The organism is Mesobacillus boroniphilus, from assembly GCF_018424685.1.
Taxonomy (GTDB): Bacteria; Bacillota; Bacilli; order Bacillales; family Cytobacillaceae; genus Mesobacillus; species Mesobacillus boroniphilus_A.
On sequence record NZ_QTKX01000001.1, the window covers coordinates 1,844,659 to 1,902,329 of the forward strand.

Sequence of the window (57,671 nt, forward strand, 5' to 3'; positions counted from 1 at the left end):
ATTTGTTCATAGGAAGACTTTTGATGTGTATACAGGCGGGAAATCCCGCGTCTTTCTAATGCTTTTTTCAATATCCCGCTTAATTCCTCTGGCATTTCTTCAGTTTGGGCTTCTTTCTCTTCAATCGTATGCCAGTGGACAATATTTTTCTTTACCGATTCACTTACCTTCAATTCTTGCAAAATCTCGTGCATGCTTTTCCGGACCTTCATAGCGTTCACCTCGTTAACACTATTTTAGCGAATAAACGTTCGTTGCAAAAGATAAAAGTTAAATAAATCAAACTGCTATTTTTTGGCATGTATATTCCTCACCCTTTTAATCTACTATTCAACCGCCCTCGGAACAACAAGTTATGTCTTTTAATTCAACCTTTTGCTAAAATAGAGTGGACAAACAGCTAATAGAGGTGTTTTTTTTGGATAGAAATGAGATCAAACGAGTCCTGGCCAAATTTTCTTTGTTCAGAGACCTTGATGACCATGAACTAGATAAGATTGTGGATATATCAATTGCACGAGAATGGAAGAAAAATAGCCATATTTTTATGCAGGGTGACCCTCTTGAAAATGTGTATTTTATTAATGAAGGAAAAGTAAAAATCTATAAGAGCGATGCCAATGGCCGGGAGCAAATTGTGGCCATCCTTAAAAAAGGAGAAATGTTCCCGCACGTAGGTTTTTTCAGAAAAGGTGGCTATCCCGGGTATTCCGAGGTATTGGACCAGGCCAGCCTTGTCGTCGTTCCGATTTCGCAATTCGAAAAAGTACTGGTTGATAACCCTCACTTAAGCATCAAGGTGTTCAAGGTACTTGGAGAAAAAATCGTTGACCTTCAAGAAAGGCTTGAAGCACAAATCCTAAACAACACATATGAACAGATCATAAAGCTTTTGATTAGGCTTGGAGAACTTCATGGTGAAAAACAGGAGGATGGCACGGTTTGGTTGAAGGCTGATTTCACAAACAAAGACCTGGCCAATATGATTGGAACGACTAGAGAAACGGTGAGCAGGACGTTAACGAAAATGAAAAAGGATGAACTGCTCTCTATCGATTCAAATGGGAACATGATATTAGACCCGGACGTATTGATGGATGAGCTTGTTTGATTTCCATAAACTTTGTTGCTAAGACAACCTATATACTGCTTTTCCAGTACTAACCCCCCGGAAAAGCACCGAAGCTTATAAGAAAACAGTTTTATCAATCAGTAATAAATTCGAAAGCAACATTAATAAAACGCCCGGAGCATAATGCTTCGGGCGTTCATGTTATTATTCAGTTTTGCTTAATCCCATCATTGTTTCTAAATCTTCCTGTGCGCTTGTGATCAACTTCAGATTGAATGTATCCTGAAGTACTTGCATAACGCCCTCAGAAATGAATTCTGGCGGCTTAGGTCCAATGCGGATATCCTGGATTCCCAGACTGAACAATCCAAGCAGGATCGCTACAGCTTTTTGCTCGAACCAAGAAAGGACGATACTTACAGGCAGCTCATTTACGTCACATTCAAACGCATCAGCTAACGCCTTCGCGATTTTTACGGTGGATACAGAGTTATTACACTGGCCAAGATCCAAATATCTAGGAATGTCTGTTCCAGGAACCACACCATAATCCACATCATTGAAACGGAATTTTCCGCATGAAGTTGTCAGGATAACAGCTTCAGGAGGAAGGGATGTTGCAAGCTCACGGTAGTATTCTCCGCCTTTACCTGGTGCGTCACAGCCCGCAATGACGAAGAAGCGCTTGATTTTCCCAGATTTTACGGCATCAATTACCTCTGGCGCCAGGCCGATCACTGTTTCATGGTGGAAGCCTGTCACAAGTGTTTCTTCGGATTCCATATTCGCTTCAGGTAGCTCCAATGCTTTTTCAATAAGCATTGAGAAATCATCATTTTCAATTTTTCTCACATTCTCAAGGCCAGCAACTTCATATGTAAACATACGGTCTGCATATGAACCTTTGATTGGCATTACACAGTTTGTCGTAGCCAGAATCGCTCCTGGAAACTTTTCAAACAGGCGGCGCTGGTCGAACCATGCTTTTCCGATGTTCCCCTTTAGGTGCGGGTACTTCTTCAATGCTGGATAGCCATGGGCAGGAAGCATCTCGGAGTGAGTGTAGATATTGATTCCTTTACCCTCTGTTTGCTTCAATAATTCTTCAAGCGCGAACAGATTATGACCTGTTACTACAATTGCTTTTCCTTCAATCTTATTCTGGCTGACCTTCACAGGCTGTGGAATTCCAAGGCGGCTGGTGTGTGCCTCATCGAGCATTTCCATCACACGTACAGCTGATTGTCCAACCTTCATTGCCATATCGATATGTTCTTGTACATTAAAGTTTGAGTTGGTTAATGTCATATATAAGGCTTCGTGGGTTGTAGCGTCAACAAATGGATCAGTGAAACCAAGCTGATTTGCATGCGTTCTATATGCTGCGATTCCTTTTAAAGCAAAAATCATAGTGTCCTGTAGGCTTGCGATCGTTTCATCTTTTCCGCATACACCAACAACTTTGCATCCTCCTGTTGGCGTTTGTTCACATTGGTAACAAAACATATGTGTATTCCCCTCTTCTCCGTTATTTACTTTTTAAGCATACAGAGGATGAAAAGGCGGTTATGTGACCTAAATCACACTATAGGCATTTTTCACAAAGTGTTCAAAAAATAAGGCGAAGTGATGAAGCCTCACCAGATGTAAAGTTACGCAATCTTGAACAGGGACATTCTTCCCAACATAACCTATTATAAGAATTTCTGCAGAGGAGGATGTGCATCGATGGCAACCAACCATCCTGACCGCCCAAAAAGACAAGAAACCCTTGAACAATGGTTTAAATCTATGAACCAGCTGATGCAGGAGAAGCCGGTTAAAGGCATACTGCAAAGCATTGATGATTTTTTCAGACAGCCCTTCCCGCATTCGTCCTTCAGCGTGGGGCTGCATGAAACTGAAAAGGAGTATATAGTGAAGGCAGAATTGCCAGGGGTTAAAAGAGACCAAATTTCAATTAATATTATTAATAACTCCCTGACAATATTGGTCAATCAGACTGATGTCACTTCAGAAATCAATGATATTGCCAAAACGGAGAAGCACATGGCTTCGACGAGGCAATTGAGCAGGACGATTCCCTTTTCTGTTCCAGTCAATGAAAGAAAGACACGCGCTTCCTATCGTGACGGGCTGCTTGAAGTCAAAATTGCAAAAAAGCAAGGTAAGAAGATTGATATTTTAACTGATCCAGAAGAATGATGTGTATACCAAAATGAAAAAAAATAACAAGCAGGCTGATTGCCTGCTTGTTTTATTTACCAAATTAGACTTTAAACATCCCGCCAAAGCCTTTGACAAGTGAAGAGACCTGCGTTACTGCATTCATCATCTGTCCGGCCGTATCAACCATTTTGTTAACATCCAGATTGCCATCCTGGCTTTTAAAAGAGTTCATGATGGACTGCAAGCCAGAGGGCTGCTTAGGCATGAACGCATATTGTGGATATGGATTGTAGTTCTGATAATCCGCTTGAGGGTTATAGTACCCGTAAATAGGGTCCCCCTCAGGCTCAAGCGGGTTTTGGAAAAGCATTTTTGAATAGTCATTCTTGCTTTCATGCATAGGATTGGGCTGATTCCAATAAGAATTCCCTTGTTGCATATATGGATTCATCGGGTTGCCCTGCTGCATATATGGATTCACCGGGTTCTCCTGCTGCATATATTGGTTTGGCCAGTTTCCTGGCATCGCATTCCAATATGGAGTGTTATACTGTTGAGGGTGCGGTTGTTGCCGGTTCAAACCTTGATGATTCCCGTATAAAAGATTTGGATCCAGATTATATTGATGATCCCACCATTGTGGTTGATAGGCAGTCGTCTTATTCCTGCGGCCAAACATGGCGAACATCCTCCTCCAAGTTTTCATTACGATATTATATGTTACTGCCGCCCAGTTGGTGATAAGGCTGGAAGGGACTTCCGATTTTGTCTAACGGTGAAACATGTTGTCGGAAGTTTCAATTTTTGAAAAATAATTGACCCTTCCATTTTCATGATACGATTGTTTCAAATGATGGAGGAGGATGAAAAATGAACGTTCACGAACTAAAAAATCTATTTGCCGAGACAAAAGAATACACTCCGGAACATGTAAATGAATTGCTCGATTTCACTAAAAAATCGTATATTCAGAATGAAATTACCATTTTAGAATACCGGAACCTGGTTCGTGAACTGGAGTTGCAAGGAGCTTTCATTCCCGAGGATCAGAAAGAAATATCCATATAAAAAGTTTGAAGCACCAGAGCTCTGGTGCTTCTTTATTTTTCACTGCCTTGCGTTCTCGACGGCAATGATCATGCTGTTTAAGATGAATTCAACTGACTGTAATTGATCAAGGAATCTTTTCTTGCTTGTTTCAGGAAAAAAAGCCTGGACAGAAATGACTTCCAAATAATCAGCCGCTGTTTCGATTTGATTAGCATGAAGGTTTTTCGGTCTATTTGACTTTACCCATTGGGCAGCAATTTCTCTCCACGCATCCGCTGCCAATTTCACCTCATCAGCAAATGGCTTTACTTCTGTATGAAAGTCGCCTCTTACTCCCTCTTCCTTCGAATGTTGAAATCGTTTATGAGCCGTTTCCACATTAACCAGCAGTTTTTTGGATAATGTAAGAATGTTATTTTCCATTTCCACTTTAATCACACTTTCTTTATTTCTATTTTATTATTAATGCAGTTCTTCAATCATGATCTCGATATTGAACTTATACAAAAAAGTAGCCTTCTGTAATGAAAGCTACTTAAAGATGAATCCATTCTATATAAATTAAAAACTCAATTCAAGTTTTAAAGAGGATTGCTCTTGTAAGTCAGGTTTTATCTCCTGAAGCAGCTTCCCTTCCATTCTATCTAAAAAAATGCCGGTTTCTGTTAATTGTGATGAATGGAACAGGCACATCGTTTCTCGGATTTCCATCAAAGATTCATGCAGGTTGAAATCCGTCTCTTCAAGGCTATGGGCCATATCAGTTAACATCCCTAAAATTTCATCTTTTTCAATTCCTTGTTTCATTGGTCATCTCTCCTAACTACAGTTATTTTAAGGTCTGGCAGTATGCAACCCGCTGCACGACAACGAATCTTCTCTAAGGAAATATAGAAACTTAACTTGTAAATTCTACTTCTTACCTGAACCTCCTTCAACGTTGACAAAACTAGAAGGAATTCGCCAAACAAAGTGTTTTTCAGCAGCAATGTTTACAGCCTTCGACATTCAATTGCCGAATGAAAAAACAGCAAATGAACAAACTAATCTCGGGAGGTGTTCACATGAATAAAAAACAACAGAAAACTGCACAGCAGCCCAATAAAACTGCTGAGAAAAAAACAGGGTATGGCGACAAAAAGCTGGAAGGACCAAACCGACCAGCAGAGTGATGACCATACGCTGGAGCTGGATAAAGAAACAAAAAGCAAGGTGCTCCCTTGCTTTTTTGTATGCATCAATCTGAAGTGAATAATTCCTTCACCGAAATCAAGGCATGTAATTGTTTTTGTTTTTTTTTGTACCATCCCGTCAAGTGAACAGGATGTCTGTGGTTGATTTCCTGGCTGAACCACTTTTTGTGATACCCCCTCAGCTTATACCAGTCACCTTGTTCATGGAAATGATGCTGGATGATTGGAAAAGTACAACGAAGAAATGGAGTGTCTCTTTTTTTATCGTAAGCAAAGTACTGTTCATAATCATGTCTTGAAGCAGTATGTTCTGTCTGGACCGCGAATTCAAGAAATAATGGATAATAGCGGTGGTCAAATAAAATTGAGGCAAGCCGCTTTCCGAGGTTAATTCTTTTGCTGACGGATTTGAATCCATTCACGCTTGCCCCGTATAATTCTCCCTCACACGTTGGGAAAATGACCGTGCTGAAATGCAGATAATCTTCGAAGGAAAACATCAGGGTGTTGAATACTCTCTTTTTATATACTGGATGCCTTATAACAGGGTTATGGATCACGTTTTGTTCATTTATGATCAAAGCAGTCAATAGCCTTTTTTTATCTCCACGCTCCCAAAATACCTGCCATTCTTTTTCCATAAATATTGAAACATCCAGGAATTTCAGCAAGTGAAACATTGGTAACCTTTTTTTCGTCGAATAAGAGTATAAAAGAAGCTGAGAAAACGCATCGCGAAAAATCAGCCAATTAGCCCTTTCATATGTGAGGAATAACCGCTGGCGTATTGGAGGAGCCAGCATCTTTGGAAACCAGTCACCCTCCAGGTCGCACATATTATAGCCGCCATTCCTTGAAACCATGCTGGCCAGGAAAGCCCAGATCATTTCTGGATATTCCAGGTAAAAATCAAGATAAGCTCTTGTTCTTGAGATATTGTCCAAGTTCTTGTCATCTGTTTCAAACCTGATTTTTTGTATGACCTCGGCTTCATGGTCAGGGAGTTGATGAAATTGAGGATTTTGGGTTATTGACACGCCTTTTCTCTTCCTTTTCAATAGGTTCTTTATAGGGTGATTGGAAATGAGGCTTTTTATTCAACCAAAATCCGTCGATATTTGGTATGATATAGAGTAGTCTGCGAGGTGGTCAGCTTGATATTCAATTATCCAAACGGAAAGAAATATACGCCAAACACAAGTAAAGAGCCGCCAAAGAAAGCCAGAATGCACAAAAATGCAGCCTATAGCAATAGAGGGATGACATTAGAGGAGGACCTGAATGAAACAAACTCCTACTATCTAGACCGGGCGATAGCGGTAATCCATAAGAAACCGACACCCGTTCAGATCGTTAATGTGGATTATCCGCGCAGGAGTGCAGCAGTTATAAAAGAGGCATACTTTAAACAAGCATCTACTACAGACTATAATGGAGTTTATAAAGGAAAATACATTGATTTTGAAGCAAAAGAGACAAAGTTTTCAACTTCGTTCCCATTGAAGAACTTTCATGAACACCAGATTGTCCATATGAAAGCCGTGCTTGAGCAAGACGGTATATGTTTTGTCATTCTCCGTTTCTCCACGGAAGAAGAGATATACATGCTAGAAGCGAACCATTTGCTGACTTTCTGGGAAAGAATGAAAAGTGGCGGCAGGAAGTCAATCACAAAGGAAGAAGTCATCAATTTCGGCCATAAGATTCCCCTTGGGCTTCATCCAAGGATTGACTATATAAAAGTTATCGATTATCTTTATAAACTTAGTTAGTTTTTTATTGCGAGAAAGGAATGAACTATAAATGGCACAAAAACCTCAAACTAGAGAGGAGCGCCGAAGACAGCAGGCAGCCAAGAATAATAAGAAACCAAAAGGCAAGAAAGCGAATAAAGGAATGTTCAAGAAAATTTTCCTGACGCTGATCGCGCTTGGCATCATTGGCATGTTGACTGGAATCGCTACCTTTGCATTCATGATACAGGATACACCAAAACTTGATGAGTCCTTACTCAAAGATCCTATTTCTTCGAAAATATATGATAAAGATAAAGAGCTTGTAACAGAAGTTGGCTCACAAAACAGAGACTATGTTGCCTATGAAGATATACCAAAACTTGTGGAAAACGCATTTTTAGCAACAGAGGATGTCAGATTCTACAAACATAATGGTATCGACGTCATCCGTCTTGGAGGAGCCGTTATAGCAAACGTAACTGAAGGCTTTGGTTCCGAAGGTGCTTCCACCATCACTCAGCAGGTTGTCAAAAACTACTTCCTTGGCTTTGAAAAAACAATCTCAAGGAAGGCACAGGAAGCATGGCTTGCATACCAGCTCGAACAAAAATATACGAAACAGCAAATCTTTGAAATGTATGTAAATAAGATTTATATGTCCGAAAATATGCACGGTGTCCTGACTGCATCAAAAACTTATTTCGGGAAGGACGACCTTAGCGAACTTGAATTGCATGAGGCAGCACTGCTTGCCGGTATGCCTCAGAGTCCTAATAACTATAATCCTTTTACGAATCCGGAAAAGGCAGAACAACGCAGAAACGTTGTATTGTTACTTATGCATCAGCATGGTTTCATTACAAAGGAAGAAAAAGAGAATGCACAGAAAATCCCTGTTGAATCTACCCTCGTGAAAGAAGAAAACAGGAAGAATAAGAATGAAGAACCATTCGATGCCTTTGTTGACATGGTGATCGAGGAAGTTACAGAAAAAACCGATTTTGATATTTTTTCCGATGGGCTTGAAATTTATACAACACTTGATCAAAACGCACAGAAGCATGTAGAAAACATCCTGAATTCAGATGCCGCTGTACAATTCCCTAATGATGAAATGCAGGCTGGCATCACCTTGCTTGATACGAAAACCGGGGAAATACGTGCGATTGGCGGCGGTCGGAACCAACAGGTCAAGCGTGGTTTGAATTACGCAATTGATGTTAAAAGACAGCCAGGCTCAACGATCAAGCCTATCCTCGACTATGGACCGGCAATCGAGCATTTGCGCTGGGGCACTTATCATATGCTAGAAGATAAGCCTATGACCTATTCAAACGGAGAACCAATCGGAAACTGGAACGACAAGTATAACGGCATTATGACAATGCGAGCGGCTCTCGCCAAATCGATTAATATCCCTGCCCTGCAGGCTTTTCAGGCTGTAGGTGCTGAAAAAGCGAGGGAATTCGGGGTTAAGCTTGGTTTAACATTAGCTGATCCTATTTTTGAATCGGCTTCCATCGGTGCACATGACATTGCTCCTATCGAAATGGCTGGTGCCTATGCAGCTTTTGGTAATAATGGGTTCTTTACAGAGCCATATTCAGTCAAAAAAGTTGTCCTCCGTGACAAGACAGAAATCGATTTGACACCTGAGACCGAAGTAGTCATGAAAGATTATACTGCATTTATGATTTCGGATATGCTTAAAACAGCAATCAAGCAAGGAACTGGTGCAACTTACGCAAACATCTCCAACCTTCATGTTGCTGGTAAAACAGGTACAACAAATTACACGCAAGATGAAATCAATGATTGGGGAATTAAAAATGGCGGTGTCCCTGATTCCTGGTTTGTAGGCTATACAACAAGGTATACCGCATCCGTATGGACCGGCTACAAAGACAGAAAAACTGCGCTTTATGGTACAGAACAAAAAATATCACAGATGCTTTTCAAGGATCTGATGACATATGTATCTAAAGATGTAGATACTCCGGATTTCACCGTACCAAAGAGTGTTGAAAGAGTTAAAGTCGAAAAAGGGACAATGCCTGCAAAGCTTGCTAGTGAATATACTCCGAAGGATGAAATCCTTTATGAGTGGGCTGTTAAGGGTAATGTGCCAAAGGAAACTTCAAAGAAGTTTGAAAAACTTGAAACTCCTTCAAAGCTTGAAGCAAAATACGATGAAATGAAAAATGAAATCATCCTGAGCTGGGAATTCGAACAGGAGAATAAAGAGGATATTCAATTCGAGGTTACCGCATCTCTTGATGAAGGTCCTGAGCAAAAACTGACCACCACAGCCGAGACTGGCTTGAAAATCGCCAATGCAGTCCCAGGCGGTATTTACTCATTCAAGGTTACAGCTATTCGCGGTGAACAGCGATCTGACCCAGCGACCCTTAAAGTAGAAGTTCCAGAACCACTCCTGCCAGAGCCAGAAGATGGCGAGAATGAAGATGAGAATGATGAAGGCGATGAAAGTGGCCAAGGAAACGGTAATGAAACTGGAAACGGGAACGGGAACGGAAACGGAAACGGCAATGGGAATAATAACGGTAACAATAGCGGTAATGACAATGGTGATGGAGATGACACTTGATTTCCCTTTTAAAGTTTAATGAAACCAAAAAACAAACGTCCTGACTCAATCAGGACGTTTGTTTTTTGCTCCATATAAAACCGCTTGTTTAGCAAACTGCTTTTCCTGTTCAGCGAATAATTCAGCAAGTTGTTTATAAGAATGAAAGAGTTTTGGTCTTGATACAATAAAATCAAGTCTTTCTTCTACATTCACCGGTTTGATTTTACAGTCTTTAATCGCATATAAATCATCGTTCAGGCTATTAGAAAGAAAAAGGAACTGTTCAAATAAATCAATCCCTCTCTCCATTAATGGCAGTGCCTTTTCGCTATTCCTGTTCTTGAAATGAGTGGCGAGGTTTTCCTTGCACTGTTTCCATTCACCAAGTACTCTTTCCACTGCTTGATCACGATCTTGAGAGAAACTATCTATTCTGTCCATTACGCTTTTGCTCTCATCCTTTTCTTGCCCTCTCTGCATACCTCAAGTAAAGGACATGTTTCACACTTAGGATTCTGTGCTTTACAATGGTATCGGCCAAAGAAGATCATCCTATGATGTGTGATGGACCATTCTTCCTCAGGAACCTTTCTCATCAGTGTCTTTTCCACCTCAAGAACTGAATCCTTCCAGCGGCAAAAAGCCAGGCGTTTGCTGACCCGCTCCACATGTGTATCAACTGCAATTGCAGGTATCCCGAAAGCGACCGAAACCACGACATTTGCTGTTTTACGCCCCACCCCAGGAAGATTCGTCAATTCATCCCTGTCTTGCGGAACTTCTCCGCCATACTCATCAATAATCATCCTGCAAAGCTTTTGGATATTTTTCGCTTTATTACGATACAATCCAATTGACCGGATATCCTGCTGCAGTTCTTCCAACGAAACACTCAAAAAATCCTCAGGACTTTTGTATTTTTGGAACAAGTTTTTTGTCACCTTGTTCACTAGAGCATCGGTGCACTGAGCAGATAGGGCGACGGCGATCACCAGCTCAAAAGGATTGGAGTGGACAAGCTCGCAATGTGCATTAGGGAACATCCTTCCCATTTCATCAAGACAAAACCTGATTTGCTGTTTATTTAACAAAAATCTCACCACTTTTCTATATTTGCGACTTCCTACACATAAATAAAAAAATGAAAAAAAGAGAGAATGGATGAATTCTCTCGTTACAATTACTGTTCAAGCCAGTTATAAAACGGAACAGGATTCGCAGAAACTTTAGGTTCTTCCTTCCCTGTCTTTTGAGTACTCTGATGCTGCCTGAATTTCCTACCATAACTTTTGGCTTGTTCGATAGTCTTGATTCCATTCTTCTTCCATTCAAAAAGAATTCGGTCTATGTACCGAAAATTCAATTTGCCAGAGATGACAGCTTCTCTTAACGCAGCTTTAATGATGATTGGATCATGGTGATCATCATCCATCCACATTGCAAGTGATTCACATTCGAATGGGGATAACGGTCGGCCGAATTCCCTTTCAAACGCTGTATATAAATCTGTTTCTTCCTTTTGATCCTTAATCTCTTTTTCCTGTTTCCGTTTGATCATAAACTGATCAAATAGCTTTTCCCACAACGGTTCCAGGGAATATTTTTCATATCTGATTCCGTCCGTGGAATTCCCGTCACTTATCGATATAAAGCCTCTCTGAATAAGTGCTCGGAGCAAATCTGTACATTCGAAAGCCGATATCGTCATGCGGGCTGCAAGTTCCGTAGGCGTAGGAAATTCATTTCCTTTTTCAGAAAAATAGAAAACATGAAGTAATAGTGCCAATTCTTGTTCGTTCAATCTCATTTCTTTGTACTGCGTAAGCAATACAGCAGGAATTGTAACATTCCCCTCTTTCAGCCAATCTAACATATCTGCTTTTTTCATTCCGGACACCTCATTTCATAGTATAGCATGAACAAGCCCGGCTGGTAATAAAATAGAAAAAGATTAAAAAGGGAAATTAGTCGAAAAATAGCGATAAAGAAGGCTATATCAGACAAAATAAAACAAACTTCCCTAAAATACAACAAGGCCCGAAATGTATGGGCCTTATCATTGGGTGTGTAATTTCTAAATAATTTCAGAGATCACTCAAACTTGGAAAACGGAGAATCGGTCCATGATCCTCCGTCTGCTAATTTAAACTCGGCTTTCAACGAAATTATGAATCCTGCTGATCGCTTCCTCTAACTGGTCAAGTGATGTAGCATATGACAATCGCATATAATCAGGTGCTCCAAAACCAGAGCCAGGAACAACCGCAACATTTGCTTCTGTCAGCAATACTTCTGCAAACTCATCCACGTCCTTGCAGCCCGTCATCAAAGCGGCTTCTTTTGCATTTGGAAACAGATAAAATGCTCCCTGAGGCTTTATACAACTGATTCCTGGTATTTCATTCAGCTTACCATGGATGATTTCAAGTCTTTCTTCAAAAGCCGTACGCATTGTTTCTACAGCATCCTGGGATCCTGCGTAAGCTGCAATTGTCGCATACTGGGCAGGAGTCGTTGGATTTGACGTGCTGTGGCTAGCCAGATCGGTCATTGCCTTAATGATTTTACTGTCCCCTGCCGCATAACCGATTCTCCATCCTGTCATGGAATGGGACTTCGAAACTCCATTGATGATGATCGTCTGCCTTTTAAGCTCTTCTGAGAGTTCAGCAATTGAAATATGCTCAGCATTACCATAAATTAATTTTTCGTAAATCTCATCTGAGATGATCAGGAGACCATTCTCGAGACATACATCTCCAAGAGCCTTCAATTCCTCTCTGGAATATACCATACCGGTAGGATTGCTAGGGGAATTAATGATGACGGCCTTTGTCTTTTCTGTGACCTTTTCCATTAGTTGATCAGGGGTAATTTTGAAGCTGTTCTGTTCAAGCCCTTCCACATAAACAGGATTTCCTCCTGCAAGCTTAACCTGCTCAGGATAGCTGACCCAATAAGGAATCGGAATGATCACTTCGTCACCTTCATCCAGGAGCACTTGGAATAAGGTGTACAAGCCATGTTTAGCTCCGCTTGTAACAATGATTTCACTCAACTGATATTCAAGTCCTTGATCAACTTTTAACTTAGCTGCGATTTCCTTTATCAACTCCGGAAGACCGCCAGATGGTGTGTACTTAGTGAACCCTTCATTCATGGACTTAACTGCCGCATCGATAATATGCTGCGGCGTGTTGAAGTCAGGCTCCCCTGCTCCTAGTCCAATAACGTCTTTCCCTTGAGCTTTCAATTCTTTTGCTTTTGCGGTAATCGCCAAAGTTGATGAAGGAGTGAGCGCTCCCACTCTGCTGGCTAACTGGATCTCCATCCCTTTACCTCCTAGTATTTTTTCATATGGCTGTTATCAAATATTTAATCCATGATCCTTCTTGAACGATGAAAATTGGCTAAATGCGAATTACAAATTATCAATGGCCCTCAGTTTTTCACCTGTATCGAAATCAACATAATAATAATTGATTGTGTCGCTGTTATTCCGGTAATAAATTTCCCATGCCGGCCTGTCCGTCTTTTGGATTCTGGCCATGCCGAGCCTTACTTCAATGATTTCATTAGGATTTTTTTCCTGATATAGTTTATTTAAAGCTTCTTTTTTCGTGATACCCTTTTTAGCATTTCTCGTGATAACTTTGCTATTTTTTTCATTGATCCAAACATAAACATCTTCCTGTTTGACATTTTTCCCTGTCATCACATAATAAGTCTCTTCTCCACTGTACAAACTAAAGTTTGTGAAATCTGAGAGGTTTGTTTCTTTTAACGCAATTTGTACAGCCTCTTTTTCCGCTGCCTTCACTGGCTCAACCGCATTTAAGTATACATTGACCAGAATCCCCGTTATTGTAACAACTATGAGGATACTGAAAAATATCCATTTCTTCACATGTATCCCTTCTTTATGTATGCTCATTTCACTGCTTTTTCCGATTTTTTCATTTATATAACAAAACAGCAGTTCAGTCCACTATATTCTTTTTTAATCATGTGCGATAAATGGTAAAGATCGCTTTTTCTTTATCATCCTGATCCAATGCGAGACCGAACATGAGGTCTTCACGCTTCAATGTCCTGTTCAGAGCATCCACAATTTTATACAAATCAGGACTATTCTGGACCTTCACTGTCGAGATTACTTCAATTTTACTTTCCACGCCTGCTTCCACTCCTCCCACACAATTTTTGTCATTTATATATGAGTGTTCAACTGGCAACAATACAATTAACACCACTCATTATATCAGGAGATGGTCCTCACTGGTAAGAGTATTAATGACTCACAAAAATTTTTCTAGACCCCATATCAAAAATGGCTGCGCTGAATACGCGCAGTTTTTTTTAGATTATTTTACTGTTTATTTCCAAAAGTTATATCCGCAGCAAAAAAAGGGTACAGAAAATCCATTTCAATCAAAACAACTATTTAATTTTCACTCAAAATTGTAATGACATCATAGGTTGAATCGGTAAGCTTAATTGTAACAGTACCATGCTGCTTTGTGAAATAAACATCAATCCAGGCTTCATGCAGCATCTCCACTAAATCAGGATCTGGTTTAATCGTATTTGATTTGAATATGATTGCGAGTTGGGGATCTAAATGCTCGATCAGCAAATCTGAAAAAGACCCTTTTGCAGCAAAAAACGGCAATTTGACTATATTGACATTCTTCAATGGTTCGGCAAGAAAAGCTTGTTCAGAATTATGACTCGCTGAACTAACATAAAAAATCTGATGATGGAAAAATTGAAAAGAAATATCTGTCCCTTCATTCTCTTCATTGCCATCGAAAATGACTTCTGCAGTCAACCCTGGCATTAGTTTTAACAAATCTCCCTGCTTCCAGCTTTGAACCTTCACATCAGTAGGGATTGAAGCTTCTGCCAGAACCTGATTACCTGCTTTCCCTGTAAATATCCGGCGGACATTATATTTCTGGATTATTTGATCAAGGTTTTCCTGCCCAGCGTTCGAAGTCAAAATAATCGTGGATAAGTCCTTAACATGAAAAAGAACGAGCAGCCGTTCAAGCTCTTTTAAAGTACCCTTCCCACCAGTGTTCACCAGAATATTCTCGCCATTAGCGTGCTGGATTAGTGCCGCCTCTCCATCGCTTAATGCCAAAAAAGTAAACGCCAGTTCGTTTCTCTTCAGATTGACATCGACTCCTTCAACCTCAACGGGAGCAGAAGGTGATTCATACGGGAAATAATACCAATTCATAAATGCTAGTATTGCTAATAACAGCTTCATGTACACTCCTCCAATTACTTCTAGCTTTAGAGTGCGTCATTTAGCTGAAATTATAAAAGGCTTTTTAAAAAAGGCAGTTTTCTCAATCATTGTTGCTATCTTGCAGCAGGACTATAGCCAATCATGAATCGTATCGACTATTTCTGTTATTGATCCTTTTTCAACTGGAACATCAGGTACAGAATGTAAAAAGGCACTTCCATAAGATGTGGTAACAAGCCTTCGATCAAAGATAAAAATCAAACCTTTATCGTTTGATGTTCGGATCAGTCTTCCGAACCCCTGTTTAAATCTCAGGACGGCTTCAGGCAGGGATAGTTCAGAGAAAGGACTGCCACCGTTTTCCTTGATTAAAGAACATTTTGCGGCTGTAATCGGTTCATCTGGAGGTGTAAAAGGAAGCCTCACGATGATCAAGCATGAAAGATCTTCACCTGGAATATCGACACCCTCCCAGAAACTGCTGGTCCCGAATAAAATCGCTTTGTCGAAACGTTTGAAATTCCTGGTCAGTCTTGTCCTGCTGCCTGCAGTAATACCCTGGGCAATTAAGATGAATTCTTCCAGCAGGCCGCTCTCTTTGATTAGTTCATAAGCCTTTTTCAGCATCTCATGGGATGTGAATAATATCAGCATCCGGCCTTTAGTTGCTTCAGCAATCGATATGATATGTTCCGTAATGGCTGCCACATAGTCATCATTGGAAACAGACTTTATATCCGGCAAGTCATCAGGGACAATAAGCTTGACCTGAGACTCATAAGAAAATGGTGATGGAATCTGCTTTTCCATCAGCGTATTTCGCAGTCCCAATTCCTTTTTAATAAAAGTGAAGGAATTATTAACAGATAAGGTTGCTGAGGTAACGACTACACTTCTTTTTTTCGCAAAAAATTGTTCTGCCAAATATTCAGATACATATACAGGCCGTGAAAAAATGGTCGTTGAATTTTGCAAAGACCTTATATCTGCCTCGATCCATCTCACATAGCCGCTATCATCCATAAAAAGGGTCCTAGCCGTACTGCAGATCCGTTCCAAATCTTCTTTCACTTGTACAACCTCTTCAAGGATTGATTGCTGCACGCCTGTGTAGCGATTAGGGCTTTTCCCCGCCTCATCCAGCCTCTTTTCCAGAGAATTGATTAAATCCTTTAAGTGAAAATAAAACCTTTCTGCGGTTGTTTTCAATGCAGTCCAAATCCGGTTATCCTTGTCCGGAACGATGCTAGCATTCATTTTGCTTCCATAGGTTTTATTCTTCAATGCTTTTCTTGCATAGGTTCCCGCAAGCTTGAAGAGTTCTTCCGTTTCATATACCAAATCTGAAATTAACTGATTGATTTCAAACGTATGAAGCCTGCTGCCCAAATCAGCGTTATTATTGTTTAACAACATCTCCAATTTATAGAACAGCTGGTTTTGGTCATATAGGCCTAGCTGATTAAGTACTAACCTGACAGCAAGATAGTCCAGTGACTTCCCAAAGTACTTTCCTGCCGCCTTTTCGAACTGATGGCCTTCATCAAGTACTGCATAGTCATAATTCGGTAACGGACCTTTTTCTGAAACAAGGTCGGCAAGCAGCATCGAATGGTTAGTGATTAGAATATCCGCATTATGTGCTTTTTCGATCGCCCTTTGATAAAAATCATGGTCCTCCCAGTGCTTCGTCTTGAGGAAGAGCGCGCGTTCATTTTTCACTTTAATCCAGAAGAGCATACCCCCGCTAGACAAATTGAGTTCATCAAAATCTCCAGTTTCTGTTTGCGTAAGCCATACAAGGATTTGCATTTTAGTAAGGGCTGTATCATAATTCTCCTCTACCTCCCTCAGAGATTGCTCAAACCGGGCCATGCTGATATAGTTGTTTCTGCCTTTAATCAACGATGCATTTATGGTTGTTCCCAGTACATGAGCCAGTTTCGGAACGTCATTGAATAAGAGCTGCTCCTGAAGCTGCGTTGTGTAAGTACTAACTACAACTGGATTATTACTTTCCAATGAAAATATTGCCGATGGAATCAAATAACCAAGTGACTTTCCTACTCCCGTCCCTGCTTCAATCAAAGCATGGCCATTCTTTGAGAAAGCTTCGCGCACGCAGTCCATCATCTCGATCTGTCCATGCCTGAACTCATAGCCAGAAAAAGCTTTTTGGAGTAAAGACTTTTTTTCCTCCACTGATTCCGGATACTCAATAGCACTTTGTTCAACCTTACGGATTCCGGCCCTTTTTTTCAAAGCAATCCCACGGTATACCTCAATATGATCAGGCAATATTTCCAGTGTTCTCTCCTTCAAACTCAATACATCATCAAAAATTAAGTGAAGATCACTCTTCAGCCCTTCAGAAAGCTTTGCCAGCTCCTTGACTGTTACCTCAGGCAAGGCTTTTACAGCCTCAAGCATAATCAACAGCAACTCTGCCGTCACTTGTGCATCACTATCAGCCTGGTGAGGACGGTCATGATGCAAATCCTCCCTTGCAGCCAAATCAGTCAGTTTATAACTGTCTGCAGACGGATACAGGATCCTTGCCATTTCCACAGTATCTATAACAGGACCATAAAAACCTTCCTGGCCTGAGTTTAATAATTCTTCTTGTAAAAAGGAAAGATCAAACAAGACATTATGAGCCACAAAATAAGCATCTTCAAGCATTTCAGAAACCTGCGGAGCGATTTCCTCAAATAATGGAGCATCCTTCACCATTGGATCAGATATTCCCGTCAACTGTTCAATGAAGGCAGGAATCTCCTTCAATGGATTGACAAGCGAGGAAAAACGGCCGGTAATCTTGCCATCCTCAATGATCACTGCTCCAAATTGTATAATTCGGTCACCCTTTTTAGGGGAATTGCCCGTTGTTTCTAAATCTACAACCACAAATTTTTGGCTCATTCTTCAATACACCTCTAACATTCAGTCAAACAAAACCGTATCACAAAAAATATGAAAGTGAAAGCGGGACATTGCCCATATTGTCACAATCCCTTACGCTCCTGCTACTATTATTACCATTACAATTACTTTTGGATAATTCTTTTTTCCGTGGGTGGCGAAAACATACCAGCAGCCACATCGTCTCAAGATCTTTTTTTCATAGTTGCCCTGCCGCCTTTATACAAAATCCAGCAGGGTAAAAAAATCGACTTCTGGATTACACATTTGTCGTCCAAGCGACAAAGCCACGAACAGAGCATGTTATAAAGATTAGAGAAGTACTGTATGAAAAAACTCCCGACGGTTCGGGAGTTTTCTAATTTTATAAAAATACTGTTTTCTCAGGTTCAGCATGAAGCATTTCTACTATACGGTTATTCTCATCCATCAATGCAACTTTTGGCTGGTGAGACGGAATCTTTTCTTCAGGAACAAGCGCATAGGAAATGATGATCACCACGTCACCCTCATGGACTAGACGAGCTGCTGCACCATTAAGGCACACTACTCCGCTCCCTCTTTCTCCCGGAATAATATATGTTTCAAAGCGAGCGCCATTATTATTATTGACAATTTGAACTTTTTCATTAGCAACCATACCAACTGCGTCCAGAATATCGCTGTCGATTGTTATGCTGCCGACATAGTTCAGATTTGCTTCGGTTACTCTTGCTCGATGTATTTTAGCATTCATCATGGTGCGGAACATGGAATACAATCCCCCTAAATAAATTATTCTACTTCTAAAATGGTATTGTCAATCAGTCTTGCTTTCGAGAACTTCACCGCAAGGGCTATGATCACTTTACCCTTCAATGTCTCTAACTCTTGCAGCTCAGGATAAGAATAGATTTCAACATAATCAACTAAACCTGACGTATTCTCATGGATATGATGTTTCATCACTCCAACAAGTTCATCCGGATTTCTTTCGCCTCTCTCAACGGCGAGTCTCGCCATCTTCAGGCTACTGTTAAGTTCAACTGCCTGTTGTCTTTCATCTTCACTTAAATAGACATTTCTCGAACTTTTTGCAAGCCCATCTTCTTCACGTACTGTTTCAACTGGAATCAATTCTATCGGAAAATTAAAATCCTTGATCAGGCCATCGACCACTGCGACCTGCTGGGCATCCTTGAGGCCAAAATATGCCCTCGTTGGCTGGATAATATTAAACAGCTTGATTAAGACAGTCGCTACTCCGTCAAAATGCCCAGGCCTTGATTTGCCGCAAAGCACATTTGTCCTGTCAACAACAGATACTTTTACCGAAGCACGATCTGGATACATTTCTTCAGCAGAAGGATAGAATATAAAATCTACCCCCTCAGCCTTCGCTATCAAATGATCGCGCTCAAAATCCCGTGGATAGGCATCCAAATCTTCCGTAGGACCGAATTGAAGGGGATTCACGAAAATGCTCAGGACAACAATGTCGTTTTTCGGACGCGCCCTCTTCATCAATGATATATGGCCATCATGCAGGAAACCCATGGTTGGTACGTAACCGATGGTCTTTCCTTTAGATTTTAATCTTTGCATCTGTTCCTGCATCTCGGTGATTGTTCTTATGATTTTCATTCTTTTCCCCCGTACAATGCCTGCAATTCTTCTTCCTTCATGGTAAAGCTATGTTTATCTTCTGGGAATTCCTTATGCCTAACTTCAGAAACATATGCATTGAGGCCTGAAGAGATCAGTTCATTCACATTGGTATATTGCTTCACGAATTTTGGGACACGGTCCACGCCATAAGTGATAATATCGTGGTATACAAGTACCTGTCCGTCAACATCCGCTCCAGCCCCAATACCAATCGTAGGGATTGTAAGGGCCTGGCTTACTTGTTCAGCCAGCTGTTTAGGGACGCACTCGAGCACAACAGCAAAGGCGCCTGCCTCTTCGCATTTTTTGGCGTCATCAATCAGTTTTTTGGCCGCATCCGCACTCTTCCCCTGTACTTTATATCCACCAAGTACTCCAACAGATTGTGGGGTGAGGCCAAGGTGTGCTACTACAGGTACTCCTGCCTTGGTCAGTGCTTTTATATGGTCAATGACCTCATCAGCACCCTCTAATTTGACAGCGTTTGCTCCAGTTTCCTGCATGATTCTCGCACCGTTTATTAGCGTGTCTTTGATCGACAGATGATAGCTCATAAATGGCAAATCGACAACGATGAATGTATTGCCCGCTCCTCGCCTGACAGCTTTTGAATGGTGGATCATATCCTCCATTGTCACTGGTACAGTCGAGTCATAGCCAAGCACGACCATGCCAAGTGAATCACCGACAAGAATCATGTCAGCTTCTGCTTGCTCTGCATGTTTGGCAGAGGGATAATCATAGGCTGTTACCATTACAATTTTGCTGCCGGTTTGCTTCATTTTCAAGAAATCAGTTGTTTGTTTCATTTTCATTCCTCCCTTTTTCTTAAGAGGAGATAAAACAATCCATCAATGCCAGACACTAAAAAAGGACCCATCTTTGCCAGAAGGACCCTTTGAAGCCTGTACTTGTTTCATCCCTCTGTCCCAGTCCGCTACCGGATCCAGGCAGAACTATTTTTTTATAAAATAAATCAGCAAGGTGCAGTTCTCTCGATACCGCCCAGATTGATTATAGCAAATGACTGCTTTTTTGGCTACATAACGAAATTAACCTTCTATCTGGATATCTGCGGAGTAAATATTATGAATTTCGCCTGTTGGATCCTCGATCAAAAGAACTCCATCTTCAGTGATGCCGATGGCTTTTCCCTTGATTTCCCCGGTAAGTGTTCTTGCAGTGATCTGTTTACCGATGCTTATAGCGTAGCTTTCCCACATCAGCTTTATCGGAAAAAAGCCTTTTTCCAGATAAAGCAAATACAATTTCTCCAATTTTTCCAAGATCGTCCTGATCAATATTTCCCTGTCTATTATTTTGCCAGATTCAATGGAGAGCGACGAAGCGATTGTTCGGATATCCTCCGGGAAATCTTCTATGCCTGTATTTACATTGATACCGATCCCGATAATAATTGAATTAATGCGATCTGATTCAGCCTGTAGCTCAGTAAGGATCCCAGTTATTTTCTTGCCGTTAATGAGAATATCATTCGGCCATTTTATTTCGGGCAATAAGCCTGTTACTTCCTCTATGGCCTGCACCACTCCTACTGCAGTGATCAATGTCAGCTGCGGGGCTTTCGGGATGGGGATTTTCGGCCTGAGGATGATGCTCATCCATATTCCTGTATATTTGGGAGAATGCCATTTACGGTCCATCCTCCCTCTGCCTGCAATTTGCTCTTCGGCAATCACGACAGTTCCCTCTTCGGCATTGTCATAAGCCAGCTTATACGCTATTTTTTGAGTGGATTCCACGCTGTCATGGTAGTGCAGATTTCTGCCTAGGAATTCAGTGTTTAAGCCAAGGGTTATTTTATCTGCAGACATATTGTCCGGGATTGAGACGATCTTGTATCCTCTTCTTCTAACCGCCTCAAACTGAAAACCTTCCTTGCGAAGTCCCTCGATATGTTTCCACACCGCTGTGCGGGTACAGCCCGCAATGTCAGCCAGATGTTGGCCGGATAAATATTCAGTTTCGTTTTTCGTAAAAGCATCTATTAATTTTTTCCTGATTTCAGATTGGACGCGCTCAGCCATTTCTTTATTTTCTCCTTCTCATTTGGCACGACGCCATTGATTACAGAACGTTCGATTTCCTCAAGAATCTCGCGCAGCCAGGGACCAGGATGTTTTCCCATCCAGGTCATAACATCATTCCCCGTTACATCTAATTCCTTTCGATGCTTAATCGGAAGACGCTCATGCAATTCCCTGATTGTTCCGATACTGACATCCATATTTTGGAGGGACGCATACACTATTTCTGCACTAATCGCATCCTCCAGTCCTGCCTTATAAACCAATTCCAGATTCCATTCATTTTCAAGGCGATGTAATATCAATGAATGAATTTGTTTGATCCTTTTAATTTTCTGGACTGGAAGCTTCCATTCTCTCAGGAATCCGTCAATTTCTTTGTGTTGCAATCCTAATTTAAATACCAGCAAAACCCATGATTCCGCCAGTTGGAAGTTCTCTCTTAATTGTCCTGAGAATTGGATTACTTCGTCACAATGACCTTTCAACCCTGGCAGATATTGAATGATCCCACTATTCGCCAGCAATTGCACCGCTTCACTCCTGGCTGGCCCCATAAGCAATTTTTCAAACTCAACAGTTTTCCGTTCCACCGCTATGTTCTCCAGCAGTTTACAGTGAGCTGCAAGCGAATCTAAAGTGTGCTTTTCAATCGAAAAAGATAATTGTGACTGGAATCTTACTGCCCTTAGCATCCTCAATGCATCTTCACCGAAACGTTCATCAGGATTACCTACAGTCACAATCTCCTTTTTGTTGATCGCTTCTTTGCCGGCGAAAGGATCGATAATGTTCCCTTCCTTGTCCATAGCCATTGCATTCATCGTGAAATCTCGGCGCTGTAAATCCTCATTTAATGACCGAATAAAAGAGACCTTATCTGGTCTTCGGAAATCAGAGTAGTTTTGTTCCGAACGGAAGGTGGTTATTTCATAATGGGCGCCTTTATAATGGACGAGTATCGTTCCATGTTCAATTCCAACATCATTGGTTTTAGGGAAAATCTGTTTTATTTCCTCAGGCATCGCTGAGGTAGCGATATCAACATCGGATATTTTGCGCCCGAGGATATGATCCCTGACAGAGCCGCCGACAAAATACGCTTCAAACCCAGCATTCTCAATTAATTGAAGGACAGGTACCGCCTGTAAGAATGGTTCGCCAATCATTGTTCTTCCTGCCCAACGATATTGTAGTAAATGCTTTCATATTCAGAGACAATTTGTTCAGCACTGAAGCTCTTTTCTGCCCGTTCAATCGAGTTCTCAGCAAATCGCTTCTGGATTTCCGGGTTTGCAAGTATATCAACAGCTTTAACCGTTATCTCTTTGATATTTCCTAATTCGCATATGTACCCCGTCTTTCCGTCCACAATCACCTCTGGAATTCCTCCTACATTCGTTCCGATACACGGTACTCCACAAGCCATTGCCTCTAAAGCTACCAGTCCGAAACTTTCTTTTTCTGAAAGAAGAAGCATCAAATCACTTAATGAATATAGTTCTTCTACTCTTTCCTGTTTTCCTAGGAGCAGTACTTTGTCGCGAATCCCAAGTTCACTTGCAAGATTACAGACAGTCTTCATTTCCGGTCCATCTCCAACAAGCAAAAGCTTTGCCGGCATTTTTTCTGCAATCCCTGCGAATGTTTTAATGACATCTGGAACTCTTTTAACTGGCCGAAAGTTGGATACATGGATGACTACTTTCTCTTCAGGAAGGATTCCATATTCCTTTCTGAGATCTGAGGAATCGATCCGTTTGTTGACACGAGTGTCTATGAAGTTGTATACACAGCCGATTTCCTTGTCCGGTTTGATTAAATCATAAGTCTGCTGGATAAGCGAATTGGAAACAGCTGTAACGTAATCGGACTTTTCAATTCCAAAGCGAATGGCATCAGTGAGAGATGGATCGTATCCAAGAACAGTAATATCCGTACCATGAAGCGTGGTGACAATCTTCAAATCACGCCCACTCATCTGGCGAGCCAAAATGGCACATACAGCATGGGGGATCGCATAATGGACGTGGAGGACATCTAAATTCTCCAATACTGCGACCTCAGCAATTTTGCTGGCCAGGGCAATATCGTATGGAGGATATTGAAAAACAGAGTATTGATTGACCTCTACCTCATGCGAGTATATATTTCGGTACATTTTTTTCAGGCGGAAGGGAAGGCTTGAGGAAATGAAATGGATCTCATGACCTCTCTCTGCCAGCAGCTTCCCGAGTTCTGTCGCGACGACACCAGAACCACCCACGGTCGGGTAGCAGGTGATGCCAATTTTTAGTTTCTTCATTTTCCTTCCCCTAACAAATCCTTGTGGATTAACAATGGTTTTTTGGACATAAATCCTTCGGCGTATGCAACGCCGGCTTCTTTGCCGAATAGTTTCTCGCGCGCCTCGACCGTTTCGATATAACCGTTCACAAGCGGGGTGTCAAATGTGGCTTCCCCTTTCATGAATTGGCTTTCATAAGCATTTAGTGCATTGATTTTGATATTAATGAAATCCGAGACATCCACAACAAAATCAGGTTTATGGAATCCATTGATCATATAAAAGTATAAAGCTTTTGCCCTATGTGGTTTCAGTCCGTAATCTTCATCATATCTTCTTACTGCTGCCGAAAAGACCGCCTCCTCAACAAGGCGGGCACAGCTGCCATGGTCAGGATGACGGTCATCAAAATAAGGTGCAAAAACTATGTCCGGAGTATTTCGCCTGATCACTGCAACAATTTTTCTTATGTATTCTTCTTTTAAAAACAACCCTCTGTCGGGCAAATCAAGCGCTTCCCTCATCTTCACTCCGAGAATGCCGGCTGCTTCATTTGCTTCACGGCTCCTTATATCTACCGTTCCGTTTGAAGACATTTCCGCTTTGGTCAAATCACAAATCCCTATCACTTTTCCTTCGGCAGCATATTTTGCGATTGTTCCGCCCATTCCGATTTCCACATCATCCGAATGGGCACCAAACGCCAGAATATCAAGCTTCATCGCTTCCATGTTCATCACCAGTTTCTTTTTTCACTATATTCCGCCAATCCAGGTCTCCTCTTTCAATTCCCTTTACGAGTATCTCCGCTGTTCCCATATTGCTCGCCAGTGGAACAGAATATACATCACATAATCGAACCAGGGCAGTCACGTCAGGTTCATGCGGCTGGGCCGTTAGGGGATCCCTGAAGAAAAACACTGCGTCCATTAAATTATTGGCGATCCGTGCGCCGATTTCCTGATCACCGCCAAAAGGGCCGGATTGAAACCTTGTCACTTCCAAACCGGTTGCTTCAATGATCCTCAATCCTGTAGTCCCGGTTGCGTATAACGTATGCTTTTCAAAAATATTCTTGTAAGCAACTGCGAACCCCACTAGATCATCTTTCTTTTTATCATGGGCAATTAAAGCAATGTTCATGGTTTCTCCCCTATTCAATGATATTTTCTAATCCGTAAACAAAAGTATCCATTTTCATGACTGTATCGACAGCAAGTTTCACTCCTGACATAAACGAGCTTCGATTATACGAGTCATGGCGGATCGTTAATGTTTGACCGTCAGCGCCGAATAACACCTGCTGGTGGGCAATCAGTCCAGGCAGCCTAACAGAGTGTATGTGCATACCTTCATAATCCGCACCGCGGGCACCTTGAATCGTTTCCTTTTCGTCAGGATGGCCCTGTTTTTTCGGTTCGCGTACATCAGATATCATTTGTGCCGTTTTTACTGCTGTTCCCGATGGAGCATCAAGCTTCTGGTCATGGTGCAGCTCAATGATCTCCACGTCATTGAAATACCTGGCAGCCATCTGAGAAAATTTCATCATCAAAACTGCCCCGACCGCAAAGTTTGGGGCGATGATACAACCTGTTTCATGTTCTGCGCACAGCTGTTCAAGTTCTTCAAGGTCTTCCTTACTGAACCCTGTTGTCCCTACAACTGGGCGTATTTTATATTTCAAAGCGGTCTTTGTATGGAACATGCCTACTTCAGGTGTCGTCAGATCAATTAGGACATCTGGCTCAACTTCCTGGAGACATTTTTCGAAATCTGTGTAAATCAAGGCCTTGCTCTCAGGGAAGCCGTCCAGTTCCCCAACCGTTAAACCATCAAACTTTCTATCAACTACTCCCACTAGTTCATACGATTCAGTAGAAAGGACGAGGTTTACAGCCTCTTTTCCCATTCTTCCACGTGGTCCTGCAATAACAATCTTAACTTTCTCCATATCTTTAGTCTCCTTTAGCTGTCTTTTCTCGTCCAGCGGTCTTTGTCTCTTGTATTGAACTTTTTCATGACCATGTTATGTGCTTCTTCAAGGTTTATATTTAAAGAGTTGGCAAAACATATCATAACAAATAGCATATCTCCCAGCTCTTCTTCAATTGTCTTTTCTTTTTCATCATTTTTCTTTGGTTTCTCGCCATAATAATGATTTACCTCACGTGCCAGCTCCCCGAGCTCCTCGGTCATGCGTGCAGTCAAAGCAAGCGGACTGAAGTAACCTTCTTTAAATTGGCTTATATAAGTATCCACTTCCTGCTGGAGTTCTTTCATCGTTTTATTGCCACTCAAGAAACTCACCCAACCTTTTTATGTATGTTTATCTATATCGATGTTAGCTTAATGGAGGTGCTTTGACAAATATTTTTATTTCAAACTATTTTTCTGCAGACTGTCTCAAAGCATTTTTCTGACCAAATACTCCAGGCGCAAAATAAGAAATGGAACATAGAAGATTCCGACTTTTCAAGCCCCCTCCTGTAAAAGATTGCCCTTGTTGGTTATATTTTATATAATATAAGCGCTTTGTTAGGTAAAATTTCAGTCGTACTATTAGGAGGAATAAATCGTGCTTAACGGCTTAAAAATCAAAAACATCTTATTCATTTTGTTTGGTGCGGCTATTTTCTCATTCGGACTTGTTCATTTCAATATGCAGAATAACCTCGCAGAAGGGGGTTTCACCGGGATTACACTTTTGCTTTATTTTGTATTCGGGTGGTCTCCTTCCATTACTAACCTATTATTAAACTTGCCGCTTTTTTTCATAGGATGGAAGCTGCTTGGCCGAAATGTATTTATTTATACAATTATAGGAACAGTAGGTGTCTCTATTTTTCTGGGCATATTCCAAAAATATCAAATCGAGATGCCCTTATATGAGGACTTATTTTTAGCGGCCTTGTTTGCAGGGGTGTTCATCGGCATCGGTCTTGGAATCATATTCCGTTATGGCGGCACTACGGGCGGAGTCGACATCATCGCCAGACTGGCTCAGAAGTATTTTGGATGGACAATGGGCCGGACCATGTTCATGTTTGACTTTGGTGTCATTACACTTTCACTTATTACATATTTGAACTACAGGGAAGCCATGTATACACTTGTGGTCGTTTTTGTAGGGGCCAGGGTGATTGATTTTATGCAGGAAGGTTCCTACGCTGCAAGAGGAGCAATGATCATCTCGGAGAAAAATGAGGATATCGCAGCGAAAATCATGAAAGAAATGGACCGCGGAGTTACCAGCCTAAAAGCTGTAGGCTCTTATACGAAAGCGGAAAGAGATGTTTTATACTGCGTGGTCGCTAAGAATGAAATCGTCCGTTTGAAAAGTGTCATAAATTCAGTTGATCCCCACGCATTTGTATCGGTTACTGTTGTCCATGATGTACTGGGAGAAGGATTTACGCTAGATGAAAATAAACTGCCTCTTGAAAGATAAAAAATCCGGATGATTATCCGGATTTTTTTTATTCTTCACTACTAGTCATTCCTGTGTAAATCATTACTAAACGAACAAGTTCAAGAACCGCAACAGCTGCTGCAGCTACATAGGTCAAAGCTGCGGCATTCAATACTTTCTTCGTTTCTCTTTCTTCATCATTCCTGATGATCCCAGCTGAAACTACCTGTTCCATTGCACGGTTCGATGCATTGAATTCAACCGGCAAAGTTACCAATTGGAATACTACAGCCGCGGCCATGAAAAGGATACCTAGTAAAAGCAATCCGCTTAATTGAGCAAAAATCCCAATTAGGATCAGAATCCAGGAAAAGTTTGAACCTAAGCTTGCCACTGGAACAAGCGCATGGCGGAATCTAAGGTACGAATAGTCTTCAGCATCCTGAATCGCATGGCCTACTTCGTGAGCAGCAATTGCAGCGGCTGCGACTGAATGGCCAAAAAAGTTATCTGAAGATAGACGGACAACCTTTGAACGCGGGTCGTAGTGGTCACTTAAATAACCTCTGGTTTCTTCGACACCAACATTGTATAAACCGTTATTATCGAGAATTTTACGAGCCACCTCTGCACCCGTCATATGGGACGAAGAAGCCACCTGTGAATATTTCTTGTATGCCCCTTTTACCTTGAATTGAGCCCATAACGGGATCAAAATAATTAGCGCAAAATAGATTATTATAGACATCTAGTACCTCCCCTTACATCTCATGATGTTATCACTATTTTATAAATACTAGAATAAGGTGTCAATTCTTATGTTCTTTTTGGACATTTTTCTTTTTATCATGATCGCCTTTATATTTTCTCCAGCCTACATAGGACAATGTAAGGATTATGATGCTTCCAGTAGAAATCATTACCCACCACAGTGAAGGATCCGCTTCATCCTCCGTCATATCATCAAAGATATTCTGTAAATCCGATTCAAGTTCTTCAAGTTCTTCCTGGCTTGAAGCCTCTTGTAAAACCTGAGGCCGGTACTGGTCAATAAAACTTACTTTAGCATCGACTTTTTGGATTCTTTCCGGATTGATGTCAATCTTCATACTAGGATAAATCACATTGTATAAAGACAGGAACGAATTAAGGTTCGAATGGAATTGGTCATTGTCACCGTCATATGCAGCAGTCTTCATATCATTGAAAACAGTCATGATTGGCCCTTCCATCTCTGTCCATAATGGCTGGTGGGTAGAAGCAATCGCATCAATTACAAGCCTGAATTTTGTAACCCTGTTCATCCTTTCAGCATGTCCTAAATCCGCGTTTGCTAACGCTTCAACTGCTTCATCATGCGCTACAGTGATAATCCGCAATTCATCCATGGTAAATGGCCGTCCATCACCTGTGACCAGCAAGAATTCTTCTGAAAAATGATTCAACAATCTGTTTGCATCTTCATAACGGTGGAGTTTAACCATTTGCAGCGCTTGGTCTGATATATTGTCAAGTTCTTCAACAGGCGACTGTGGTTCTGCGTATGCTGCGAACGGCGCAAACAAAAAAAGCACCGAAAATAATAAAAGAAATTTTGCTCTCATTCCTGTCCCCCCTCTAAATACTATTAAAATGTATGAGAGGGTGGACAAGGTTAGACCAAAATTCAAGGGTTATCTTGATCTTTTTAGCGAAAGGGAGAATCGCTCGGGCCGCAGCCCGAAGTAATATCCAACAGCGATCGAGAATATGCTCAGCCAAAATGTAAAATACGCAATCTGGTCCATGTATAAATCTAGCGTATGGTACCTTGGCATCATTTCGAAAACATAATCAATGATTTCATTATGTAGAACGACTATTGCAGCTACAATCAAATGCCATGACTTCATTCGATAAAAAGGAGCATATAAGACCCCTTCCACTGCCATGGCAAAATGAGATGCCATCAGCATAAGCCCAATCAAATCAAGCTGACCTGAAACGAAGAAAACCATTAAATTCATGACTACTGCCCAAAGGCCATACTTGACTAAACTAACGATAGCCAATGCCTCCATAAGCGGCCAGTTTTTCCCCATAAGAAATGCCCCTAAAACGAATACAAAGAACAGGCTTGCTGTAGGACTATCAGGTACAAAAAGAAGAAATTCTGGCGGTGTATCAATAAGCTGCCATTTGTACCAATAGTATCCATAAGTTGTCCCTAATACATTTACCCAAAATAACAGCCATAAGACGGATCTGTTCCCTAGCAAAGGGTATAATCTTTTTATCATCTTGACGGTCTCCATTCCCAAGTTTTCTATCACTATTATTACAGTTTATAGATAATAAACCAAGTTTTCCTTGCATGTTTTTGAGGCTTTTTATAGAATTTCATCCATTCCTAGTTGAGTTGTCTTCTCTCCAACAGTTCCTATAAGAATATGGATGCAAGGTATAAAAAAAACAGCCATATTACGAATACAGATTGCATAAAAAAGAACCTGCAAGTTTCCTTACAGGTTCTTTGACATATTACTCGCTAAGGCCGTCGATGAATTCAGCAAGAGTCTGAAGTTCTTCGTCTGTTCCTTTGAAGACTGCAGGCATGCTTCCTTTACCATTCTTGGCAACATCAGCAATTTCTTCAGCATTCATTTTTGTATCTAACAAACTTGGCGCAGCTGCACCACCGGCAAGTTCGCCGCCATGGCAGGAAGTACAAGTTTGCGCCTGTGCAATTTTGTATCCATCAGAATTCTTGTCGATTTCAACATCCACAATCTGTCCCTGTTTCTTGGCTGCTTCCCAGTCATGGTGGGCAACAGATTCCCAAGTAAGGTAGAAGACTGAAGCGAGCGACAACAGCATGAAACCTGTCGCAAGCGGACGCTTTGATGGACGGCGTTCTGGGCCGCGGTCAATAAATGGAGCCAACATTAGTGCACCAAACGCAAGGCCTGGAATAACTAATGCCCCTATTACAGTATATGGACCAGAAGCATAAGAATATTTAAGCAATTGATATAAGAATAAGAAATACCAGTCTGGCAATGGAATATACGCTGTATCAGTAGGATCGGCAATCCTCTCAAGCGGAGACGGGTGAGCGATAGTCAAGCTCAAGTATCCGATTAGGAAGACAGCACCAACCATCCATTCCTTCAACAGGAAGTTAGGCCAAAACGCTTCCGTTTTGCCAGGGTATTCCGAGTAATCTTTCGGAATATTAGGCTTGCGTTCTGCAGGGACACGAGAGTCTCCTACGAACTTCATACCTTTACCACGATGCATCGAGCAATCCCCTCCTTTTTCCGTATCATTGGGCGAATCTCAATTCGCACAACTTTTTCATTCGAATTTTACAATGGACCAGAAATACCTTGCTTACGAATCATCAGGAAGTGCGCTCCCATCAAGCCTAATAGTGCAGCAGGCAAGAAGAAGACGTGGATCGCAAAGAAACGAGTCAAGGTTTGAGCACCAACGATTGTTGAATGTCCGGATAGCAGTATTTTAATGTATGGCCCAATTAATGGGACAGCTTCTGCAATCTGCAATGTAACCTTGGTTGCGAATAATGCTTTCATATCCCATGGAAGCAAGTATCCTGTCAAGCCAAGAGCCAACATTACGAAGAAAATTAAAACTCCGACAACCCAGTTCAATTCACGAGGTTTCTTATAAGCGCCCTGGAAGAACACGCGAAGCGTATGTAAGAACATCATAACGATGACAAGGCTCGCACCCCAGTGATGCATTCCGCGGACAATTTGTCCAAACGCTACCTGGTTTTGAAGATAATAAACAGATTCCCATGCATTCTTGATGTCCGGCACATAATACATTGTCAGGAACATTCCAGAAAGAATCTGAATGACAGTGATGAAAAACGTCAGACCGCCAAAGCAATACACGAACGCAGAAAAATGGTGCGCCGGGTTAACGTGCTCAGGAACCTCATGGTCTGCAATATCGCGCCACAAAGGCGTAATATCTAAACGCTCATCTACCCAATCGTAAATTTTGTTTAACAAAGATTACGCCCCCTTTCGTGGTTCGGCTTTTCCTACATAAAGGAACCCGTCTTTTTCTTTTGTTGGATATACATCCAATGGTGCCAATGGCGGTGTGCCTGGCACGTTCGTACCGTCCTTTTCGTAAAGGCCGTAATGGCAAGGACAGAAGAACATGTTCGGATTTTTCTTATCCGTATTCCAGTCTACAACACAACCAAGGTGTTTACATACTGGTGACAGGGCAATAATCTCCCCGCCTTCGTTCTTAAATACCCAAGCAGTTCCAGTTTCTTCGGATTCATACCATGCATCTTTTTGTGTGAAAGTAAAGTTGACTTTTTGCGGTTCATTTGTGATATCTGCGATCTTCAATGGAGTCGCGATAAAATCTCCCGCATCTTCACCCTTAAGTACAGGATCAACGGCAAAACGAACCATTGGCATCAGCATCCCTGCAGCCATGAAACCGCCTACACCTGTTAGAGTATAGTTTAAGAATTGACGTCTTGAAACACGATGCTTACTCACGCTATTCCCCCCTCTATTCCCAAGTTAAGTCCCCAACGGACATAATTTAAACACATTTTAAAACTAGGACATAACCATGATATATCAATCTCATTACAAAATCAATATAATACTATGTTGAAAACATTTTTCGCAGTGATAAAAATAACAACCCGGTTAATCCTCTTGCCATTTCTCAGTAAACAAAGATAATAGCTGATTTACCTGTTCCTTCACAATTGCCACCTTTTGCTGCTCCTGCATATGCTCCAGAGACAATGATGGCAGCCATAGCACGTTACCTGACAAATCCTTCTCATGCTGCCTCCAGCTGCTGTCAGAGGTGATATAAAACACATGCTTGAACTGCTTGTCCAATAAAGTGTTTTCCCATTCCTTCAAAGTTATTATGCTAGCTTCAAGTCCCTTTATGTACACAAATTCAGGCAATAAGAATATACGCCCCTTAAATTGCTTTTCTAGCTGTGTAGAAAGGATTCCGATGAATTCTGCCATCGAGGCATTTTGTTTCATGTCTTCCCCGAAAGAAACTGGCAATAGCGGTACGATTGCCGTGTCTACATACTCAGCGGCTTTCTGGTACATCTCTACATCTGCTGCCACCCATCTCATAAAACCAACTCCATCATTCTATTAGGATCCAGTCGTAAATAATCGCTATCTAAAGCCCTTATTTACATCCATTCTATAATATCATGATTAAAAATAGTTTTCGAATCGTTTGGTGAGAGAGGGGTTTTTGTGATTGAGATTTATGAAGCCGATCATTGAGTAGGCGTGTCTGCAGCTCTACGCTGAGGATTGGTCTTTATTTAGCAGGGTCAGACAAAATGACGGCTACTCCTCTTTGCTTTGTCCGAAGTCAATCTATGTTCAGACAAAACCCTAGCTATTCCCCATAGTTTTGTCCGAAGTCATCACGGGTTCACACAAACTCACTGCTCCAGCCCCGAAATCTTGTCCGAGACCACCCCAGACTCTAGCCAAACCGACGGCTTGCTCTCAAATGTTCCATCACCCAAAACATCTCGTCCCAAAAAACAAACAAAATAAAAAGCCTGCTATCAAAAGCAAGCTATAACGAATTGACTGCGCCTAATCTTTTTAATTGTTCTGTAAGATGTTCGAAGGCTTCCTGGTCCTGGCTGTCCAGTGCTTCATCAATCAAGGTCAGCAGTTTGTCTTTTTGGAACTTTTGGATACTTTCCTCAAGGAATCTTTCTGCTACCATCTTGTCACTTTCACTGATTTGGAGCTGGCCTGGAACATAAGGGTTTTCTTCCAGTACTGCCGCAAACTGGTGGGCTTTGTTTGAAGCATGGAAATTCAATTGGATGTAAATTTCTTCTTCCCTGTTCAAACGAATGTCGTGGAAAGACTTTTCAGCATCTGTCGTCATCACATTTTCCTTAAAGAACCGGAATGGTACTTCATCCACGCAATGGGTCGACATCACTAATCCCCTAGGACAATACTGTGCATTTTCCACAAAGTGCACTTTTTCCATCAGCTGGTCATGGCTCATCAAGTAGTTAAGGATCCAAACGCATTCCCGCCTTTTAAGCTGGTAATGGTTTAAAAACCAGCGGATAAAATCCTTTTTCTCGTTGACAGATACAGGGGTTGTCATTTTTGAATCCCTCCTCTGCATAACTCAAATTTTTTGTTAAGGTTACCGATTCTCCGTCAAGCGTTCCAACAATTCACGGAATTCTTCATTGCCAGGTTCTTTTTCAACTAACTTACTAAAAATTTCGGCAGCGTCGGCCATTTTTCCTTCTTCAATTAAAAAATATCCGTAGTCTGTCAAAAATTCTTTGTTGTCTTTAAAGAAAGTATATGCTAGTTGGTATTTGTTTAATGACTGTGAAAAATCTTCAATTTGCTGGTAAGCAACTGCCTCATCCCAAAGAATCTGTGGTTCCTCTTCTTCTTCGTGGATGTCAGCTGCCCGTACAAGTTCCAATACATCTTCATAACGTTCCTGCTTGAGCAACAATTTATTCAGGACAAGGACTCCTTCCATGAATCCGGGATCGAGAGCAATTGCTTCCCGAAGCAACTGTTCTGCAACTTCTTCATCGGGAACTTTAAGTGCCAATTTCCCCCCATAGAAGTATAAATCTTTATTGAACTCATCCTGCTCGATACCTTGCTTCACAGCTTCGAATGCCTCTTCAACCATTTCTTCGCGCTCATAGGCTTTGGCTAGATAGAGGTAAAGAGAATGGTATTCAGGATCTAGAGCCTTTAGTTCCTCAAACTTTTCAATCGCTGTTTTATTATAGCCAGCCTGCAAAGCTGTAAAAGCATAGCCGAACAATGTATTAATTTCCAGCTTTTGCTCAAGTGCTTTTTCGTAAAAATGGAGTGCTTCCTCAAACGAACCGCCTGCACTTAATGCTTCGGCCATTCTCTGGTTGATGTTCACTCCGCCAATTTCTTCATGCGACTTGAGTACCGTTTCATAATACTGGATTGCTTCAACAAGTTTTCCCTGGTGAGCGTATAGCTCACCAAGAGCAAAGTCAATGACTGGCTCTTCTGGTAAAAGCCTTTTAGCCTCAAGCAGTTTCTTTTCACTCACTTCAAACAAACCTTCCATCTGATACAAGTCTGCCAATAGAAGCAGTGCTTGAGGAAAAGAAGGGTCTTCTTCGCCAACCTTTTCAAGCGAAAGCATTGCCTCTTCCTCTTTTCCCATTTCGATCAGGGTTTCAGCGAGCAAAACATGGAGCTCCCCTTCATCAGGATAATTCTTCAATAAGCTTTCGATTAAAGCTTCGGTTTCTTCCATGAAACCGAAACGGAATAACTCCTCAGAAAGCAGGAATTTTTCTTCGTCGCTGCCTTTTTCAAGAATTCCTTTATAAGCAGCCATTGCTTTTTCAAGCTGTCCATTTTCAATATAATTTGTTATTTCATTTACTGCGATCATTTTTATCATCCTATCCTTACTTTAGGCTTTTCTATATTTGCCGGTTGGCCTCCGCCTGTCTGAGGAGCAATAATTCACGAACCGGATATGCCTGAAGAGATTATTAGTAATTGTCTGTAAAAAATCCTGGTGTCTTAATTATAACATTCTCTCCCTTTCCTGGCCGATAATAAACCTCACCCCCGGCACGAATGACATTTCCCTTGTCCACAGTGACTGCAAGATGCTTCGATTGAAAAAACAACCCGTGTTCATCACGGTATTTTGTTTCTGCGTTTATATTGTAGAGATTATAACTGAGTTCTCCGCCACTGTGAAGATTTGATTTTTCAGGGAAGATTCCGGTTTTCTTTAAAATCGACCTTGACACAGGACCTGGATTCGTTAAGTCTTCACACACCGCGGGAACCTTCTCTTTTTTCATCAAATCGCTCCAGGCATTTAGCTGCAACTGCCTCCCTTTTTTATGCTTACTTTCAGGAAAGACAGGAATAATTGGGCAGTTGTAAGGAAACAGCGCTTCCTTGATCCATCCCCATGGCATAGTCGTCAAGTTGGCCATCTCGTCGATCTCCAGAAATATCGCTGGGACTTTCATCTTTTTACACTTCCGGATAAATCCGGGTTTCAATAATCGTGGCGGGATGCTGACTCCCAGAACAAAATCAATCGGGCTGTCTAAAAAATCCCTTTTCGCCTGCTTAAGCTTTTCTTCAAGCTGCCGTTCAAATTGGATTTTTACAGTTGTGAATACAACTGTACTTCCCTTCAGAATAAAGTTTTTCAGGTAGTATTCTTTTCTCTCTTTAAAAGATTCCTTTACAGGGAGATTCGTATCAAAGAGGACATGAGTTGGGGTCATGATATATTTGTCAGTATCCATCCTCATGTGGTTATAACGTTCAAAGGTGGATGTTGCAGATAAGATTCGCTGGCCCTCCACCAGCATACTTGTATCTATGAAAGCTTGTCCCTTCATGAGATGGACATTTTCTATAATGTATGCCATAAAACCACTCCTTTAACGGTCTTATGACAAACTATGCTGAAATTCCGAGAATATAACGGCGGCATTTCTTTTTCCCGTATACTGCATACACGCTTAAAAGAAAAAAACGGCACCTGTATTTTTCAACAGTTCAGAAAAACCACCTTGGAAGAGCTGCGAGGCCTATTCGATAACAGATATCCGAAAAGCCACAATTTGCGATATAACCTTAATAAAAAGACAGAAGGCCATCCATTTATCATGATTGGCCTTCAAGACAAAACTATATTATGTTCGCACCAAGGAATACAAATCATCAAAAAAACCAGGATAAGAAACGGCGACCGCTTCACTTTGTTCAAGGACGACATCCCTTTTGCAGAGAATGGCAGCGATTGACAGCATCATTCCAATCCGGTGGTCTCCATGTGCTGACACAGTGCCACCATCAAGGCTTTGTTTTCCCTGTATAATCATGCCATCATCTGTAGCCTCAATGTTGGCTCCGAGTTTCTTAAGTTCATTTACAACAGTATCAATTCGGTTTGTTTCCTTCACCTTTAATTCTCCGGCATCCTTAATGACCGTCTTTCCCTCTGCCTGCGTTGCCAGCAAAGCAATGACCGGGATTTCATCTATTAATCGAGGGATCAAGTCACCTTCAACTGTTGTACCCTTGAGTTTTGAATATTTAATTCTTATATCTCCAGCTGGTTCAGCTGATTCGACTTTATATGGTTCAATCACGAAGTCGGCTCCCATTGCTCTTAGTACATCGATTATTCCCGTTCTTGTTGGATTTAACCCAACATTTCGCAGAATGATGTCACTCCCAGGAACGATTGCAGCTGCTACGAGAAAAAAGGCCGCAGATGAAATGTCACCAGGAACATTTATATGAGTACCTTTTAGCATTTGTCCACCGAATACCTTAACAGCATTTCCATTACGTTCTACTTCGCCGCCAAACTGCTTGATCATACGCTCAGTATGATCCCTTGTTTTCACTGGCTCAACAACGATTGTCTCACCTTCAGCCTTCAAGCCGGCAAGCAGGATCGCTGATTTTACCTGCGCGCTTGCTACTGGCAGTTCATATGTAATCCCGTTCAATTTTCGGCCTTCCACCGTCAGCGGAGCGAATTCCCCATTATTCTTTCCCATAATACTGGCTCCCATTTTGCCGAGAGGAAAGGTCACTCTAGTCATCGGCCTTCTGGCGATTGACTCATCACCTTCAAGGGTTGATTTGAAAGGCAATCCAGAAAGGATTCCCATCATCAGCCGTATGGTTGTTCCAGAGTTCCCGACATACAGAGTTTCCTCAGGCTGCCGCAACCCATCCATACCTTTTCCAGTTACCGTTACATCGCTTCCATTTTGGACAATTTCAACACCGAGCTGCCGGAAGCAGGAAATAGTACTTAAACAATCTTCTCCGGGCAGGAAGTTTTCGATACGGGTGATTCCGTTGGCCATTGACCCGAACATAACTGCTCTATGCGATATTGATTTATCACCAGGTACTTTAACCTGACCTTCCAAAGAGGTTCTATTAGTCAAAAGTGTTTTTACTGACATATTTCTGCTCCTTCAGTCTACTTTGCATCAGACATATCATAGTCTGTATTTCTTCCGATACAATCCTTAGCCCTGGCTCGGTCTTCAGGTGTCTGGAAACTGATGACCAGTACGCCGTAGATATCTTCACGAGTTTCTATGATTCTGATATTTGTTATACTGATGTTTTCAACCGCCAGGTATCCCGTGATTTCAGAGATCACCCCCGGGTAGTCAGGTACATCTACAAAAAGGTCATAGAAACTGGGAATAGCTCCTTTGTCACTTACAGGCAGGCCATCCCGGTATTTTTTGGCTGTATCAAAGAAATCATAGATGCTATCTTTATCGTTAGTAACCAATAATTCTTTTACCCGTCCCATTTCATCCTGCCAGTCAGTTAATAGAGAAATGAGAACTTCCCGGTTCTGAAGAAGGATATCTCTCCACATCCGCGGATTGCTTGAAGCGATTCGTGTTATATCCCTGAATCCCCCAGCAGCCAGACGGTTGACGAGAGAATTTTCTTCATCCGCCCTTGACGCCTGGTGAACGAGGGAAGCAGCGATGATATGCGGGAAATGACTGACCACCCCTGTAAGATAATCATGCTCTTCTGGCGATACATCCAGGAACTTGGCTCTCGTGCCAGAAAGCCATGCTTTTAGTCGATCTACCGTCTCACTTCGGACCGTTATATCAGGGGTAAGAAGATAGAATGCATTTTCAAACAGGATTTTCTTCGCTGAAGCAACACCGCTTTTATGAGAACCAGCCATTGGATGGCCACCAATGAATGCAATCCCTTTTGCTCTCAAGCACGATGCCTTCTTTGAAATGTACCCCTTAGTACTGCCAGTGTCCGTAACAATGACTTCTTTTTTCAATTGCAGTACAGCTAAAGATTCAATAATGCTTCCGCTGGTCAATACCGGGGTTGCTATAATAATTAAGTCCGCCTTCGGAGCTTCCAATTCAATACTTCCAGCTGCTCGGTCAATGACACCGAGCATCATGGCTAGGTCCATTTGATTTCCGTCAGCATCAAATCCGATGAGCTCTGCCCCCGGATGCTGAGCTTTAATACACATCGCCAGAGAGCCGCCAATCAAACCAAGTCCAATGATCAATACGCGGCCTTCCATAAGTCCACACCCTTATTTAGATATTACTGTATCAACACTCAAATATTCTTTGATAATCTCAATTACACCTTGGTTTTGTTCCTTTGAGCCAATTGTAATCCTTACACATGTAGGGAATCCAAGTGCTGTCCCGGAACGGACGATAAATCCTCTTTCGAGCAGGAATTGAAATACCTCCTGACCGTCACTTTTAAAATCGATCAAAATGAAATTGCCCTGTGACGGATAATAATCCAATCCAGCACCATCACAAAATTGGTAAAACTGCTCTAGACCAGCTTTGTTTTCTCTTTTGCATTCGTCTACAAACTCTTGATCATCAAGGGCTGCAATTGCCGCAGCTTGTGCCCATGAGTTTACATTAAATGGCTCCCTGACAGGCTCAAGTGCTGTAATTGTATCCTCATGGGCAATTCCATAACCAACCCTGAAGCTGGCAAGTCCGTATATTTTTGAAAAAGTCCTAAGGATAATTAAATTTTTATATTGTTTAAGCAATCGTAATGAATCATGATAATCTTTCGCGGTCACATATTCGAAGTAGGCCTCATCCAGCACGACTAGCACATCGCTTGGCACCCGTGCCATAAAAGCTGTCAATTCTTCTTCAGTTATATAAATCCCCGTAGGATTATTAGGAGAGCATAACCAGACAACGGATGTCCGGTCATCAATAGCAGCCGCCATCCCATCCAAATCATGAGCACCGTTCACCAATGGAATCTCCGTTATTTCACAACCCTCGATAATTCCATTATGTTTATACTGTGGAAATGTAGGGGCAGCCATCACAGTTTTTGTCTCAGGTGTTAGCAGGCCGCGGGCAATCATCTGGATAATTTCATCTGATCCGTTGCCAAGTATGATCTGTCCTTCTTTCACACCTAGATGGTTTGCCAAATGTGTACGAAGCTCGGTTGCATACCCATCGGGATAAACAGAAAATTTACCAGCATAACCTGCGATTTCGTTTCTCACTTTTTCTGAGGATCCAAACGGATTCTCATTTGATGCCAATTTCACAATCTCTGATAAACCATACTGCCTTTTCACTTCACTAATCGATTTACCAGGCTGGTAAGGTTTTAGTTTTAAAAGCTGCTCTTTCCATCTCATTTTATCCACCTCGACTATTCTACTCTTTAACTCACTATCTAATTAAAGCGATAAAGAAGATGTATTTATAATACACTGTTTTGCTCTGCAGAAAAAGTATAAAGCTATAAATCAGGTCTAAGTCCAGCAGCTCCCTCGAGATAAATATGCTTGATCTCTTCCTGTGTTTTTTCAGTGTTGAAATGGATCATGACTCTGATGCACTTCTGTAGCGAGCCGGGGACGGATAATTCTTGCATACACATGACTGGGACGTAGGTCCAGCCATCCAAATTTCTTAAAGCCCTTGCTGGAAAGGCTCCATCAACATCATCAGTAGCAGATATGAAAATGGAAGCAACTTCATCCGGGGCGATATTATTGGAAGCGACTGCATCTTTTAAAAGCCGTTCAGTCGCAGAAATGATTTCATGCTCATCATTCTCGTTTACTGTAATAGCTCCTCTTACTCCCCTAATCATCAAACTCCCCCTCTTCTACAAACTTCTTCATGTTCATCAACAATACTTTTTCCTCGACTTCTATGAGCGCAGGGACTCCGACCTTCTCTAGTAAAACAAAACGAATTGAACCGTTTACAGCTTTTTTATCCTGTTTCATTCTTTCAAGCAGCTGCTCATTAGAGAGACCGGCTGGAATGGTAGTTTCGTACCCAAGACTCTTCAGCCAGTTCTTGAATACCTCTATATTGAAATCAAGTCCAAGCAATTGTGTGCTTAATTGAAGGGCAAATAGGATTCCGATCGCAACAGCCTCACCGTGAGTCACCTTTCCGTATCCTGCTTCGGCTTCTATTGCGTGGCCAAGTGTGTGCCCAAAATTCAAATACGCACGGATTCCAGTTTCCCTCTCATCCTCTGAGATCACGGAGCCTTTAATTTGAATCCCCTTTGTCAAAAACTTGAGCATCTGTGAGTCATTCATTTTATCCAATGACAAGATTTCTTCCTTAAGCCAGTAATAGAATTTTTCATCACTTATCAGAGAGTGCTTGATTACTTCTGCAAAGCCCGATCGGACTTCATGTTCAGGGAGGGTCTGCAGGAAGTCCAAATCGTACACGACAGCTTCGGGTTGATGGAATGCTCCAATCATGTTCTTGCCTAAAGGATGGTTGATTGCCACTTTCCCTCCCACCGCACTATCATGGGCAAGAATAGTGGTCGGGACTTGTATGAAGCGAATCCCCCTCATATAAGTCGAGGCGACAAACCCTGCCAAATCTCCCACTGCCCCTCCGCCAAAGGAGATGATCAGCGACTTCCTGTCAAGTTTATTTTCAAGTGCTGAAGTAAGGCAATCTTCATAAACATCGAACGTTTTCGCCTTTTCCCCTGATGGGACGATTTTTTCAAACATTGGTTCCAGTGCTGTATGTTCATGAAATGCATCAAGATGGTGCTTTGCGACTGTCCCATCAGTAATGACCATGAAAGATGTATAATTGTCCTCAGCCTCATGAATAATATCCCGTAATTGTTGGATAGCACCGTTACCAATAAATACAGGATAGGTTTTAGTACTTGTATGGATATTCACTTGCTGCATCCTTAGAAATCCCTCGCATTCCTTCTCTGCTCTTCAATTGATGCCTTTAGTGTGTCAAATCGATCTGCATAAAATTGGTCGACGATTGCAGAAGCAAGCTCCCAGGCCACAACACTCTCCGCAACCACCGCAGCCGCAGGGACAGCACAGGCATCAGATCGTTCAATGCTCGCAGCAAAAGGTTCCTTGGAGTCAATATCGACACTCATCAATGGCTTGTAAAGAGTCGGGATTGGTTTCATTACCCCACGGACAACGATTGGCATCCCCGTTGTCATCCCGCCCTCAAGCCCTCCAAGCCGGTTCGTTTTCCGGTAGTATCCGCGTTCCTCTTCCCAGGCTATCTCATCGTGAACCTGGCTGCCAGGCCGTCTGGCCGCTTCAAAACCGATCCCGATCTCAACACCCTTGAAAGCATTGATGCTCATAATGGCCGCAGCAAGCTTCCCATCAAGCTTTCGGTCATACTGAACATAACTGCCCACTCCAGCGGGCATTCCCTCGGCAATCACCTCGACGACACCACCAATAGAGTCTCCATTTTGCTTTGCGTCATCAATCGCTGCCATCATTTTCGTTCCAGCATCAGGATCGAAGCATCTGACTGGAGAAGCTTCTGTTACTTCTTTAAGCTGTTCAAGTGAAGCGAAAGCCTGCTTTTCAGCTTTCACCCCGCCGATTTCAACTACATGGGCAACCAACTCGATACCCAGCAGCGACAGCAGTTTTTTTGCAGCAGCACCTGCTGCAACTCTGACAGTCGTTTCCCTGGCAGATGAACGTTCGAGAACATTCCTCATATCGCGATGTCCATATTTAATCGCGCCGTTTAAGTCTGCGTGACCAGGACGGGGCCGGGAAATCTTCCTTTTCACTTCTTCAGAGGATTGATCATCGAGCGGCTCCTGGCCCATAATCCCGGTCCAATGCTTCCAATCGTTATTTTCAACAACCAGCGCTATCGGCGATCCTAATGTCTGTCCATGCCGAACCCCTGAAGTGATCTGCACCTGATCCTTTTCGATTTGCATCCTTCTTCCGCGGCCATAGCCTTTTTGCCTGCGCGAAAGCTCTTTGTTTATATCTTCTGCTACTAGCGGCATGCCTGCTGGCATCCCCTCGATAATGGTTGTTAGCTGCGGTCCATGTGATTCTCCCGCTGTTAAATATCTCATACACTTTCTCCCTTCAACTCGCTAAAGGATTTGTTTTACTATATCACACAGTTTAAAATAAATAAATTAAAAATTTCGAAATATGTATTATTCCTTTTCAAGAATGAAGCCATTTTATCATGAAGGCTGCTGCCTCGCAAAAAACTGCTTCTTTAGAGCACGATTACTGGCATTCCAATCAACAGGTGTGCTGAAACCCTTGCCGATTTAAGGATTGCGCCCGGAATCAAAGCCAAAATCAAGAAGGAGCACGGATATCCGGCTCCTCCTGTTATTTCTTCCTGTAAAAGAAAGTATCTGCGGTTTCAAAGTTATATGTACCGGGGTTGAAGATTTGTTCAGTGCTTCCCACAAACAAAATCCCGCCTGGCCTTAATGCTTCGCTGAATTTATGGTAAATGCTTTCCTTGGCCTCCTCGGTAAAATAAATGAGGACATTACGGCAGACGATCAAGTCAAACGGACCACCAAAACGATCAGCAAGCAAATTTTGCTTTTTAAACGTAACAGTCTTCTTAATGTTATCTTCCACAGAATAATAAGAACCATCCTGCCGAAAAAACTTGTTAACCATTTCCTTTGGAGCTTCATTCAGTGATCTTTCTGAATAAATTCCGCGACTAGCTTTTGCCAAGGCATTGTCATCGATATCAGTCGCCTGAATCTGTATCCTCGATAATGGCATATGTTTTGACATCACCATGGATAATGTATAAGGCTCTTCACCGGTGGAGCAAGCTGCACTCCATATTTTCGGATTCGGGTTTCTGCTTAATAACTCAGGGACTATCGATTTATCAAGGACTTCCCACCGTTTTGCGTTTCTATAAAACTCAGATACATTGATAGTCATCCGATCAAGAAATTCGTTCATGAGCTGCTGGTCTTTATCAAGGGCCTGGAAAAACTCTTTAAAAGATGAGTAGCCTCTCTTTTGATAGAGCGAAGTCAACCTTCTCTTCATTTGCGCTTCTTTGTATAGAGCAAGGTTTATACCTGTCTTCTGATAGATTCTCGAGATAAAATGTTCATAGTCTTGCGGCATCATTTTGCTCCTTCTCGTTACTAGAAAAAGTTGGACATTTTCATTATATCGAAAAATAAGATGTAGGGTGATATATTTTTTTTGGAGCTCATCCATCATCTGTGCAATGCCCTAGAAATAGAAAAAGGACACTTGCATGTAACAAGTGTCCGGGGGTTATCTTAAAAACTAAGAAAGTAAAAATTTCACTACGAAAAATGTCCAGCTCCAGCGCTTGTCGGGGCTGACCAAGGCACTTACGCTTTTCTTAGTAAACCCACTCGTTGATTAGTTTGCTGTATTCAGCCAGTTCTTCTTGTTTGAAGAATAGTCCGATTTCACGCTCTGCGCTTTCTGGTGAGTCAGAACCGTGAATTACGTTCTTGCCTACAGTCACACCGTATTCACCGCGGATTGTTCCAGGAGCTGCATCCTTAGGGTTAGTAGCACCCATCATCTGGCGTGCAGTAGCAATTACATTCTCTCCCTGCCATACCATAGCAAATACTGGGCCTGAAGTGATGAAGTCTACCAATTCGCCGAAGAATGGACGCTCTTTGTGTTCGCCGTAATGCTCTTCAGCAAGTTCTCTTGGGATGTTCATAAGTTTTGCGCCAACTAGCTGGAAGCCTTTCTTTTCGAAACGAGCTACAACTTCACCAATAAGGTTGCGCTGTACGCCGTCAGGCTTGACCATCAAATAAGTCTTTTCCATGAGTTCCACTCCTAATTCTTATATGTATGTGAACCGCTTACAAAAGCAATCCTTAGAAATAGTATCATTTTTTTGAAAAATCCGCAACTTGCTAATACTTGCGTTTACCAATAAATTTGGCAATATCGCGCAATGACTTCTTTGCCCTATTAGATGGTAGCTCTTCAAGGATTTTAAGGGCTTTATCCAGATAACGATCGCTAATAGCTAGTGATTTTTCAATGGCACCGGATTCCTGTACAAGCTTCAGGATTTCATTAAGCTCTTCCATTGGCATACCTTCGTGGACATTCCTAATTCGGTTTTTAATATATTCATCCTGCATTGCGTACAGTACAGGAAGAGTGACATTCCCCTGGAGAAGATCCCCGCCAGCCGGCTTCCCAAGTTCCTTTTCAGTACCCGTGAAATCCAGCACGTCATCAGTGATCTGGAAGGACATACCGACATAGTAGCCAAACTTATACAATTTACGATGTTCCTGCTCCGGAACTCCTGCTACCACAGCACCAAGCTGGCAGCTCGCGGCAATAAGAAGAGCAGTCTTCCGCTTGATCCGTAACAAATAATTACGCAGATTCTGGTCAAAATTATATTTATCTTTTATCTGTTCAATTTCGCCAACACTTAGTTCGACTATCGTATCGGAGAGAATCTGATGTGCTGTCGGATTTTCGATGTCAGTCATAAGCTCCAGCGCGCGAGCAAAGATATAATCTCCTGTATACATCGCAATCTTGTTATCCCATTTTGCCTTGATGGTCGCCTGCCCTCTACGCAATTCAGCATCGTCGATTACGTCATCGTGAACAAGGGAAGCCATATGGATGAGCTCAAGGGAGACTGCTACATCCTTGATGATATCGATATCGTAATTACCGAATTTTCCACCAAGGAGAACAAAAACGGGCCTGATCCTTTTCCCGCCAGCTTTAAGCAAGTGAAGGCTTGCCTGTCTGAGCAGTTGGGAATCCGCCTGGATCGCCTCTTCCAGTTCTCTTTCTATCAATGTCAAATCAGAATTCAAATATGTATATAATAGCTTCATCTTCATCTTTATCCACCCAGCTTTTTACATCCTCGATATCCAATTGATGCAACTTAACAATTTCCCTTTCGCCGCCTCAATGAAATCAGGAGATTTCTTTTATGCTTGGAGCTTTCCAACCCGCCAAGCTAATAAGTTTTATCTTCCTTCGGAACCCTTCTAAAAAAGGTCATTCTGTCACTCATGAACAAAGTGCCAACACTAAATGAAAACAGGCTGACCTTCCTTGCCGAGCGAAAAAGAAAAGGACAGCCATGGTCTATTGTATATAGTATCATAATTGTATTTACCTGGAGAAAGGTCCATCTCAAGTGCATTTCCAGTCATCGTCCTTAAAGCGGCTTCGATGATCTTGAGAGAAGCAGCTCGACTGACCAGTTTGTAAGCACTCTTCTTATTTACGGCCGATATGCACGGCTGCTACTCCGCCGCTATATGGTTTATATTCAACGTTAACGAATCCTGCCTTGGAGAACATTTTGGCGAGTTCCTTCATGCCTGGGAAGTCTTTAGCTGATTCCTGGAGCCAGGAATACTCCTCATAGCTCTTCGCGAACAGTTTACCGAACATTGGCATGATAAACCTGAAGTAAAAACGGTAAGCTTGTTTAAATCCTAGCATGGTAGGCTGGGAAGTTTCCAGGCATACTGCCATCCCGCCTGGCTTTAGAACTCTGTACATTTCACGCAACACCTGGTTGTAATCAGGAACATTTCTCAAACCAAAACCAATGGTGACATAGTCAAAGCTATTATCCTCAAACGGGAGCTCCATTGCATTTCCATGGATTAAGGTTGCCTGGTCCAGTTTGCGGGCTTCCAATTTCTCCTCGCCTATCTTCAGCATATTTTTGCTGAAATCAAGCCCGACCACTTCGCCATCTTTCCCGGCAGCTTCTGCAAGCGCAATCGTCCAATCAGCGGTACCGCAGCATACATCAAGTGCCTTGGCTCCTTTTTGGACGTTCATCTTTTTCATTGTGTCATTCCGCCATTTAATATGCTGCTGAAAACTAATAACAGAATTCATTTGGTCGTAATTTTCATAGATTTTTTCAAAGACTCCATGAACACGTTGTTCTTTCGATTGCTGCATTGCATTACCCTTCTTCCGCGAATTTTTTAGACATGGTCTGGTGCTGACCTGCGATCAGGTCTAACCGTTCTATCAGCAAGCTGTTCATCGCTGGCATTTTCTTTAACGCTGCATTAATCTTCGACATTGAAAATTCAATGTATCGTGTGCAAATTGTTAAAAGGTATTTTTGCTGTTCCGAAGAAAGTTCTGTTGTACTTTGGTCCATTTTTGGCAAAGCAATCTTTTTCAGCGCATTGAAAACCAGTGAACTTCCGGACTTAATGAACTTCGTTTCTTCAGATAGCAGCCTTTTGACAAAAAGCCAATTAGAAGCGAACTCAAACCATTCAGCCGCATCAAAATGATCAGCGACCTTGCCTAAAAGAGTCGACTCAATTAACTTTACACTTTCCATTAACTTATCGATTGCTTCAGCTTCTTTTTGATACAACAAAATTTTCTGCTCATTGACTTCTTTTACACCAGAAGCCAATCTCTTGATCATTTCTATATCATCCAAATCAGCCAGCAGCTTGTAATATAGGCCGCTGAAATAAATCCCAGCGAGAACCGTCAGCTGGCGGCGCTTATGGCTTTCATCCTCTTCACCTGGTTGTGAGTTGTGGACCTGCTCATGGGTATCAAGGGCAATTTGCAGGAGCATTGTGGTCACAGTGTAATTCTTTGCTCTTTCCTGATTTACTTCCTGCTGTTCCAGCAATGAAGTAAGCAACAAGAGCCGGTCATCATCTATAAAAGGAGATTCTATATGCTCCCGCAAATAAGGATGTGAAAGTTTTTCGAGAAGAAGCTCTCTGGTGCCGTCTAATTTGTTTTGTAAATCTAGCAAATAAATCACCCTTGTTCCCCTTATTTATGTTGGATTGCCGGCGACGGGCCTAACATTGTTTTAATCAGGAAAGCCAGCTAGATATAGCTGTACTATATTTTAAAACAGACATAAAAAAAGCGCCTAAATAACTAGTTGCAGTTGTACCGAACATTCCAAGGCAGTGACAATTATATCACAATTAGTAAAAACATGAACGCGATATTATAAATTAAACACTATTTGAGAAGAATTGAGCTTGATTTTGTGACAAAATAGTTGATTTTGGACTTATTTACTTCTTCTCACTCTCAATTTCACCGAATGGTGTGACAATTTTTGCATGCCCTCTGATTTTAATGGCTGAAGTATGTTCTGTGAACTGGGCAATCATAACTTCTCCCTGATCAAGCTTTTCTGAATGATGGAATCGAGTGTCTGTTCCTCTAGTAAGACCGATCACGTTCACTCCATCCTCAATAGCCTTGATCACAACATAGTCCGTGTTAACACCTTGTTTCTTATCCATTATTATCCCCCTTACAGGAAAGAATATGTCGAGTTCGGGACGTACCCGGATTATCCCCGTTTCTTACGTGATAGGAAAGTATAAAATTTCACTTCGAGAATTGTCCAGCTCGAGTCGCTTGTCCAGTGTCGCCTCCTAGAAACTCCGAAACTTCAACTCCGCCGGCAGAAGCAAAAAGCGCTTGTTTGTCGGAGTCTCCAGTTTCTGCGTTTCTGAACAGTCGGCTATACTTTTCGATTTCGGTCCTGCCAATGAAGTCAAAGAACGACTTCACTGTCAGGCTCTCCAGCGCTTGTCGGGGCTGACCAAGGCGCTTGCGCTTTTCTTATTGTCCAGCTCCAGCGCCTAGCCCCTCGAGTCGCTTCGGTCCTGCCAATGAAGTCAAAGAACAACTTCACTGTCAGGCCCTCCAGCGCTTGTCGGGGCTGACCAAGGCGCTTGCGCTTTTCTTATAATATAGCAAAAGGCTAAAAGAATTCCTTTCAGCCTTCGAAATCTTTTGAATGTTACTTTACGGAAATCTTTGTTGCCAAAGCTCTTTAGCCTTTAATCAATGAGAGAATCTCAGCCCTTGCGTTTACATCCTCGGCCAAAGTTCCTCTTACAGCAGATGTAACTGTTTTTGAGCCCGGTTTCTTGACGCCTCTCATTGTCATGCACATATGTTCAGCTTCTACCACTACCATGACACCATGGGGATCCAGCTTTTCCATTATGGAATTCGCAATAGTAGAAGTGATCCTTTCCTGTAATTGCGGCCTTTTTGCTACTGCTTCTACAGCTCTTGCAAGCTTGCTGAGTCCGGTAACCTTACCGCCTCGTGGAATGTATGCGACATGTGCCTTGCCGAAGAAAGGAACCAGGTGATGTTCACACATAGAATAGAAAGGGATATCCTTAACCAGGACCAGCTCCTCATGGTCCTCACCAAAAATGGTTTCGAAATATTCTTTAGGATCCTGGTTCAACCCTGAGAAAACTTCCTCATACATCTTCGCGACCCGCTTGGGAGTATCAAGCAAACCTTCCCTGTTAGGGTCTTCACCGACTGCTTCTAATATTAAACGCACCGCTTCTTCGATTTGGGCACGATTGACGTTTGACATCTGCGTTTCCTCCTATGATTCAACAATCTCATTATAATCCTGTATAGTTAAGCAACTATTTGATTATAATATTTTCATCTTAGCATAACCAATTCTCAGCAGGCAAAACTTAATATTCATATGCAAAGAAAAAAGGCCGCGAACAGGTCGCGGCCTTTAGGGTTTAGCATACGCTCAGTGCGTCGTATGTAATTATTTCACTGCATCCTTAAGCGCTTTGCCAGGTTTGAAAGCAGGCACCTTGCTTGCAGAGATTTCGATTTCATCACCAGTTTGTGGGTTGCGTCCTTTACGGGCAGCGCGCTCACGAACTTCGAAGTTACCAAAACCGATTAATTGTACTTTGTCCCCATCTTTTAATGCATTTAAGATTGAATCAAAAACAGCGTCAACTGCTTTTGTTGCATCTTTCTTTGAAAGCTCACTAGCTTCTGCAACTGCATTGATAAGTTCTGTTTTGTTCATGCCATTCACCTCCTCCCAAAGAGATCCCATTGCTCAGAAATTAAGCATCTTTACTACATTTCTAAACAAAACATTTGAATTCTATACGTTGCCGGAAGATTTTATTATCACAGTTTTAAAAAAACTATGATAAAGAAACCTCAAATCGCTCGAAACCCTGTTATATAAGGGTTTTTAAGCAACAACGCTAATTCTGTTAAAAGATTATCATAATGTTTTCCTCTTATCAAGATAATTTCAAGAAATAATGGGAATCTTTTCTTCTTTGAAACATATTTGTAATATGTTGACCCTAATTCATTACCCGGAACAGGAGGAATCAAACATACAATAATGAATTTTATGCCTTTTCTCCTGAATACGCAAGCCATAATCAAGGTCTTTTCTCATAATTCACAGAAAGCAAGTTATATTAGAAGATTAATTTCGGATAAAAAAGTACTTGAATCACTCACTTAAGGAAGTATATATCAATATCGCCTGGCACAAAACAAAAAGACTCCAAAAAGGAGTCCAATTATAATATGATTGCTATTAATCCACCGGAACCTTCGTTGATGATTCTTTCCAGCGTCTCTTTTAATTTATAACGTGCATTTTCAGGCATCAAGCTCAATTTTGCCGAAATTCCTTCTCTGACGATTGAACTCAAACTTCTGCCAAAGATATCCGAATTCCAAATTGATAGCGGATCATCTTCAAAATCCTGCATCAAGTAACGAACGAGCTCTTCACTTTGTTTCTCTGTACCAATAATTGGCGAGAATTCGGATTCGACGTCCACTTTGATCATATGGATTGAAGGGGCTACTGCTCTTAAGCGAACACCGAAACGCGCCCCCTGGCGAATGATTTCAGGTTCTTCCAGGCTCATGTCCGTAAGAGAAGGCGAAGCGATTCCGTATCCTGTCTGCTTAACCATTTTAAGTGCATCTGAAATCTGGTCAAACTCTGTTTTAGCATATGCAAACTCCTGCATCAGTTCAAGCAAGTGATCCTTGCCGCGTATCTCTACGCCTACGATTTCTTTTAGAATCTCGTCATAAAGATCATCTGGAGCATACAGGTCGATTTCAGCCACACCCTGGCCCATTTCGATGCCCGCCAGTCCAGCCCTGTCAATGTATTCAAAGTCGCTGAATTGATGGACGACCCTGTCTACATCACGCAGCCTCTTAATGTCCTTTACTGTCTCCTTGACAGCTTCCTGATAGCTCTCACGCAACCAGTGGTTTTCGCGGAGAACCATTACCCAGCTTGGCAGATTGACGTTCACTTCTAGTACAGGGAACTCGTAAAGTGCTTCCCTCATCACACTGAGTACATCTGATTCCCGCATGCTTTCAACACTCATGGCAAGCACAGGGATATCATACTTGTCAGCCAGTTGGGCACGCAGTGTTTCCGTATTTGGGTGATACGGCTGTGCACTGTTGATCACCATGATGAACGGCTTGCCGACTTCCTTGAGTTCCTCAATTACTCTTTCTTCTGCTTCAATATAATCTTGTCTTGGGATTTCGCCAATTGTCCCATCAGTCGTAATGACGACACCGAGCGTAGAATGTTCCTGGATAACCTTCCTAGTTCCAATTTCTGCTGCTTCATGGAAAGGAATTGGTTCTTCATACCAAGGCGTATTGATCATCCTTGGCCCATTCTCATCCTCATAGCCCTTTGCTCCTGGAACTGTGTACCCTACGCAATCTACGAGCCTGATATTTACATCCAGACCATCATCAACGTGAACAGATGCGGCCTGGTTAGGCACGAATTTCGGTTCAGTGGTCATGATTGTTTTACCTGCTGCGCTCTGTGGCAGCTCATCAAGCGCTCTGGCTCTTTCAGCCTCGTTATTGATATTAGGTAAAACCACCAGCTCCATAAATTTTTTAATAAAAGTGGATTTTCCAGTGCGGACCGCACCTACAACCCCCAGGTAAATATCGCCGCCAGTCCTCTCGGCGATATCCTTAAAAATATCTACCTTTTCCAAGTGATCCCCTCCCGATCATAGAGTTAGTGGGAATAAATTCATCCAAATTAGTAATCTGGGACAGTATATATTTATGATGTTGTCCTATATCAATATGACAATTTTTTTATTTTTTTACCCCCTTAATGTTTATTTCAAAAAAGACTCCTTCAATTCCCATTTATGAGAACAATTGATATCTTTTTAAAGACAAAAAAACCCTGCTTCTACAATATATTTTGCAGAAGCAGGGTTATGACTACTTTATTAAAATGAGCAATCGTGTTATTCGGCCAGGCTATGAACTACCTACATTATTCCTTTACAAAAAAGACCGGTTCATTGGTCTCCATATCGATAGTATAAGGCAGAGAATACGCTGGAACGAACATGGAATTTTCAACGAGGATATCTCGAATATCCTCACCTTCTTCAAATTCTTTCTTTGATGATTTAATAGCCTGGTAGAGGTCACTCCGATAATCCACGTAAATTTCACCATCAGTCGAGATGATAAAATGCAGGTTCTGGCTCGTGAACGGGCTTGTAACGACAGGCTCCTCTTTATAGCCAATCTTTTTAAAATCTAGAGTATACACATTTTCCGAGATACGATCCTTGAAAGGAGGATATCCAGTTGCATTGATCCTCATTTTTATTTCACGGATTGTCTCTGCTATTCTCAAGTCGAGCAACTTCACTGTTGGATCTGTTTCTGCATCAACTAGGACATATTGAAACAAACCGCCATTTTCATAAGCATTGCCTGGCGCCTCAGCGATAAACCTTGGAACGATTTTTTTGAAATCTATTGGATACTTTTGATAAATCGGTGTCTCTAAATCCTTTGTCTTGATGGGCAGCAAGCCGCCATTTGCTTCCTTGTACTGATCAACCGCAGACTGGACACTGTCCAGCTGGTCCTTATAAGGAACCTGATTCTGTACAAGTTTTTCTTCCGGATACATACAACCAGTCAATGTAAGCAAGACCAGGATGACTGGCATAAAAATGCGGATTTTGTTCATTAATCCCAACCCTTTAATCCTATGTATTTTATTCGCTCGTCGGACCGCTGAAAACAACAAAAAAGATTATCAGCCCTGCAACGATCATCAGCAAATAGGCTATGATTGCCGTTGCAATTTTGAAAAAACCTTTTAGCTTATAACGGCTTAAATAAATGGCAAACAAAGACAGAATCATACTGCCCATACCAACAAAAGAAATATACATTTTTAATAATGCGGGTGACAAAATAAACCCCTCCCTTTTCCGAGAAGTATTATATCATAAGCAACAATAATGAATGCAAATAAATTCCTAATGAAGGCAAAAAAAAGCTGAAGTAAAGAAGGGGCGGACAACTTTACCTCAGCCTACATGACTAAAATACCCTAACACCCAGTTCAAACCACCAGTTTGCTTCGTTGCATCTTATGCAAGCATTGCAGAAATCGCATCCTCGAATGCCTATATTGGCAGCATTATTCATTAGAAAATTTTTCTAAATCAGATTCTGCCTCCGAGGACGTCAGCCAGGTCTTCCATCTCGTGGGTTTTCTCTCGTGACATCAAGCCATCAACTGCGTCCTTCGGATTGACGTTATTGAAGAGGATATTATATAGCGCATTCGTTATTGGCATATTGACTCCGTATTTTTCAGCAAGCTGATAAGCCGCCTTTGTTGTCCGGACACCTTCTACGACCATCCCCATGTTCTCAAGGACTTCCTCAAGATTTTGGCCCTTGCCAAGCAGGTTTCCAGCCCGCCAGTTCCTGGAATGGACGCTCGTACAAGTGACAATCAAGTCTCCTATCCCTGTCAGTCCTGAAAAAGTCAACGGACTGGCGCCCATTTTGACTCCAAGACGTGCTATTTCAGCCAGCCCCCTGGTAATCAAGGCAGCCTTGGCGTTATCTCCATAACCTAATCCATCCGAAATACCGGCAGCGAGAGCAATAATATTCTTAAGTGCCCCGCCAATTTCCACACCGATCAAATCCGAATTTGTGTAAACTCTAAAGTTATTGTTGATAAACAGGTCCTGGATTTTTTCGGCCTCTTCCATTTTTTTCGAGGATACAGTGACCGTCGTCGGGTGGCGCAGGCTTACCTCTTCGGCATGGCTTGGACCGGATAAGACTACAACACTTTCTAAATAGCCCTCAGGCATTTCTTCTTCGATCATTTCAGAAATACGAAGCAAGGAATCTGGTTCAATCCCTTTGCTGACGTGGACAATTACCAGGGGTTCAGAAGTAATTACTTTCATCTTCCTGATTACTTCACGAATCGCTTTTGTAGGAACAGCCATAATTACTGTTTTGATTCCGTCCAATGCCTCCTGAAGTGAATCATAGCCAATGATGGTTGCAGGCAGAGAAATTTCAGGAAGGTATTTCTTGTTGGTATGGTGCTGATTGATTTCATCAATTTGTACTGTATTATGCCCCCACAGACGAACCTCATGGCCATTATCAGCAAGGACCATTGCCAAAGCCGTTCCCCAGCTCCCGGCACCAAGAATAGCTATTTTCTCACTCTTCCTTTCCATTTAAACCACAACCTTTATATTATTTTCTTTGTCTCGCAAATATCTTGATTGGTGTGCCTGTGAAATCAAAGGCATCCCTGATCCTGTTTTCAAGGAATCGCTCATAAGAAAAATGCAATAATTCAGGTTCGTTGACAAAGACAACAAATGTAGGCGGCTTCACCGAAACCTGTGTCGCGTAATAAATCTTTAGCCTCTTCCCTTTGTCTGTTGGCGTCGGATTCATCGCAATAGCGTCCATGATGACTTCATTGAGGATATTGGTCTGCACCCTCATCGCATGGTTTTCACTTGCCATATCAATCATCGGCATCAAAGTGTGGATTCGTTTCTTTGTTTTTGCCGATAAGAAGACAATTGGTGCATAGCTCAGGAATTGGAAGTGAGAACGGATTTTTTCCTCAAACTCCTTCATTGTCTTTTCGTCTTTTTCGATTGCATCCCATTTATTAACAACGATGATAACTGCGCGGCCTGCTTCTTCGGCATATCCGGCGATGTGCTTATCCTGTTCGATAATGCCTTCTTCCGCATTAATGACAACAAGTACAACGTCAGACCGCTCGATAGCCCTTAATGCCCTTAATACACTGTATTTTTCGGTCGTTTCGTACACTTTTCCCTTTTTACGCATTCCAGCAGTATCAATAATGACATATTTTTGTCCATCGTAGGTTACTTGAGAGTCAATCGCGTCTCTGGTCGTACCCGCGATATCACTTACAATTACGCGGTCTTCTCCCAGAATCGCATTCACTAAAGAAGACTTGCCAACATTCGGCCGACCGATTAATGAAAACTTAATCGCATCTTTATCATATTCGTCTTCCTTATCCTTTGGAAAATGCTTAGCTGCCTCATCAAGCAAATCACCCAGACCAAGTCCGTGTGAACCAGAAATCGGGAAAGGTTCTCCAAATCCCAGAGCATAAAAGTCGTAGATCATGTCTCTCATTTCCGGATTGTCAATTTTATTGACCGCAAGGACCACTGGTTTGTTGGAGCGATAGAGGATTTTTGCCACTTCCTCATCAGCTGATGTTACTCCCTCTCTGCCGTTGACAAGGAAAATGATCACATCTGCCTCATCAATTGCAATTTCAGCCTGCTGGCGGATTTGATCCAAAAATGGCTCGTCCCCTAAATCTATCCCACCAGTATCAATAATATTAAAATCATGTGTCAGCCATTCAGCTGAACTGTATATACGATCCCTCGTTACTCCAGGAATATCTTCAACGATCGAAATACGTTCACCAACGATTCGGTTAAAAATCGTAGACTTGCCGACATTCGGACGCCCAACGATAGCTACCACTGGTTTCGTCATGAACATCACCCTTTCCAATTTCTATTGTGCAGGTCAAGGACCTGGGCCATAACAATGTCAAACTCAAAATTTCAATAGTTCTCATTATTAATTTAATACCGTCCTTAATGGTTGATCAAATCGGACGACACTTATAAAATAAACCCTTCTTGATATACAGAAGGGTCTGGCTTAATCAGTTTATCAAAAGATGCCTTAAACAGGCAATGAAAACATTTCTTGTCAGTGTTTTACGATAATATAAAGATCCTCCGTCAACGCATGGGCGATTCCATCCAGGATTGCTTCGAGGTTTGCTGCGACCTTCTCCATTTCTTCCTTTGAATCACAATGAAAAACGGCGGTTCCGGAAGGCATTTTTTTAGGGTTCGTTGTGATGGCAGCAAGGACGAATTTCTCAAGAATCATTGAGCCCCACTCCCTTCATTGCTCTTTTTTTCAGAGGGCATCCTAATCGCATTCTCCAGTGTTGGAACATCACCAATCACCGTAATTGCACGCTCGATATCCCGTTCCTGCGGCAGCACAAAAACTCCTACTCTGCCATCGTCAAGATCCCTCTTCGCCAACGGAACGAGTGCAGGCGTTCCTGAATCACGATAAACTCCCAGCGCGGTTGACAAATCATGCAGAACTGCTTGCCTCTGGCCAAGGTTGGCAATTGTAGACCGGGCATTCATGTTTTTAGGCTTTAAAATAAACCCCATTCCATAACGAATTACCTCTTTCTGCCTTTCAGGAAGACCTATGTTCATTATATAGATATTATCCACATACAGCCCGGCTCCTTCAAACCTGGGTTCCATATACTCGATTTCAACAATATCTCCCAGTTTCCCGCCAGACATCAGCTTATGGGAGATAATCACCGCAATGATCGCGGCGATGAGCCCAGCCCAAATGTTAAATATCAGGTATGCGAGTGTGCTGACAAGGGAGGTGAAAATCACCAGGTAATTACGGCTCTCAAAAGCAATCGCAATGCCCTCGATATATGTCTTTCCCCTGGAAACAAGTTCATAGCTATCGAGTTCGGTAAGAGTATTTCTCTCCATATTCCTGACTTCCCTGAATTGTGACGCAGCAAGGGTCAAGAAGGTGATCGCCGTGAACTCTTCCTCCATGATTGCAGGTCCTGCAACAGTGCCAAGTCCCGCTGCAATGAATCCGAGAGCAACATGAATGATTTTCCCATGCAAATATGTTGGATACTGACGATAATCGGTCCTTAGCATGAAAAGTCTCGATAACGTTCCTATTGCAATTCCGAATACGATTGGTAACGTGTATTCATTCATGAAGTCTTTTGTTCCTCCCCTTCAACTTGGTTTATTGTACTACCCGACATGACCGCAATCATCGTTTCAATAGCTGACCAGGCGAGAAGCAGTCCAAGAGATATGAACAAGATGTCCATAAAAGCCATGGATGCTGCCGGATAAGGAAAATTAAATTTCCACAGAATCGCAGAAAATAAAATATCCCCCTGCAAAAAGCCTGTAATTAAAGTCAAAATACGATCATGTCTATTTTTATGTAACAGGACTGCCAGATAAAATCCTACTGCACCAAGCATGATTTTACGATCGAATAATACCCATACCGGGTCGAATAATTCGAACATCAAAAAACTTGTGTAGGCAAGCATGATGATAAATGAAGATAAAAATAAATATAAAAATGAGCCTGTCTTTTTTCGCCTTGTTTCGAAAAAAATAAACAAAGCAATTGTAAAAGCTGATAGATGGAGCTCAAAAATAAGGACTTCAACTGTATATGGCGCAGCAAAAATGACGGCCAACAGCAAAATAGTCCATTTCAACCTTAACGGATTATCTTTATTCATGAAGAAAGTAGTCCAAACCCAACCTATCCAAGCCAGCCAATAAAAGTACAACCCTTCCATTCAGCCCCCTCCTATCATTTCCATTATGGTAATCTGATATGTAATTTAATCTTTTTTGCATAAAGTTTTTCACCTGTTCCATGTTAAGAAAAGCAGTATATTCATTACAGCTGAAAAATAGGTCAAAATTGAAGGACAATCGACAGGCAATAGACCCGATAATGCGGACTATTTCTTGTAAGGCTGTCAAATATAAATGATTAGGAGGTGTTTATATGGGCAAAGACAGACAGGAAAAGAAACTTAAAAAGAGCGGACGAGTGGAGTCTGACCGTGACCAGGCACTGCACTACCCAGGAGCTGCAAAAATGCAAAGTCCTGAAGAAGCTCGTTCCTTAAATGACGGCAAGTATAGTTAAAACCAGAACAACGGATAGTTTGTAAACTTGATGCATCTATCTCGTACAGGCTCGTCAACCGATCTGATTGTACCCACAGAAAGGCCCCCTGCAAAAGCAGGGGGCCTTTCTGTGTATGTTTTCATCTAAAATTTCCGCCTTCTTGCAAAGGTCTTCGTATCTATACCTCTTTGATCAAGCCAATGATGCGTATCTCCCGATATGACCAGAGGCACGCTTTTTAGCTCCTCAATTGTATGTACACCTACTGCTGTCATGATGACAGCAATTTCATTTTTCATCATCTGGATTTCCTGGATCAATTCTTCTGTTCCATTCTCCATTAAGGTCTTTAGCAAGTAACCAGCCATTGCAGCACCGTCG

General features: G+C 42.0%; 66 protein-coding genes (2 of these 66 only partly in view). 7 read left to right on the top strand and 59 right to left on the bottom strand.

The window, feature by feature from the left end:
• A protein-coding gene (locus DYI25_RS09405; protein WP_213368202.1) for a DEAD/DEAH box helicase crosses the window boundary here: on the bottom strand, positions 1-212 show its beginning. It extends 2,065 nt beyond the left edge of the window; the window shows 212 of its 2,277 coding nt (coding positions 1-212); it begins with the start codon at positions 210-212; the stop codon falls past the left edge of the window.
• A gap of 206 nt (positions 213-418) precedes the next feature.
• Here DYI25_RS09405 and DYI25_RS09410 point away from each other — a divergent pair, with 206 nt between their 5' ends.
• Positions 419-1,111: a Crp/Fnr family transcriptional regulator gene (locus DYI25_RS09410; protein WP_213368203.1), complete on the top strand. Its 693-nt coding sequence runs from the start codon at positions 419-421 to the stop codon at positions 1,109-1,111.
• 165 nt (positions 1,112-1,276) lie between these two features.
• Here DYI25_RS09410 and hcp read toward each other — a convergent pair whose 3' ends face one another.
• Positions 1,277-2,578 carry a hydroxylamine reductase gene (gene hcp / locus DYI25_RS09415; protein WP_213368204.1) on the bottom strand — a complete coding sequence of 434 codons (1,302 nt, stop codon included), beginning with the start codon at positions 2,576-2,578 and terminating at the stop codon, positions 1,277-1,279.
• 222 nt (positions 2,579-2,800) lie between these two features.
• Here hcp and DYI25_RS09420 point away from each other — a divergent pair, with 222 nt between their 5' ends.
• Positions 2,801-3,277 carry an Hsp20/alpha crystallin family protein gene (locus DYI25_RS09420; protein ID WP_213368205.1) on the top strand — a complete coding sequence of 159 codons (477 nt, stop codon included), beginning with the start codon at positions 2,801-2,803 and terminating at the stop codon, positions 3,275-3,277.
• A gap of 64 nt (positions 3,278-3,341) precedes the next feature.
• Here the strand turns inward: DYI25_RS09420 and DYI25_RS22445 are convergent, their stop codons facing one another.
• Positions 3,342-3,920, bottom strand: a complete 579-nt coding sequence (locus DYI25_RS22445; protein ID WP_249745296.1) for a YppG family protein — start codon at positions 3,918-3,920, stop codon at positions 3,342-3,344.
• A 191-nt stretch (positions 3,921-4,111) separates the two neighbouring features.
• Here DYI25_RS22445 and DYI25_RS09430 point away from each other — a divergent pair, with 191 nt between their 5' ends.
• A complete protein-coding gene (locus DYI25_RS09430; protein ID WP_041964530.1) occupies positions 4,112-4,309 on the top strand; it encodes a YppF family protein in 198 nt (65 codons plus the stop codon).
• A gap of 39 nt (positions 4,310-4,348) precedes the next feature.
• Here the strand turns inward: DYI25_RS09430 and DYI25_RS09435 are convergent, their stop codons facing one another.
• The 3 genes from DYI25_RS09435 to DYI25_RS09445 form a co-directional block, all read right to left on the bottom strand.
• The gene (locus tag DYI25_RS09435) at positions 4,349-4,714 is read right to left on the bottom strand and encodes a YppE family protein (RefSeq protein WP_213368207.1); all 366 of its coding nucleotides are present in this window, start codon (positions 4,712-4,714) and stop codon (positions 4,349-4,351) included.
• Between the two features lie 138 nt (positions 4,715-4,852).
• Positions 4,853-5,098, bottom strand: coding sequence for a hypothetical protein (locus DYI25_RS09440; RefSeq protein WP_213368209.1), 246 nt, complete (start codon positions 5,096-5,098; stop codon positions 4,853-4,855).
• Positions 5,099-5,528: 430 nt separating this feature from the next.
• Positions 5,529-6,515 carry a DUF2515 domain-containing protein gene (locus DYI25_RS09445; protein ID WP_213369516.1) on the bottom strand — a complete coding sequence of 329 codons (987 nt, stop codon included), beginning with the start codon at positions 6,513-6,515 and terminating at the stop codon, positions 5,529-5,531.
• A 123-nt stretch (positions 6,516-6,638) separates the two neighbouring features.
• On the opposite strand from DYI25_RS09445, the gene recU reads away from it, so the two are divergent.
• Complete coding sequence (gene recU, locus DYI25_RS09450) at positions 6,639-7,256, top strand: Holliday junction resolvase RecU (RefSeq protein WP_213368211.1); 618 nt, start codon at positions 6,639-6,641, stop codon at positions 7,254-7,256.
• Positions 7,257-7,287: 31 nt separating this feature from the next.
• A complete protein-coding gene (locus tag DYI25_RS09455; protein ID WP_213368212.1) occupies positions 7,288-9,828 on the top strand; it encodes a penicillin-binding protein 1A in 2,541 nt (846 codons plus the stop codon).
• A 45-nt stretch (positions 9,829-9,873) separates the two neighbouring features.
• Here the strand turns inward: DYI25_RS09455 and DYI25_RS09460 are convergent, their stop codons facing one another.
• The 18 genes from DYI25_RS09460 to DYI25_RS09545 all read right to left on the bottom strand — a co-directional run bounded on the left by DYI25_RS09460 (position 9,874) and on the right by DYI25_RS09545 (position 26,254).
• Complete coding sequence (locus DYI25_RS09460; protein WP_213368213.1) at positions 9,874-10,251, bottom strand: YpoC family protein; 378 nt, start codon at positions 10,249-10,251, stop codon at positions 9,874-9,876.
• A complete protein-coding gene (gene nth, locus DYI25_RS09465) occupies positions 10,251-10,901 on the bottom strand; it encodes an endonuclease III (protein WP_213368214.1) in 651 nt (216 codons plus the stop codon). The genes DYI25_RS09460 and nth overlap by 1 nt, the downstream gene beginning before the upstream one ends.
• A gap of 89 nt (positions 10,902-10,990) precedes the next feature.
• The gene (locus DYI25_RS09470) at positions 10,991-11,698 is read right to left on the bottom strand and encodes a DnaD domain-containing protein (protein ID WP_213368215.1); all 708 of its coding nucleotides are present in this window, start codon (positions 11,696-11,698) and stop codon (positions 10,991-10,993) included.
• Positions 11,699-11,953: 255 nt separating this feature from the next.
• The gene (locus DYI25_RS09475) at positions 11,954-13,135 is read right to left on the bottom strand and encodes a pyridoxal phosphate-dependent aminotransferase (protein ID WP_213369518.1); all 1,182 of its coding nucleotides are present in this window, start codon (positions 13,133-13,135) and stop codon (positions 11,954-11,956) included.
• Between the two features lie 96 nt (positions 13,136-13,231).
• The gene (locus tag DYI25_RS09480) at positions 13,232-13,717 is read right to left on the bottom strand and encodes a DUF5590 domain-containing protein (protein WP_213368216.1); all 486 of its coding nucleotides are present in this window, start codon (positions 13,715-13,717) and stop codon (positions 13,232-13,234) included.
• A 97-nt stretch (positions 13,718-13,814) separates the two neighbouring features.
• On the bottom strand, positions 13,815-13,985 hold the full coding sequence (locus tag DYI25_RS22600; RefSeq protein WP_213368217.1) for a YpmA family protein: 171 nt from the start codon (positions 13,983-13,985) through the stop codon (positions 13,815-13,817).
• Between the two features lie 269 nt (positions 13,986-14,254).
• The gene (locus tag DYI25_RS09490; RefSeq protein WP_213368218.1) at positions 14,255-15,085 is read right to left on the bottom strand and encodes an ATP-dependent DNA helicase; all 831 of its coding nucleotides are present in this window, start codon (positions 15,083-15,085) and stop codon (positions 14,255-14,257) included.
• Between the two features lie 111 nt (positions 15,086-15,196).
• Complete coding sequence (gene dinG, locus DYI25_RS09495) at positions 15,197-17,989, bottom strand: ATP-dependent DNA helicase DinG (protein ID WP_213368220.1); 2,793 nt, start codon at positions 17,987-17,989, stop codon at positions 15,197-15,199.
• 364 nt (positions 17,990-18,353) lie between these two features.
• Positions 18,354-18,740 carry an aspartate 1-decarboxylase gene (panD, locus tag DYI25_RS09500; RefSeq protein ID WP_213368222.1) on the bottom strand — a complete coding sequence of 129 codons (387 nt, stop codon included), beginning with the start codon at positions 18,738-18,740 and terminating at the stop codon, positions 18,354-18,356.
• A 23-nt stretch (positions 18,741-18,763) separates the two neighbouring features.
• Positions 18,764-19,612 (bottom strand): pantoate--beta-alanine ligase, encoded by an 849-nt coding sequence (gene panC, locus DYI25_RS09505; RefSeq protein ID WP_213368224.1) that lies wholly within the window; start codon positions 19,610-19,612, stop codon positions 18,764-18,766.
• Positions 19,609-20,445 (bottom strand): 3-methyl-2-oxobutanoate hydroxymethyltransferase, encoded by an 837-nt coding sequence (gene panB, locus DYI25_RS09510; protein WP_213368226.1) that lies wholly within the window; start codon positions 20,443-20,445, stop codon positions 19,609-19,611. Before panB ends, panC begins: the two co-directional genes overlap by 4 nt.
• Positions 20,446-20,688: 243 nt before the next feature.
• Positions 20,689-21,684 carry a biotin--[acetyl-CoA-carboxylase] ligase gene (locus DYI25_RS09515; protein ID WP_213368228.1) on the bottom strand — a complete coding sequence of 332 codons (996 nt, stop codon included), beginning with the start codon at positions 21,682-21,684 and terminating at the stop codon, positions 20,689-20,691.
• Positions 21,645-22,853 carry a CCA tRNA nucleotidyltransferase gene (locus DYI25_RS09520; protein ID WP_249745298.1) on the bottom strand — a complete coding sequence of 403 codons (1,209 nt, stop codon included), beginning with the start codon at positions 22,851-22,853 and terminating at the stop codon, positions 21,645-21,647. The genes DYI25_RS09515 and DYI25_RS09520 overlap by 40 nt, the downstream gene beginning before the upstream one ends.
• Positions 22,850-23,989 (bottom strand): N-acetyl-alpha-D-glucosaminyl L-malate synthase BshA, encoded by a 1,140-nt coding sequence (gene bshA / locus DYI25_RS09525; RefSeq protein ID WP_213368229.1) that lies wholly within the window; start codon positions 23,987-23,989, stop codon positions 22,850-22,852. The genes DYI25_RS09520 and bshA overlap by 4 nt, the downstream gene beginning before the upstream one ends.
• Positions 23,986-24,702: a bacillithiol biosynthesis deacetylase BshB1 gene (gene bshB1, locus DYI25_RS09530; protein ID WP_425374501.1), complete on the bottom strand. Its 717-nt coding sequence runs from the start codon at positions 24,700-24,702 to the stop codon at positions 23,986-23,988. Before bshB1 ends, bshA begins: the two co-directional genes overlap by 4 nt.
• Entirely contained in the window at positions 24,683-25,114 is a 432-nt protein-coding gene (gene mgsA, locus DYI25_RS09535) for a methylglyoxal synthase (RefSeq protein ID WP_213368230.1), read from the bottom strand. The genes bshB1 and mgsA overlap by 20 nt, the downstream gene beginning before the upstream one ends.
• 10 nt (positions 25,115-25,124) lie before the next feature.
• Positions 25,125-25,925, bottom strand: coding sequence for a 4-hydroxy-tetrahydrodipicolinate reductase (dapB, locus tag DYI25_RS09540; protein WP_213368231.1), 801 nt, complete (start codon positions 25,923-25,925; stop codon positions 25,125-25,127).
• 14 nt (positions 25,926-25,939) lie between these two features.
• Entirely contained in the window at positions 25,940-26,254 is a 315-nt protein-coding gene (locus tag DYI25_RS09545) for a nucleotide pyrophosphohydrolase (protein WP_213369524.1), read from the bottom strand.
• 295 nt (positions 26,255-26,549) lie between these two features.
• On the opposite strand from DYI25_RS09545, the gene DYI25_RS09550 reads away from it, so the two are divergent.
• Positions 26,550-27,422 (top strand): YitT family protein, encoded by an 873-nt coding sequence (locus DYI25_RS09550; RefSeq protein ID WP_213368232.1) that lies wholly within the window; start codon positions 26,550-26,552, stop codon positions 27,420-27,422.
• 28 nt (positions 27,423-27,450) lie between these two features.
• Here the strand turns inward: DYI25_RS09550 and DYI25_RS09555 are convergent, their stop codons facing one another.
• The 34 genes from DYI25_RS09555 to DYI25_RS09720 all read right to left on the bottom strand — a co-directional run bounded on the left by DYI25_RS09555 (position 27,451) and on the right by DYI25_RS09720 (position 56,949).
• Entirely contained in the window at positions 27,451-28,131 is a 681-nt protein-coding gene (locus DYI25_RS09555; protein WP_213368233.1) for a zinc metallopeptidase, read from the bottom strand.
• Between the two features lie 61 nt (positions 28,132-28,192).
• On the bottom strand, positions 28,193-28,987 hold the full coding sequence (ypjB, locus tag DYI25_RS09560; RefSeq protein WP_213368234.1) for a sporulation protein YpjB: 795 nt from the start codon (positions 28,985-28,987) through the stop codon (positions 28,193-28,195).
• Positions 28,988-29,056: 69 nt separating this feature from the next.
• Positions 29,057-29,659, bottom strand: coding sequence for a DUF1405 domain-containing protein (locus DYI25_RS09565; RefSeq protein ID WP_213369526.1), 603 nt, complete (start codon positions 29,657-29,659; stop codon positions 29,057-29,059).
• Between the two features lie 244 nt (positions 29,660-29,903).
• Entirely contained in the window at positions 29,904-30,662 is a 759-nt protein-coding gene (locus DYI25_RS09570; protein WP_213368236.1) for a menaquinol-cytochrome c reductase cytochrome b/c subunit, read from the bottom strand.
• Between the two features lie 68 nt (positions 30,663-30,730).
• Positions 30,731-31,405 (bottom strand): menaquinol-cytochrome c reductase cytochrome b subunit, encoded by a 675-nt coding sequence (gene qcrB / locus DYI25_RS09575; protein ID WP_102263395.1) that lies wholly within the window; start codon positions 31,403-31,405, stop codon positions 30,731-30,733.
• 3 nt (positions 31,406-31,408) lie between these two features.
• Complete coding sequence (locus DYI25_RS09580; RefSeq protein WP_213368238.1) at positions 31,409-31,915, bottom strand: ubiquinol-cytochrome c reductase iron-sulfur subunit; 507 nt, start codon at positions 31,913-31,915, stop codon at positions 31,409-31,411.
• A 156-nt stretch (positions 31,916-32,071) separates the two neighbouring features.
• A complete protein-coding gene (locus DYI25_RS09585) occupies positions 32,072-32,527 on the bottom strand; it encodes a YpiF family protein (protein WP_213368239.1) in 456 nt (151 codons plus the stop codon).
• Positions 32,528-32,990: 463 nt separating this feature from the next.
• Entirely contained in the window at positions 32,991-33,545 is a 555-nt protein-coding gene (locus DYI25_RS09590; RefSeq protein WP_102263398.1) for a ReoY family proteolytic degradation factor, read from the bottom strand.
• Between the two features lie 42 nt (positions 33,546-33,587).
• Positions 33,588-34,853 carry a tetratricopeptide repeat protein gene (locus tag DYI25_RS09595; RefSeq protein ID WP_213368241.1) on the bottom strand — a complete coding sequence of 422 codons (1,266 nt, stop codon included), beginning with the start codon at positions 34,851-34,853 and terminating at the stop codon, positions 33,588-33,590.
• Positions 34,854-34,956: 103 nt separating this feature from the next.
• Positions 34,957-35,862 carry a hypothetical protein gene (locus DYI25_RS09600; protein ID WP_213368243.1) on the bottom strand — a complete coding sequence of 302 codons (906 nt, stop codon included), beginning with the start codon at positions 35,860-35,862 and terminating at the stop codon, positions 34,957-34,959.
• Positions 35,863-36,129: 267 nt separating this feature from the next.
• Positions 36,130-37,422 carry a 3-phosphoshikimate 1-carboxyvinyltransferase gene (aroA, locus tag DYI25_RS09605; RefSeq protein WP_213368245.1) on the bottom strand — a complete coding sequence of 431 codons (1,293 nt, stop codon included), beginning with the start codon at positions 37,420-37,422 and terminating at the stop codon, positions 36,130-36,132.
• A 17-nt stretch (positions 37,423-37,439) separates the two neighbouring features.
• On the bottom strand, positions 37,440-38,546 hold the full coding sequence (locus DYI25_RS09610; RefSeq protein ID WP_213368247.1) for a prephenate dehydrogenase: 1,107 nt from the start codon (positions 38,544-38,546) through the stop codon (positions 37,440-37,442).
• Positions 38,547-38,558: 12 nt separating this feature from the next.
• Positions 38,559-39,662: a histidinol-phosphate transaminase gene (gene hisC, locus DYI25_RS09615; protein ID WP_213368249.1), complete on the bottom strand. Its 1,104-nt coding sequence runs from the start codon at positions 39,660-39,662 to the stop codon at positions 38,559-38,561.
• 104 nt (positions 39,663-39,766) lie between these two features.
• Positions 39,767-40,123, bottom strand: a complete 357-nt coding sequence (gene aroH, locus DYI25_RS09620; RefSeq protein ID WP_213368251.1) for a chorismate mutase — start codon at positions 40,121-40,123, stop codon at positions 39,767-39,769.
• A complete protein-coding gene (gene aroB / locus DYI25_RS09625; protein ID WP_213368252.1) occupies positions 40,116-41,210 on the bottom strand; it encodes a 3-dehydroquinate synthase in 1,095 nt (364 codons plus the stop codon). The genes aroH and aroB overlap by 8 nt, the downstream gene beginning before the upstream one ends.
• Positions 41,211-41,212: 2 nt before the next feature.
• Positions 41,213-42,385 (bottom strand): chorismate synthase, encoded by a 1,173-nt coding sequence (aroC, locus tag DYI25_RS09630; RefSeq protein WP_213368253.1) that lies wholly within the window; start codon positions 42,383-42,385, stop codon positions 41,213-41,215.
• A 271-nt stretch (positions 42,386-42,656) separates the two neighbouring features.
• Positions 42,657-43,430 carry a CheR family methyltransferase gene (locus DYI25_RS09635; protein ID WP_213369528.1) on the bottom strand — a complete coding sequence of 258 codons (774 nt, stop codon included), beginning with the start codon at positions 43,428-43,430 and terminating at the stop codon, positions 42,657-42,659.
• A gap of 247 nt (positions 43,431-43,677) precedes the next feature.
• Positions 43,678-44,124, bottom strand: coding sequence for a nucleoside-diphosphate kinase (gene ndk, locus DYI25_RS09640; RefSeq protein ID WP_213368254.1), 447 nt, complete (start codon positions 44,122-44,124; stop codon positions 43,678-43,680).
• 91 nt (positions 44,125-44,215) lie between these two features.
• Positions 44,216-45,178, bottom strand: coding sequence for a heptaprenyl diphosphate synthase component II (gene hepT, locus DYI25_RS09645; protein WP_213368255.1), 963 nt, complete (start codon positions 45,176-45,178; stop codon positions 44,216-44,218).
• A gap of 388 nt (positions 45,179-45,566) precedes the next feature.
• Positions 45,567-46,268, bottom strand: a complete 702-nt coding sequence (locus DYI25_RS09650) for a demethylmenaquinone methyltransferase (RefSeq protein WP_213368256.1) — start codon at positions 46,266-46,268, stop codon at positions 45,567-45,569.
• Positions 46,269-46,272: 4 nt separating this feature from the next.
• A complete protein-coding gene (locus tag DYI25_RS09655) occupies positions 46,273-47,109 on the bottom strand; it encodes a heptaprenyl diphosphate synthase component 1 (RefSeq protein ID WP_342032491.1) in 837 nt (278 codons plus the stop codon).
• A gap of 265 nt (positions 47,110-47,374) precedes the next feature.
• Positions 47,375-47,608: a trp RNA-binding attenuation protein MtrB gene (mtrB, locus tag DYI25_RS09660; protein WP_213368257.1), complete on the bottom strand. Its 234-nt coding sequence runs from the start codon at positions 47,606-47,608 to the stop codon at positions 47,375-47,377.
• An 88-nt stretch (positions 47,609-47,696) separates the two neighbouring features.
• Positions 47,697-47,882 (bottom strand): hypothetical protein, encoded by a 186-nt coding sequence (locus tag DYI25_RS09665; RefSeq protein WP_213368259.1) that lies wholly within the window; start codon positions 47,880-47,882, stop codon positions 47,697-47,699.
• Entirely contained in the window at positions 47,866-48,006 is a 141-nt protein-coding gene (locus DYI25_RS09670) for a hypothetical protein (RefSeq protein WP_213368261.1), read from the bottom strand. Before DYI25_RS09670 ends, DYI25_RS09665 begins: the two co-directional genes overlap by 17 nt.
• Before the next feature lie 141 nt (positions 48,007-48,147).
• Positions 48,148-48,714: a GTP cyclohydrolase I FolE gene (gene folE, locus DYI25_RS09675; RefSeq protein ID WP_041965672.1), complete on the bottom strand. Its 567-nt coding sequence runs from the start codon at positions 48,712-48,714 to the stop codon at positions 48,148-48,150.
• Positions 48,715-48,906: 192 nt separating this feature from the next.
• Positions 48,907-49,179 carry an HU family DNA-binding protein gene (locus DYI25_RS09680; RefSeq protein WP_023627533.1) on the bottom strand — a complete coding sequence of 91 codons (273 nt, stop codon included), beginning with the start codon at positions 49,177-49,179 and terminating at the stop codon, positions 48,907-48,909.
• Between the two features lie 517 nt (positions 49,180-49,696).
• Positions 49,697-51,175 (bottom strand): stage IV sporulation protein A, encoded by a 1,479-nt coding sequence (spoIVA, locus tag DYI25_RS09685; RefSeq protein ID WP_213368262.1) that lies wholly within the window; start codon positions 51,173-51,175, stop codon positions 49,697-49,699.
• A gap of 293 nt (positions 51,176-51,468) precedes the next feature.
• Positions 51,469-52,182 (bottom strand): hypothetical protein, encoded by a 714-nt coding sequence (locus DYI25_RS09690; RefSeq protein WP_213368263.1) that lies wholly within the window; start codon positions 52,180-52,182, stop codon positions 51,469-51,471.
• Positions 52,183-52,210: 28 nt separating this feature from the next.
• Entirely contained in the window at positions 52,211-52,411 is a 201-nt protein-coding gene (locus DYI25_RS09695) for a DUF2768 domain-containing protein (protein ID WP_213368264.1), read from the bottom strand.
• A 255-nt stretch (positions 52,412-52,666) separates the two neighbouring features.
• Positions 52,667-53,713, bottom strand: a complete 1,047-nt coding sequence (locus tag DYI25_RS09700) for an NAD(P)H-dependent glycerol-3-phosphate dehydrogenase (RefSeq protein ID WP_213368265.1) — start codon at positions 53,711-53,713, stop codon at positions 52,667-52,669.
• Between the two features lie 19 nt (positions 53,714-53,732).
• Positions 53,733-55,043: a ribosome biogenesis GTPase Der gene (der, locus tag DYI25_RS09705; RefSeq protein ID WP_213368266.1), complete on the bottom strand. Its 1,311-nt coding sequence runs from the start codon at positions 55,041-55,043 to the stop codon at positions 53,733-53,735.
• Positions 55,044-55,265: 222 nt separating this feature from the next.
• On the bottom strand, positions 55,266-55,451 hold the full coding sequence (locus tag DYI25_RS09710) for a capping complex subunit for YIEGIA (RefSeq protein WP_213368267.1): 186 nt from the start codon (positions 55,449-55,451) through the stop codon (positions 55,266-55,268).
• On the bottom strand, positions 55,448-56,341 hold the full coding sequence (locus tag DYI25_RS09715; protein ID WP_213368269.1) for a YIEGIA family protein: 894 nt from the start codon (positions 56,339-56,341) through the stop codon (positions 55,448-55,450). The genes DYI25_RS09710 and DYI25_RS09715 overlap by 4 nt, the downstream gene beginning before the upstream one ends.
• Complete coding sequence (locus DYI25_RS09720) at positions 56,338-56,949, bottom strand: YphA family membrane protein (RefSeq protein WP_213368270.1); 612 nt, start codon at positions 56,947-56,949, stop codon at positions 56,338-56,340. The genes DYI25_RS09715 and DYI25_RS09720 overlap by 4 nt, the downstream gene beginning before the upstream one ends.
• A gap of 215 nt (positions 56,950-57,164) precedes the next feature.
• On the opposite strand from DYI25_RS09720, the gene DYI25_RS09725 reads away from it, so the two are divergent.
• Positions 57,165-57,308 (top strand): YpzI family protein, encoded by a 144-nt coding sequence (locus DYI25_RS09725; RefSeq protein WP_084135440.1) that lies wholly within the window; start codon positions 57,165-57,167, stop codon positions 57,306-57,308.
• A 125-nt stretch (positions 57,309-57,433) separates the two neighbouring features.
• Here DYI25_RS09725 and fni read toward each other — a convergent pair whose 3' ends face one another.
• Positions 57,434-57,671 carry the 3' end of a type 2 isopentenyl-diphosphate Delta-isomerase gene (fni, locus tag DYI25_RS09730; protein ID WP_213368271.1) on the bottom strand. It continues 821 nt past the right edge of the window, so only the last 238 of its 1,059 coding nucleotides appear in the window; its start codon lies off the right edge, out of view; it ends in the stop codon at positions 57,434-57,436.

Bases quoted from the DNA above. Each gene is read 5' to 3' on its own strand.
- hcp (WP_213368204.1), bottom strand. From the start codon at position 2,578: ATGTTTTGTTACCAATGTGAACAAACGCCAACAGGAGGATGCAAAGTT.
- DYI25_RS09420 (WP_213368205.1), top strand. From the start codon at position 2,801: ATGGCAACCAACCATCCTGACCGCCCAAAAAGACAAGAAACCCTTGAA.
- DYI25_RS22445 (WP_249745296.1), bottom strand. From the start codon at position 3,920: ATGTTTGGCCGCAGGAATAAGACGACTGCCTATCAACCACAATGGTGG.
- DYI25_RS09430 (WP_041964530.1), top strand. From the start codon at position 4,112: ATGAACGTTCACGAACTAAAAAATCTATTTGCCGAGACAAAAGAATAC.
- DYI25_RS09435 (WP_213368207.1), bottom strand. From the start codon at position 4,714: ATGGAAAATAACATTCTTACATTATCCAAAAAACTGCTGGTTAATGTG.
- DYI25_RS09440 (WP_213368209.1), bottom strand. From the start codon at position 5,098: ATGAAACAAGGAATTGAAAAAGATGAAATTTTAGGGATGTTAACTGAT.
- DYI25_RS09455 (WP_213368212.1), top strand. From the start codon at position 7,288: ATGGCACAAAAACCTCAAACTAGAGAGGAGCGCCGAAGACAGCAGGCA.
- DYI25_RS09460 (WP_213368213.1), bottom strand. From the start codon at position 10,251: ATGGACAGAATAGATAGTTTCTCTCAAGATCGTGATCAAGCAGTGGAA.
- DYI25_RS09470 (WP_213368215.1), bottom strand. From the start codon at position 11,698: ATGAAAAAAGCAGATATGTTAGATTGGCTGAAAGAGGGGAATGTTACA.
- DYI25_RS09490 (WP_213368218.1), bottom strand. From the start codon at position 15,085: ATGAAGCTGTTATTAGCAATACTAGCATTTATGAATTGGTATTATTTC.
- dinG (WP_213368220.1), bottom strand. From the start codon at position 17,989: ATGAGCCAAAAATTTGTGGTTGTAGATTTAGAAACAACGGGCAATTCC.
- panD (WP_213368222.1), bottom strand. From the start codon at position 18,740: ATGTTCCGCACCATGATGAATGCTAAAATACATCGAGCAAGAGTAACC.
- panC (WP_213368224.1), bottom strand. From the start codon at position 19,612: ATGAAAATCATAAGAACAATCACCGAGATGCAGGAACAGATGCAAAGA.
- panB (WP_213368226.1), bottom strand. From the start codon at position 20,445: ATGAAACAAACAACTGATTTCTTGAAAATGAAGCAAACCGGCAGCAAA.
- DYI25_RS09515 (WP_213368228.1), bottom strand. From the start codon at position 21,684: ATGGCTGAGCGCGTCCAATCTGAAATCAGGAAAAAATTAATAGATGCT.
- DYI25_RS09520 (WP_249745298.1), bottom strand. From the start codon at position 22,853: ATGATTGGCGAACCATTCTTACAGGCGGTACCTGTCCTTCAATTAATT.
- bshA (WP_213368229.1), bottom strand. From the start codon at position 23,989: ATGAAGAAACTAAAAATTGGCATCACCTGCTACCCGACCGTGGGTGGT.
- bshB1 (WP_425374501.1), bottom strand. From the start codon at position 24,702: ATGGAAGCGATGAAGCTTGATATTCTGGCGTTTGGTGCCCATTCGGAT.
- mgsA (WP_213368230.1), bottom strand. From the start codon at position 25,114: ATGAACATTGCTTTAATTGCCCATGATAAAAAGAAAGATGATCTAGTG.
- dapB (WP_213368231.1), bottom strand. From the start codon at position 25,925: ATGGAGAAAGTTAAGATTGTTATTGCAGGACCACGTGGAAGAATGGGA.
- DYI25_RS09545 (WP_213369524.1), bottom strand. From the start codon at position 26,254: ATGAAAGAACTCCAGCAGGAAGTGGATACTTATATAAGCCAATTTAAA.
- DYI25_RS09555 (WP_213368233.1), bottom strand. From the start codon at position 28,131: ATGTCTATAATAATCTATTTTGCGCTAATTATTTTGATCCCGTTATGG.
- ypjB (WP_213368234.1), bottom strand. From the start codon at position 28,987: ATGAGAGCAAAATTTCTTTTATTATTTTCGGTGCTTTTTTTGTTTGCG.
- DYI25_RS09570 (WP_213368236.1), bottom strand. From the start codon at position 30,662: ATGCATCGTGGTAAAGGTATGAAGTTCGTAGGAGACTCTCGTGTCCCT.
- DYI25_RS09585 (WP_213368239.1), bottom strand. From the start codon at position 32,527: ATGAGATGGGTGGCAGCAGATGTAGAGATGTACCAGAAAGCCGCTGAG.
- DYI25_RS09590 (WP_102263398.1), bottom strand. From the start codon at position 33,545: ATGACAACCCCTGTATCTGTCAACGAGAAAAAGGATTTTATCCGCTGG.
- DYI25_RS09595 (WP_213368241.1), bottom strand. From the start codon at position 34,853: ATGATCGCAGTAAATGAAATAACAAATTATATTGAAAATGGACAGCTT.
- DYI25_RS09600 (WP_213368243.1), bottom strand. From the start codon at position 35,862: ATGGCATACATTATAGAAAATGTCCATCTCATGAAGGGACAAGCTTTC.
- aroA (WP_213368245.1), bottom strand. From the start codon at position 37,422: ATGTCAGTAAAAACACTTTTGACTAATAGAACCTCTTTGGAAGGTCAG.
- DYI25_RS09610 (WP_213368247.1), bottom strand. From the start codon at position 38,546: ATGGAAGGCCGCGTATTGATCATTGGACTTGGTTTGATTGGCGGCTCT.
- hisC (WP_213368249.1), bottom strand. From the start codon at position 39,662: ATGAGATGGAAAGAGCAGCTTTTAAAACTAAAACCTTACCAGCCTGGT.
- aroH (WP_213368251.1), bottom strand. From the start codon at position 40,123: ATGATTAGGGGAGTAAGAGGAGCTATTACAGTAAACGAGAATGATGAG.
- aroB (WP_213368252.1), bottom strand. From the start codon at position 41,210: ATGCAGCAAGTGAATATCCATACAAGTACTAAAACCTATCCTGTATTT.
- aroC (WP_213368253.1), bottom strand. From the start codon at position 42,385: ATGAGATATTTAACAGCGGGAGAATCACATGGACCGCAGCTAACAACC.
- DYI25_RS09635 (WP_213369528.1), bottom strand. From the start codon at position 43,430: ATGCCGCAAGACTATGAACATTTTATCTCGAGAATCTATCAGAAGACA.
- ndk (WP_213368254.1), bottom strand. From the start codon at position 44,124: ATGGAAAAGACTTATTTGATGGTCAAGCCTGACGGCGTACAGCGCAAC.
- hepT (WP_213368255.1), bottom strand. From the start codon at position 45,178: ATGAAGATGAAGCTATTATATACATATTTGAATTCTGATTTGACATTG.
- DYI25_RS09650 (WP_213368256.1), bottom strand. From the start codon at position 46,268: ATGCAGCAATCGAAAGAACAACGTGTTCATGGAGTCTTTGAAAAAATC.
- mtrB (WP_213368257.1), bottom strand. From the start codon at position 47,608: ATGGATAAGAAACAAGGTGTTAACACGGACTATGTTGTGATCAAGGCT.
- folE (WP_041965672.1), bottom strand. From the start codon at position 48,714: ATGTCAAACGTCAATCGTGCCCAAATCGAAGAAGCGGTGCGTTTAATA.
- DYI25_RS09680 (WP_023627533.1), bottom strand. From the start codon at position 49,179: ATGAACAAAACAGAACTTATCAATGCAGTTGCAGAAGCTAGTGAGCTT.
- DYI25_RS09690 (WP_213368263.1), bottom strand. From the start codon at position 52,182: ATGAACAAAATCCGCATTTTTATGCCAGTCATCCTGGTCTTGCTTACA.
- DYI25_RS09700 (WP_213368265.1), bottom strand. From the start codon at position 53,713: ATGGAAAGGAAGAGTGAGAAAATAGCTATTCTTGGTGCCGGGAGCTGG.
- der (WP_213368266.1), bottom strand. From the start codon at position 55,043: ATGACGAAACCAGTGGTAGCTATCGTTGGGCGTCCGAATGTCGGCAAG.
- DYI25_RS09710 (WP_213368267.1), bottom strand. From the start codon at position 55,451: ATGATTCTTGAGAAATTCGTCCTTGCTGCCATCACAACGAACCCTAAA.
- DYI25_RS09715 (WP_213368269.1), bottom strand. From the start codon at position 56,341: ATGAATGAATACACGTTACCAATCGTATTCGGAATTGCAATAGGAACG.
- DYI25_RS09720 (WP_213368270.1), bottom strand. From the start codon at position 56,949: ATGGAAGGGTTGTACTTTTATTGGCTGGCTTGGATAGGTTGGGTTTGG.
- DYI25_RS09725 (WP_084135440.1), top strand. From the start codon at position 57,165: ATGGGCAAAGACAGACAGGAAAAGAAACTTAAAAAGAGCGGACGAGTG.